At 54.9% G+C, this 57671-nt stretch carries 38 protein-coding genes (1 of these 38 only partly in view); 21 read left to right on the top strand and 17 right to left on the bottom strand.

All coding sequences use genetic code 11. The features are described 5' to 3' along the window. On the top strand, nucleotides 1–253 hold the 3' portion of the coding sequence (locus OSO_RS52680) for a DUF1501 domain-containing protein (RefSeq protein WP_029247343.1). It extends 116 nt beyond the left edge of the window; the window shows 253 of its 369 coding nt (coding positions 117–369); its start codon lies beyond the left edge, outside the window; the stop codon is at nucleotides 251–253. 230 nt (nucleotides 254–483) lie between these two features. Next, entirely contained in the window at nucleotides 484–1803 is a 1320-nt protein-coding gene (locus OSO_RS0122540; protein ID WP_040593058.1) for a B12-binding domain-containing radical SAM protein, read from the top strand. Between the two features lie 33 nt (nucleotides 1804–1836). Here the strand turns inward: OSO_RS0122540 and OSO_RS0122535 are convergent, their stop codons facing one another. Continuing rightward, on the bottom strand, nucleotides 1837–4176 hold the full coding sequence (locus OSO_RS0122535) for a vWA domain-containing protein (RefSeq protein WP_157605393.1): 2340 nt from the start codon (nucleotides 4174–4176) through the stop codon (nucleotides 1837–1839). A 516-nt stretch (nucleotides 4177–4692) separates the two neighbouring features. Between OSO_RS0122535 and OSO_RS48420 the strand changes: the two genes are divergently transcribed. Together OSO_RS48420 and OSO_RS0122515 are read left to right on the top strand one after the other, a co-directional pair. Beyond that, a complete protein-coding gene (locus OSO_RS48420) occupies nucleotides 4693–5391 on the top strand; it encodes an NYN domain-containing protein (RefSeq protein WP_010585368.1) in 699 nt (232 codons plus the stop codon). Nucleotides 5392–5512: 121 nt separating this feature from the next. After that, nucleotides 5513–7414 carry a CocE/NonD family hydrolase gene (locus tag OSO_RS0122515; RefSeq protein WP_010585367.1) on the top strand — a complete coding sequence of 634 codons (1902 nt, stop codon included), beginning with the start codon at nucleotides 5513–5515 and terminating at the stop codon, nucleotides 7412–7414. Between the two features lie 695 nt (nucleotides 7415–8109). Here OSO_RS0122515 and OSO_RS0122505 read toward each other — a convergent pair. Next, complete coding sequence (locus OSO_RS0122505; protein WP_029247341.1) at nucleotides 8110–9105, bottom strand: formylglycine-generating enzyme family protein; 996 nt, start codon at nucleotides 9103–9105, stop codon at nucleotides 8110–8112. Between the two features lie 476 nt (nucleotides 9106–9581). On the opposite strand from OSO_RS0122505, the gene OSO_RS0122495 reads away from it, so the two are divergent. After that, nucleotides 9582–10220 carry a DUF6655 family protein gene (locus OSO_RS0122495; RefSeq protein WP_157605392.1) on the top strand — a complete coding sequence of 213 codons (639 nt, stop codon included), beginning with the start codon at nucleotides 9582–9584 and terminating at the stop codon, nucleotides 10218–10220. Nucleotides 10221–10242: 22 nt separating this feature from the next. On the opposite strand, the gene OSO_RS51385 is transcribed toward OSO_RS0122495, so the two are convergent. Both OSO_RS51385 and OSO_RS51380 read right to left on the bottom strand, forming a co-directional pair. After that, on the bottom strand, nucleotides 10243–10863 hold the full coding sequence (locus OSO_RS51385; RefSeq protein ID WP_162130578.1) for a hypothetical protein: 621 nt from the start codon (nucleotides 10861–10863) through the stop codon (nucleotides 10243–10245). Further along, nucleotides 10752–11462, bottom strand: a complete 711-nt coding sequence (locus OSO_RS51380) for a hypothetical protein (RefSeq protein ID WP_162130557.1) — start codon at nucleotides 11460–11462, stop codon at nucleotides 10752–10754. Before OSO_RS51380 ends, OSO_RS51385 begins: the two co-directional genes overlap by 112 nt. A gap of 34 nt (nucleotides 11463–11496) precedes the next feature. Between OSO_RS51380 and OSO_RS51375 the strand changes: the two genes are divergently transcribed. Next, nucleotides 11497–11667 (top strand): hypothetical protein, encoded by a 171-nt coding sequence (locus OSO_RS51375; protein WP_162130556.1) that lies wholly within the window; start codon nucleotides 11497–11499, stop codon nucleotides 11665–11667. An 828-nt stretch (nucleotides 11668–12495) separates the two neighbouring features. On the opposite strand, the gene OSO_RS0122475 is transcribed toward OSO_RS51375, so the two are convergent. Continuing rightward, nucleotides 12496–14109, bottom strand: coding sequence for a hypothetical protein (locus OSO_RS0122475; RefSeq protein WP_010585360.1), 1614 nt, complete (start codon nucleotides 14107–14109; stop codon nucleotides 12496–12498). Between the two features lie 210 nt (nucleotides 14110–14319). Next, entirely contained in the window at nucleotides 14320–16122 is a 1803-nt protein-coding gene (locus OSO_RS0122470; RefSeq protein WP_010585359.1) for a GxGYxYP domain-containing protein, read from the bottom strand. Between the two features lie 452 nt (nucleotides 16123–16574). Here OSO_RS0122470 and OSO_RS0122460 point away from each other — a divergent pair, with 452 nt between their 5' ends. Together OSO_RS0122460 and OSO_RS0122455 are read left to right on the top strand one after the other, a co-directional pair. Then, entirely contained in the window at nucleotides 16575–18902 is a 2328-nt protein-coding gene (locus OSO_RS0122460; protein WP_029247338.1) for a DUF1549 domain-containing protein, read from the top strand. Between the two features lie 43 nt (nucleotides 18903–18945). Next, nucleotides 18946–20319 (top strand): DUF1501 domain-containing protein, encoded by a 1374-nt coding sequence (locus OSO_RS0122455; RefSeq protein WP_010585356.1) that lies wholly within the window; start codon nucleotides 18946–18948, stop codon nucleotides 20317–20319. Between the two features lie 83 nt (nucleotides 20320–20402). Here the strand turns inward: OSO_RS0122455 and OSO_RS0122450 are convergent, their stop codons facing one another. Both OSO_RS0122450 and OSO_RS0122435 read right to left on the bottom strand, forming a co-directional pair. Next, a complete protein-coding gene (locus OSO_RS0122450; protein ID WP_010585355.1) occupies nucleotides 20403–23735 on the bottom strand; it encodes a beta strand repeat-containing protein in 3333 nt (1110 codons plus the stop codon). 831 nt (nucleotides 23736–24566) lie between these two features. Next, nucleotides 24567–27074, bottom strand: coding sequence for a S53 family peptidase (locus OSO_RS0122435; RefSeq protein ID WP_010585353.1), 2508 nt, complete (start codon nucleotides 27072–27074; stop codon nucleotides 24567–24569). Between the two features lie 1076 nt (nucleotides 27075–28150). On the opposite strand from OSO_RS0122435, the gene OSO_RS0122430 reads away from it, so the two are divergent. Both OSO_RS0122430 and OSO_RS44680 read left to right on the top strand, forming a co-directional pair. Further along, nucleotides 28151–29647, top strand: a complete 1497-nt coding sequence (locus OSO_RS0122430) for a hypothetical protein (protein WP_010585352.1) — start codon at nucleotides 28151–28153, stop codon at nucleotides 29645–29647. 146 nt (nucleotides 29648–29793) lie between these two features. After that, nucleotides 29794–30849, top strand: a complete 1056-nt coding sequence (locus OSO_RS44680; protein ID WP_010585351.1) for an Ldh family oxidoreductase — start codon at nucleotides 29794–29796, stop codon at nucleotides 30847–30849. A gap of 61 nt (nucleotides 30850–30910) precedes the next feature. Here the strand turns inward: OSO_RS44680 and OSO_RS52060 are convergent, their stop codons facing one another. The 4 genes from OSO_RS52060 to fae all read right to left on the bottom strand — a co-directional run bounded on the left by OSO_RS52060 (nucleotide 30911) and on the right by fae (nucleotide 36929). Continuing rightward, on the bottom strand, nucleotides 30911–32626 hold the full coding sequence (locus OSO_RS52060) for an MFS transporter (RefSeq protein WP_010585350.1): 1716 nt from the start codon (nucleotides 32624–32626) through the stop codon (nucleotides 30911–30913). A gap of 454 nt (nucleotides 32627–33080) precedes the next feature. Then, nucleotides 33081–34922: a tetratricopeptide repeat protein gene (locus OSO_RS52300; RefSeq protein ID WP_193378348.1), complete on the bottom strand. Its 1842-nt coding sequence runs from the start codon at nucleotides 34920–34922 to the stop codon at nucleotides 33081–33083. A 460-nt stretch (nucleotides 34923–35382) separates the two neighbouring features. Then, entirely contained in the window at nucleotides 35383–36240 is an 858-nt protein-coding gene (locus tag OSO_RS0122400) for a bifunctional NADP-dependent methylenetetrahydromethanopterin dehydrogenase/methylenetetrahydrofolate dehydrogenase (RefSeq protein WP_010585347.1), read from the bottom strand. A 191-nt stretch (nucleotides 36241–36431) separates the two neighbouring features. Then, nucleotides 36432–36929, bottom strand: a complete 498-nt coding sequence (gene fae, locus OSO_RS0122395) for a formaldehyde-activating enzyme (protein WP_010585346.1) — start codon at nucleotides 36927–36929, stop codon at nucleotides 36432–36434. A 375-nt stretch (nucleotides 36930–37304) separates the two neighbouring features. Between fae and OSO_RS0122385 the strand changes: the two genes are divergently transcribed. Together OSO_RS0122385 and lspA are read left to right on the top strand one after the other, a co-directional pair. Continuing rightward, nucleotides 37305–38468 carry an ATP-grasp domain-containing protein gene (locus OSO_RS0122385; RefSeq protein WP_010585345.1) on the top strand — a complete coding sequence of 388 codons (1164 nt, stop codon included), beginning with the start codon at nucleotides 37305–37307 and terminating at the stop codon, nucleotides 38466–38468. A 145-nt stretch (nucleotides 38469–38613) separates the two neighbouring features. Beyond that, a complete protein-coding gene (lspA, locus tag OSO_RS44665) occupies nucleotides 38614–39222 on the top strand; it encodes a signal peptidase II (RefSeq protein ID WP_010585344.1) in 609 nt (202 codons plus the stop codon). 98 nt (nucleotides 39223–39320) lie between these two features. Here the strand turns inward: lspA and OSO_RS0122375 are convergent, their stop codons facing one another. The 4 genes from OSO_RS0122375 to cysK all read right to left on the bottom strand — a co-directional run bounded on the left by OSO_RS0122375 (nucleotide 39321) and on the right by cysK (nucleotide 45238). Next, on the bottom strand, nucleotides 39321–41102 hold the full coding sequence (locus OSO_RS0122375; protein WP_010585343.1) for a SufS family cysteine desulfurase: 1782 nt from the start codon (nucleotides 41100–41102) through the stop codon (nucleotides 39321–39323). 53 nt (nucleotides 41103–41155) lie between these two features. Beyond that, on the bottom strand, nucleotides 41156–42595 hold the full coding sequence (locus tag OSO_RS0122370; protein ID WP_010585342.1) for a family 2B encapsulin nanocompartment shell protein: 1440 nt from the start codon (nucleotides 42593–42595) through the stop codon (nucleotides 41156–41158). 80 nt (nucleotides 42596–42675) lie between these two features. Beyond that, nucleotides 42676–44139 carry a family 2B encapsulin nanocompartment shell protein gene (locus OSO_RS44660; RefSeq protein ID WP_010585341.1) on the bottom strand — a complete coding sequence of 488 codons (1464 nt, stop codon included), beginning with the start codon at nucleotides 44137–44139 and terminating at the stop codon, nucleotides 42676–42678. A gap of 163 nt (nucleotides 44140–44302) precedes the next feature. After that, a complete protein-coding gene (gene cysK / locus OSO_RS0122360) occupies nucleotides 44303–45238 on the bottom strand; it encodes a cysteine synthase A (RefSeq protein ID WP_010585340.1) in 936 nt (311 codons plus the stop codon). Between the two features lie 221 nt (nucleotides 45239–45459). Between cysK and OSO_RS0122355 the strand changes: the two genes are divergently transcribed. From OSO_RS0122355 to OSO_RS0122305, 9 genes are all read left to right on the top strand, one after another. Next, complete coding sequence (locus tag OSO_RS0122355; protein ID WP_029247336.1) at nucleotides 45460–45924, top strand: RrF2 family transcriptional regulator; 465 nt, start codon at nucleotides 45460–45462, stop codon at nucleotides 45922–45924. A gap of 91 nt (nucleotides 45925–46015) precedes the next feature. Continuing rightward, the gene (locus OSO_RS0122350; RefSeq protein ID WP_010585338.1) at nucleotides 46016–47104 is read left to right on the top strand and encodes a sulfate ABC transporter substrate-binding protein; all 1089 of its coding nucleotides are present in this window, start codon (nucleotides 46016–46018) and stop codon (nucleotides 47102–47104) included. Nucleotides 47105–47652: 548 nt separating this feature from the next. After that, nucleotides 47653–48480, top strand: coding sequence for a sulfate ABC transporter permease subunit CysT (cysT, locus tag OSO_RS0122340; protein ID WP_040593044.1), 828 nt, complete (start codon nucleotides 47653–47655; stop codon nucleotides 48478–48480). 98 nt (nucleotides 48481–48578) lie between these two features. Continuing rightward, a complete protein-coding gene (cysW, locus tag OSO_RS0122335; protein ID WP_010585336.1) occupies nucleotides 48579–49496 on the top strand; it encodes a sulfate ABC transporter permease subunit CysW in 918 nt (305 codons plus the stop codon). Between the two features lie 72 nt (nucleotides 49497–49568). Continuing rightward, entirely contained in the window at nucleotides 49569–50636 is a 1068-nt protein-coding gene (locus tag OSO_RS0122330) for a sulfate/molybdate ABC transporter ATP-binding protein (RefSeq protein WP_010585335.1), read from the top strand. Between the two features lie 367 nt (nucleotides 50637–51003). After that, nucleotides 51004–51957 (top strand): aldose 1-epimerase, encoded by a 954-nt coding sequence (locus OSO_RS0122320; RefSeq protein WP_010585334.1) that lies wholly within the window; start codon nucleotides 51004–51006, stop codon nucleotides 51955–51957. Between the two features lie 31 nt (nucleotides 51958–51988). After that, the gene (locus OSO_RS0122315; RefSeq protein ID WP_010585333.1) at nucleotides 51989–54799 is read left to right on the top strand and encodes a HEAT repeat domain-containing protein; all 2811 of its coding nucleotides are present in this window, start codon (nucleotides 51989–51991) and stop codon (nucleotides 54797–54799) included. Nucleotides 54800–55050: 251 nt separating this feature from the next. Then, nucleotides 55051–55395, top strand: coding sequence for a translation initiation factor (locus OSO_RS0122310; RefSeq protein ID WP_010585332.1), 345 nt, complete (start codon nucleotides 55051–55053; stop codon nucleotides 55393–55395). Between the two features lie 153 nt (nucleotides 55396–55548). Next, on the top strand, nucleotides 55549–56931 hold the full coding sequence (locus tag OSO_RS0122305) for an HD domain-containing protein (RefSeq protein WP_237729326.1): 1383 nt from the start codon (nucleotides 55549–55551) through the stop codon (nucleotides 56929–56931). Nucleotides 56932–57123: 192 nt separating this feature from the next. Here the strand turns inward: OSO_RS0122305 and OSO_RS52675 are convergent, their stop codons facing one another. Further along, nucleotides 57124–57567, bottom strand: a complete 444-nt coding sequence (locus OSO_RS52675) for a DUF1573 domain-containing protein (RefSeq protein WP_029247333.1) — start codon at nucleotides 57565–57567, stop codon at nucleotides 57124–57126. Nucleotides 57568–57671: the final 104 nt, after the last annotated feature.

The following is a 57671-nucleotide window of genomic DNA, read 5'->3' as shown; positions in this document are numbered from 1 at the left end:
AAATCAGAGCGAAGGGACCGACCATGGGACGGGGAGCCTGATGTTTCTGGCGGGCGGTCGCGTCAAATCGGGATTGCACGGCAGCCGGCCTGACCTGTCGTGGTTGGATTCCGTTGGTGATGTTGTTCACTCCGTCGATTTTCGTTCCGTCTATGCCAGTGTTCTCCAACGTTGGCTGAAGGCAGATTCACGGACTGTTTTCGTCGGAGTTCCAGCCGTTCGAAGGACTGATTGGTTGGTCCGAAGTCTTTGAGGTGATTGATTGATCAGAATTGTTGGCGTTCGATGCCCCTTCCCCCTTTCAAGTTCCGGACCGCCTCACAGGTGGTTACCGATGCGCCGTTTGAATGAGCCGGCGGTCAGAAAGAAATACGGCTTGCCGTGATCGATGCGGCGCAGAGAAAATGCGCATCGGTTGTCGCCTGGGGCGGACTCCGACCTCGCGGGAACGTGATTAGTGCCGAATGGGGGAAGGGCAAATTCATGAAGATCGGGCTCATCGCAATGAGCGGAGTACGGGCCTGGGACCCTGAATTGCTTGAGCTCGGCTTGAGTATGCCTGGCTTCGTCGAACGCAAAACGGTCATTGCTCAATTGCCGAGTCTCGGGTTGCTCACTTTGGCGGGGCTCACTCCACGGCACGACGACGTCTCGTATCACGAGTTGTTCGACATCGCGCAAGATCCCTTGCCAAATGACGACTTTGACCTGATCGCGATTTCCAGCTTCACCGCTCAGATTGAAGATGCCTATCAGGTGGCGGATGGGTATCGCGCCAGACATGTGCCAGTGGTTCTTGGCGGACTCCATGTCAGCTCACTTCCAGAAGAAGCTCTGCTTCATGCTGATGCGATCGTGATTGGTGAGGCAGAAGAAGTGTGGCCAATCATTGTCGAAGACGCACGCCGCGGGGAACTCAAGCGAGTTTATCGTCCCTCTCGTCCTTGGCGACTGGTCGATTCGCCGATCCCAAGATTCGACCTGCTTGATCCGGAAAAGTACAACCGAATTACGGTTCAGACCTCACGCGGTTGTCCCTGGAAGTGTGACTTTTGTGCCAGTTCGATTCTGATTGCCCCTCACTATCAGGTGAAGCCGGTGTCGCGCGTGGTGGAGGAGATTCGCCGGATCAAATCGATCTGGCCTCGCCCGTTTATTGAGTTTGCGGACGACAACACGTTCGTCAACAAGAAGCACTCGAAGTTGCTGATGCGTGCATTGATTCCGGAACGCATTCGATTCTTTACTGAAACTGATCTCAGCTTTGCCGACGATCCCGATCTGATTGCACTGGCACGCGATGCTGGATGCAGGCAAGTCTTGATCGGGTTCGAGAGCCCCACCTTGCTTGGGCTGGACGGAATGGAACTGCATTGCAACTGGAAGCTCAAGCAGCAGGAACGATCCCTCGCCGCGATTGAACGAATTCAGTCGGCGGGGATCACGGTCAATGGCTGCTTTATTCTGGGGCTTGATGGACAGACGCCGGAAGTCTTTGGGCAGATTCTCGAGTTCGTCAAGCAGTCGGGACTGTATGACGTGCAAGTCACGTTACAGACACCCTTCCCCGGCACACCGCTTTACGATCGACTGCGTCGCGAGGGCCGTCTCTTTGAAAATCGATACTGGGAGAAATGTACGCTGTTCGATTTGACGCATGAACCGCAGGGGATGTCGTCTGGCGAGTTGCGCGCTGGACTGATTTCGCTCAGTCAGGCGATTTATGACGAACGTGCGACTCACCAGCGCCACGATCGATTTTTTTCACAACTGCGAACGTCGAGTGCACTCGCGCAGCCTTGAATTGAAGTCCACCACTTCGGCTCGTGGAATAAATTACGTCAGCTTCCAGCGTTTTCGCAGTAACCATTCGGCCGACAGCAGTAGCGTCAGCAGAGTCAAGAATTCCCACCGGTTCCAAAGGGGGATCGGTTCATCGGTTTCCAGTGGAACGGGTGTCCCACGTGGGATTTCATTGGCGAGCTGATCGACGTCATCCAGCGTATACAGTCGGCCATGTGACGTTGTCGCGGCGATTTGTAGATCGGACCTGTCCATTCCGCGCCGTAGTAGCTCGCGCTGCGGGATTTCCACGCGAAAATCCACCGAAGGTGGGGCTTCGTTGAAGGCGGGCTGAGAGACCCAGCCATGGTATGTGCCTTCGGGCAAGCGGGCCATCTGCCCCTCGAATGATGTTGGGAGTTCGCGCAAACGAGACAACTTGATGGTTTGTCGGCCTTCTCCCTTTCGTTCAACGGTGACCGCGACACCATCGGCGTCCGTTGGAATAAAGCGTTCGTCAACGAACTTGACGCGGAAGGTCGTTGGCTGTCCACGTTGATAGACCAACTGATCGACCGTCAATTCTGCGGTGCGATCCTTGCCAATCAGGCGGCTGCGACTCAGGTAACGGATTGCTTGAATCCAGTACCGTCCGTGATACAGATCGCCTGTGCGAAATCGCCAACGCCAGGTTTCGTCCGTGGCATGAAATAAAACTTTTCCCGCCCCGGCTTGTTGCATCAGGATAACTGGCAAGCGGCCGTTGGCACCATTTTTTGTGGGATGTTCGGCGAAGACGCGGGCACTTGGCTTCAGTTTGGAAATCTCCACGAGCCAGGTGAAGTTGGGAAGAGAGGTCCAAATCTGCTGGCTGTCTGCCTCGCTGTTCCCCAACCGGAACAGACTGTTTCCTTTTTGACCCTCAAGCGTCAGCACCGGATGAAAATTTTCGGTTGTGACGTCACCCGGCATCCGAATACTCGACAGCTCGAACGGCAACAGGCTTTCCAGTGGCGTTCCTGCGAAGGTGACAGGATTGAACTGAGGTCCAGCGATAAAGATCACGCTGCCTCCCTTTTCGCGGACAAATTCACGGACGTTTTCGAGTGCTGCGTTGCTGAGCTGCGCGGGAGCGAGGTCGCCCAGAATCAAAACGTCCAGTCGAGCAAGATCCTCTTTCTTGACGGGGAAATGCGAAATGGCCGTGCGATCTTCCTGAGAGTACTCCAGGTCGGCGTCCTGCAGCAGCGTGCTGACCTCGATCGATTTATCTCGTTCCAGCAGTTGTTTGAGAAAGCGGAATTCATAGCGCGGGGCACTGTCGACCAGCAGGACTCGGATTTTTTCTTCGCGAACGCTGACATGCCGAGTTTCTGCGTTGTTCAGTGGATTCGTTTCGTCGGCGTTGCCTCGAACTTCCAAGACGTAGTCGAATTCGCCAGCAATCTCGGAGGCATACGACAGCTCGACATCGACTGTCTGGCCATCGGCGGGGGCGGTAATGTCCTGCGTGATCAAGACGTCACGTTCGCCTTCTTTCCGCAGCTCTAGCGAGATCTTTTTTCCTGAGAAGCCAAAACTGCGCAGTTTGGCCTTAAACAACATTGGGTCACCGACGAACGCAACTTCATCGACGAGAGTGTCGTAGAGATTCAGATCTTTGGCGGACGAATCGCTGCCAATTCCGATCAAGTGCAGTTGAACGCCCTTCCGGCGTACTGTCTCGGCGATTGTTGATAACTTGTCGGTGTCTGAAACTGTTGCCACTCCGTCGGTCAACAGGACGATGGCAGCCGGTGCGGCACCGCGAAGGTCGCCGAGTACTTTTTTCGTTGCCGGCGATGGTCGGGTTTGGTCGCCATCTGGTTGAAGTTGCTGAATTTCCTTCAAAATTGCCGAAAATTGATCCTTCGCGGATGTAACGGCTTCCGCAGCGCGATCCTGGCCGAGATCGCCGGACTCAAGTGCGCTGGCGGTTTCGTCGAAATGGTAAATGCGGATCTGGTGCCGGCGCTGTAGTTCCTCGAGTAATTGTCCATGATTTCGCGTCAAAAGATGTTGCGCGATCGTGAGACGATTGACCTGTCCACCCGTTTCGCGAGCCACGTCGTCGACAAGCCGCGCAGCTTTAGAGTTTGGGGGATACTGGTCCTGAAGTGACATGCTGGCCGAGGTATCGATCATGACGGCCACAATCGGAAGCCCCGTCCGTTCGATCGTTAAGCTCAGCTCCGTCATGAGTCCCAGGATCAGCCCCACTACAGCCAGTCGTAGGCCGGTCAGGATCATGCGGTTGTTCGAACGGAGTTGTGACCCGTCCCGCCGGTAAATGGCAATGACGAACAACAAAATTGCGATCGAAATCACCAGAACCAACCAATGAGGTTCAGGCAAATGCCAATCGAACCGCCACGCTGTGCCCTCCCCTGGCCCGGGCAGTCTCAAGCCAAGATACCACGCCAAAAATCGCTGCAACGTTTCCATGAATTCCAATGTCAGTTGGAGGCGTGTCAGGCTCGATCAGGCGGTGTCCTTGATGCGGAATCGCCATCGACTGAAGTCTAATGACACGGTCCGCGTGACTCGACAGTTCGAGTGAACGGAGTTTCCCATTTCTTGTAACCGTTCAGCGTGGCTCTCACAACGACCGCGACCGCGCGATTGGTCCCGTTCTGCGATTCCGGATCAAAAGTCCTTTCGATCGTCATGTTTCCAGACGAAGTTGTCAGAAAGTGGAGTCATTGTCCGTGTTCTGGGACAATGTTGTCCGGACGAGTCGTTTTCACCGGACCTGGATGACCACACTCGATATGATTGTCAATCGAATTGTCGTAAACAGAATGGTCGGAAAGCGGCTCTGGTGGTCGAGAAACTTGACTGGCATGAGGTGCTGCCGTTGGTGTCATTGTCATGTCCGCGTCGTTTCTCATTGTTGATGGCTACAATCTCATGCATGCTGCGGGGCTCGCGCGGGAGAAATATGGCCCCGGTGATCTGGCCCGAAAGCGCACGGAACTGTTGTTCAAGCTCGCACAGCGATTGACGAGCGAGGAAAAACAGCGTTGTACCGTCGTGTTCGATGCGATTGATGCACCGCCGAATCTTCCGCGTCGATCGAAACATGCCGAAATCACGGTCCTGTTTGCGCAACCGGGGCAGGAAGCAGATGAGGTCATTGAAACGTTGATTCAGAAGCACTCGGCTTCGCGGCGGTTGACCGTTGTGTCGAGCGATCATCGTCTGCAAACGGCCATTCGTCGTCGTCGTGGGATTCCCCTCGACAGTGAACTCTTCTTGAAGCGTCTGGAGGCATCGTATCGCGAAATGAACGCACCTATTCCCGCCGGTCAACCCTCGAAGCGACCTGAATCAGAATTGGAGTTCTGGTTGCAGGAATTCAACGCGATTCAGCCCGAACAACTTCGCAAGGAAATTGACGAGTCCGCTGGTTTGAGAAAGAGCGACTGGCAACAGGGGATTGAGCAACTCGAAGAACGTATCAAAAATCCAGATGATTTAGAGGCATGGCTCAATGAACCCGATCAGCATCGTGTTATGACGGCGTCCGAGAATCGCCCAACCAAGGGGCGCCGGCCAAAGCCGTCCTGAGCTCTGCATTGTCCTGAGTGAAACGGAATCGATTGCCTCTTCACGTCCCGTCGGAATGTTGTACGCCTTGGTGTCTGGCCGATTTCGAAACCCATCATGTTCATAGGAAGTCCTCTCTGAGATGCACGAACGCTTACGACATTCATCACAACTGAATTTGGCCGTCGTCGTGATTTCTGCCGTCTGGTGGGGACTTTTTAGCCAGGCGGCATCGGCGCAGGGGATTGAGTTCGTCAAAGCAAACTATACGAAGTCCGAATTTCGGATCCCGATGCGTGACGGCAAACAGCTATTCACGGCGGTCTACGCGCCCAAGGATCAATCAAAGACCTATCCCATTCTTTTGACGCGAACGCCTTACGGCATCAAGCCCTATGGTGTCGACCAATACCGTGGCGACCTGGGGCCTTCAGCCCTATTTGGAAAGTCGGGGTATCTCTTCGTCTATCAAGATGTCCGTGGACGGTTCCTCTCGGAAGGGGATTTCGTGAATGTACGGCCTCAGCGTGACCAACAGCGGGAAACGCGGGATACCGATGAAAGCACGGATACCTGGGATACAATCGAGTGGCTGATGAAGCACTGTCCTGGACACAATGGCAAAGTCGGCATGACAGGTGTTTCATATCCCGGATTCTATACCAATGCCGGTATGATCGATGCGCATCCTGCGCTTGTTGCCTGTTCTCCGCAGGCACCCGTCGTGGACTGGTTCATCGGTGACGACTGGCATCACAACGGCGCATTTCATCTGGCGGAAGCGGTCGGATTCATCAATTCCGTTGGACTGCCGCGCGGGGAACCGACCACGAAGTCTCCACCCAAATTCGACCCAGAAACCCCCGACGGATACGAGTTTTTGCTTGCGCTTGGAACGCTGACCAGGATTGGTGAGCGCTGCGAAAAAAGCCAGGTCCCGTATTGGAAAGAGCTGATGGCGCATGGCACGTATGACGGATACTGGAAGACGCGTGACTTGCGACCCCATCTGCGTGGAATTCGCCCCGCGGTGATGACGGTGGGCGGATGGTTTGATGCCGAGAATCTGTTTGGCGCTCTGGAGACGTATCGCCAGATTGAAGGTCATAGTCCAGAGGCCAAGAACATTCTGGTCATGGGACCCTGGAGCCACGGCGCATGGTCTCGCAGTGACGGGGATCAGTTGGGGGCCGTTTCATTCAACTCGAAAACGGGACAGTTCTTTCGCGAGCAGATCGAACTGCCATTTTTTGAGTACCACTTGAAGGGACAAGGAACGCTTGAGCATCCGGAAGCGTGGGTTTTCGAAACGGGAACCAATGTCTGGAAAAAATATGACACCTGGCCACCCAAATCGGCGGAGCCTCGAACGTTTTACCTGCATTCCAAGGGGCGAATCAGCGGCGACATGCCGACAGAGAACGAATCGAAATTGGCATTTGATGAGTATCTCAGTAATCCGGCCAAGCCGGTTCCCTACACCGACAAGACAACGATGGGAATGACCGCGGACTACATGACGGCAGACCAGCGTCACGCCGCGCGGCGCCCTGATGTCCTGGTCTACCAATCAGACACGATTGAACGTGATACCGTCTTGTCGGGGCCGGTCGAAGTCGAGTTCTATGTCTCAACCACGGGAACAGACTCTGATTGGATCGTCAAACTGATTGACGTTTATCCGAACGACTATCCTGATCCCAAAGAGAATCCGACTGGGATACGAATGGGTGGCTATCAGCAGCTTATTCGAGGTGACATCCTGCGAGGAAAGTTTCGAAATGGATTCGACCGACCAGAACCGTTCACGCCAGGCAAGGCTGAACTCGTCAAATTCAAACTGGCGGACATTTGCCACGTGTTTCGACCGGGCCATCGTTTGATGATTCAGATTCAGAGCACGTGGTTCCCGCTATTTGATCGGAATCCGCAAACGTTTGTCGACATCTATGCAGCGTCGCCCGATGACTTTCAAGCCGCTGTACAGCGCGTTTACCGGTCATATTTGATGCCCTCATGCATCCGCGTATTGCAGCAACCCTGATGAGCGCGACAGACACGAGCGAGCGGTTGATCGCAAATCTTGCTCGTCGTGATGCCGATTGGCTTTGTGCTGATGCGGGTGGACATTTGTGTAGAGTTTCTTTGGGGTGACCGACTTCGAAGGGCCCTATTTGCCTGACCGATGGGCAAATGGTGAAAAATGACAACAAAGTTTCCATTTTCTGCGTCCGGTTTTGAGCATTTTTCACGCTCAATAGAGAAGGAGAACGTGATTTATCTGTTCCGCTTCTTCATAGGCAGGGCCAACAGTCATGCAAGCGTTCGCTCACGTCATTGCACAGCAGCATCTAAATTCTTGGACAGTGTGGTTTAACGATGAACCACAGACTGTTTGCGACGGCCAGGACTTGGCGTTCGCAATCGCCGTTTTGATTGATTCGCATGGCTCCGATGAGTTGGAGTGGAAGCAAATCGTCCAACTGGAGAAGCGTACATGTGACGGGCATGCAGAGTTCCTGATTCCGTATCAAGAACGCTTGCACCATTTATACCGGTTCTCGTTGAACTGACTTGCGCTTTTGTGCAGGTTGATTCGACAGATGAGCGGCGGTCAGGACTGAATGGTCGCAACCGTATCGACCTACGTGGCTGGCCGTCTCGAAAAAATGTCGCTGAGAATTTCGCGCCCGGCTGAGACGCCTTCCCGCGTTGCAATCCGCTGTCGTCGGCATTGATTTAACGCTCGCGAACAACGCGGAACCCGGTATTTGAACCGCGAGATGAAGCCGGCGCGCCAGCGCGAATGGCGCTCCGCAGCGACATCAGTTGGTTCTCGTAACTTCCACCGCGAAGGACTCGAGACTCGCCGTTTCCTGGCCCCTTGGGGTCATCGATTGGTGAGTCTTTGTAGTAATCCTTGTCGAAGAAGTCGGAACACCACTCCCAGACATTTCCGTGCATGTCATACAGCCCAAATGAGTTCGGCGCAAACTTGCCGACCGGGGATGTCCAGACATAGTTGTCTGACTTCGACAAAAAATGCCCGCCGAACTTCCGTTGATCGAGCCGCGGAAATAACTTCGCTCGGCGGGTGGCATCATTGGAGTTGGCGAACCGAATCAGGTCCACAGGCTCGTCGCCAAATGAGAAACGCGTCTCGCTTCCCGCTCGGCAGGCATATTCCCACTCCGCTTCTGTTGGCAGGCGATACGAACGTCCTTCTTGTTGACTGAGCCATTCGCAGAACGCGACCGCGTCGTTCCACGAAACATAGATGACAGGATGGTCAGTGTCGTTCTTCCAACCGATCGGATTCCATGGCCGAAACTCTTGGGATTTAAGCAGTTCCCCTTCTGGATCGATTCCAAAGCTGGGTTGGCCATCACGTTCTGCTTCGATCTCATACTTCGTTGCGTCGCGAAACGTCATAAATTGGGCCAGTGTCACCTCGTACTGTCCCATGTCGAAGGCTTTGGTGATTCTCACTTTATGACGTGGCAGCTCGCCGTCCAGAAGCTTCGGCTGGCTATTGGGAAACTTCCTGAGAGTGACGATTCGTTCTTCTTCGGCACCCATCAGGAATTCGCCTGCGGGAATCTCGATCAACGATATTCCAATCGAGTTCTGGGTCGGCTCTCGCTTCGGAAGGGAATCATCCCCAACGCCCCGTATTGGGGCAGCCAGAGCCAAAAGGAGCATGGCGAAAAGTCCGTGTGAAACGCCAATCCGCATCGTGGAATCCTCGTTCGTGTTCGCCGTTCGTTCGCGTCCAGGTTGCCGTACTTCATCAGGATATCTCTCATTGGAATGATGTACAGTGGCCGAACCGAGGATGTGATTTCAATCGGCTCGAAAGAGCGGATTGTGAGCACTGATGCATGTGGTGACAGAACGAAGACGAATTCATGCCGCGAGGAGATTGTTCCAATCTCGACCTTTATCTGGCCCTTGTGCCAATTCTTAAATCGGTGTCGAGTTCGCGAAACGGCGGGAATCCAATAGCAGAGTTCGTCTTGTGACATCTCGTATTCTCCACTAAAAACTCGACCGACAATCTCCCTTCAAAAAATTCCTCTCCAATCAGATCTACACGTGTGTCGACATTGTCGACACACGTGGCGACCGCCATTTCAAGGTGTGGCATGACGTCATATCGAACTCTCGCTGTATCGATGGTCTTAATGGGGCTCTCGGTCGGATGTTCCTCCATGAAACGTTCCGATACGGCGCGGACCGGTCGTGAACAGTTACTAATTTCCAATGCCGTCGATCAGTCACTCTCGAAATGCGATTTTACAGCATTCAACGGGGCCAAGGTCTTCGTTGAAGAGAAATACCTGGAATCGATAGACAAGGGGTATATCGTCGGATCAATTCGACATCGCCTGATGCTGAATGGTGCATCGATTGTCGGGAAGCCCGAAGAAGCGGACGTCGTCTTTGAAATGAGAAGCGGCGGGATCGGTACCGACAACGCAGAATCGTATGTCGGCATTCCGGAGATTGTCTTGCCAGGAATGTTTTCTCTTCCCGAAGTCCGCTTCTGGCAGAAACAGAAGCAGTCGGCACTGGCGAAGATTGGAGTTGTGGCGTACGACCCCAAGAATCACGAAATCTTGGGAGCTGGCGGCGTTTCCGCCGCCATGTCCAACGACACCAACTTTTTCTTTATGGGAATGGGGCCGTATCAATCTGGAACAGCTAAGGACGAGCTTGAACGAACGACAATTCGCCAGGTGGGACAGCCAGCTCAGGAACTTCCCTCCATTGTCGCCTTCCGAGAACTCTCGACTCGAGCCGTACCTGATCGCGTTCAGCTCACGGGCGAAGCCCGTGAGCAGCAGTGAACGGCGATTTTCAGCAAAATGCTTACGCGTTTGAAACGGTTGCCGCATCCGCAGGGACATCGGAGTCGTTCACCTTCGCCTGAGGTTTTGAATCGTCAGGTTTTGGCTCTTGCGGCTTCACTTCTTCCTTCGGCTGTTTCTCGGCAGGTTTATCTGGACGAGATCCCCGTGGTGGCAGGTTTTTGAAATGCGTCTCCAATTCGTCTTTTGATACAACACCATCTTTGTTGGTGTCTGCGTTCGAGAGTCGATTCCAAAGGTGTTCTGGAACATCGTCTTTCGACAATGATCCCTTTTTGGCTTTGTCAAATCGTTCCAGCAGTCCTTCCGCCGAGGGAGGGCCGTGACGTCCTGGCCCTGGTTGGCCTGGACCAGCATGAGGGCGTCCATGATTGCTATGTCGATGTCTCTCTGGACGAGCATCCTTGTTCGCGTCGTCTGCACCGGGTTTGAAGCCGGAATGGATTGCTTTCGCAATCTCGTCGCGTGTCACTGACCCGTCATTGTTCTTATCCAACGCGGTATAGACCTTCAAGACTTCGTCTTTGGTAATCTTTCCGTCGTTGTTTGAGTCAATTCGACCAAATAGGGGCCCATGTGGTGGGAAGTGACCGTCAGGTCTTGAGAATCGACGATCGTCCACACGTCGCGCAAAGTGTCCACCGACCGGTCCAAAATGCCGACGCCCATGGAAATGCGGGTGGTGTCGATGATGGCCGTGACCACCGAATCCGTGCTCGTGCCGGGCGAAATGATGTCCCTCAAATCCACGATGGTGCCATGTGCGGTGGTGCCCACCATCTCGGAAGTGATGGTGGCGAGCAAATTGATGGTGGTGATGTCCGCGGTGTGAACCATGTCCATGATGTGCGAACCGGTGCCCCTCGTGTGAACCGTGGCGGTCGATGCGATGTCGATACCCATGCGATCCGTGCCGCCAGTTTCCGCCGTGACAGTCTCGCCCTTGTGCGAATTGGTGTCCATGTCGATGTCCAACACCATCGTGGCGGAATGAACGGTGTCCGTGGTGTCGATCGGATCGGTTCCAGTCACTTCGGCCGCGTTCCTCACCACTTCGATGTGACGCGATGCGAGGGCCATGTGGTCGACCAGAATCGGATCGGTGACGTCGCGAGACTTGTCGTTCACCGTCTCGTTGCGCCCCGCGCCGCTCATCACGACCTCGATCGCGCCGCGCGACGCCAGAACGTCGACGGTCGTCATCATCGCGACCGCGGCCACGCGATTCCCAAGCGGCCAATCGGATGTGGTCGTCGTGCATGTCGCGGCGTTCCGATGTGACGTCCGCGTCTCGGAATCGACGATCGCCGTGATCCCTGTCAGCGACGACATCGTCCTCGTCGTCAAAGTCACCGTTGTCGTGACGATCAACGCGATTGTGTCCCTGACGGGAACGCGTTCGGCCTTCGTCACGAGTTTGACGTGACGAAGCGGGTTCACGATCTTTTGCGGCATTGACGGCTGCCGAAATGCCGAGTCCACAAGCGAGTCCGCAGACCAGAGTGAGCACTTTAATTGGCATAGTTTCTTCCTTCGATAACACGGCGTTGGCGAAATGACGGAGGGGAAGCAACATCCCGTTGATTCCCGTCGAGGCTGCGGATCGACGATCGCGGTGAACCACCCTGCGCAAACGATCGAAGTCCGCTCGATCAATAAAATAGACCTCGAACCTGAATCACCCGTGAACGACCGACGTGAATTCGAGATGAACGATCCATGCGTGGATTTGCGAACCGTTTGCGTGAATGCGCAATTCGTGGTTTTCCTTGTTCCTAAACGCCTGATTTCGAAGTTGCCCTTTTTGCCTGTGATTGAAGAAATCCCCTCGTTACCAAGCTTGCAACGCTGCCTACACGACAGAAATGTGAACTTCGGTCCAAGGCCACTTTTCTGCGTGACTGAAGATCGAATCGCAAGAAGCGTTACCAAGTAGGTGCTTGGCAACGAGGACGTCTCAAATTGATCCAATCTCAAAACGGCGCAACGTCAATAACTCCTGTTTGGGAATGCTTCGCCGTACTTGGAGTGTGCAAGCAGCGGCTCGCCACGATTTCCCGTTTGGCAGAGACTGAGATCGCGTGAGGCGTTGCCAAGTGGGAGCTTGGCAATAAGGGAAGGTTGAAAGCCGGAGGTTTGGGAACGAGTGAACGCCGCCGTTATCGATCCATGATCGAGCCCCCGGAAAGGCTCTTCGCATCCTGTCGATAAAGCTGGGTCAGGCACCTCAGGTTGCCTGACGACAAGCTTCAGGTTAGATGCCAATGAGCCGTTTCAGATTTTCGATCGTCCTTTGAAGGACGGTGGGCGGCTTTATGGCGTTTGCGGGCGCTGGGGCCTTGAGCATATTGGGGGTTAACGCTGGCTTGCGGACCAGTTGAACACTCAGTTTGGTCAATTCCCCCGATCTCAATTCTGGCCGGATCGAACTGTGAAATGGAGGCGTCGCCTGGTCCTTCACGACCCAGTCGGGATGCGAGATCCACAACGCCTGATTGTCTGCACTTGGTAAATGATCAATTCGACACTTTCCGTTCGCGTCCGTTTTTCCGCCATAAGTCGGCCGTAAATCGTTCTCATCTTGGGCGGACATTATGAAGCGAAAAGCTTGCATCTGATCGTTGATTTGCTCCTTGAACGATGCGTATTGACGTGGATGGCGTGTTTCCGCTCGAGTCGAGTATCCAAACAGGGTCATTCCACCGACCCCGACCAGAATGTTGGGGTTGAGGTGTGCTTCAACCCCTTCCAGCGGGCGTCCGTTGGTGTCTGTTATGGTCACTTCGAATTGCGCACAGGCTTCCATAGGAATGGTATGCACGGCATCGCTTGGTTTGACGTCGATGAACTGAGGGAGCGATCCGCGGTGTGTTGAGGCCGCGTAATGGGGGATCGACGTAGGATCTGGGTTTTGACTGACATATCCATCGCACCAGGCATGCAATGTGATCGATGATGTGGGCGGTAGCGAATGTAGTTCGAACTCGCCCGTCTCGTTGACCGTGGTCCACGTTCGCCAGCAAGCGCATTCGTCGTGTCGCGTGGCGGTGGGCGAGACGAGATCCACGACAGTCACAACGACAAAGCCATTGGTCACGGGGGGCGGCGTATCCAGTTTTCCACGAAACCGCATTCCCGGGCGAACCACGACGTCAACGTCGACGATTTGGCCCGCGACCAGGTCAACATGGATGGGATCACTGAACTGAAGGTTGTCAGGATCCGTCTGGTCGATGATTCGCGCAACGTGGGGGCCGGGGGCATAGACGGGAGAAATCTTGGAATTTCCGTCGTCTTTCCAGGCAGTTGCGAAGTCTCCATTGGAGAGATGTGCGTAGACCGATCCCAGCGGTTCATTCGGGTTGGAACGATTCCCTTTGGCCCTGATTTGCCCACCTTGAATCAACTTCACCCGGTGCACAGGTTGGATTGCGTCCACATTCGCGATCGGACATTCAATCGACCACTTTGAACAGTACTGAGGATGTGACGCGTAGAGGATGACTCCTGAAGTCAAGGTACCACTCTGAAGCGTGACCCACTTAGGATACTGGAGATTGACGACTCCATCTTGGTCCGTCGCATAAATCGTTCTAGGACCATGCTCGTCCTCGCTCCATGAGTATCCGGTCATGGGATCTTGCAAAGCGCGCAGTCCATGCGGAACAATCAAAGCGTCTTGGATTCGGTTGCCCTGTTCATCAGTCACGACAACTTTGATTTCTCCGCCGTTTTCGAATGCCGGCGCGATGTATGACGCGCGCGACAGTTGCCGGAACCCCCAAAAGCCACCGATTCCGATCAAGCCAATGAGTGGCATCAGGACGCGAACGCGAAGAATCGAACGTCGGAATTGGGCCGCGTTCATGATGCGTAGTCCCTTCTACACCCCCACGGATTTTTGTTGCGGAACGCTGATGAGTCGCCGCCACCAATCATTCAAGGGATGGTGATAAGGCAATATGTCTCTTGTGTCAACAAGTTACCGCATGCCAGCTCGAGTGTCTCTTGGGCCGCGCTCAAAAAGGTGAGGATAGGGACAAATCCATATTCGTTGCCGAATTGGTGCTCAATCGGACTATTTGATTTCGCCAAACAGTCGTTTCGTCGTCTCGGGATCGTGCTTCATTCGCAGTCGCCAGACCAGTTCTTCGGGACCCACGACGGCGATGTTTTTCGGAAGACGCTGAACGCACCATGTGACTGGGGTGTAACCGCGAATACCGCCTTTTGATTCGGCATCGGCTTGCGGCATGTTCTCGCCATCGTCGTCTGTGTCCTTGATGGGGCGGAAATAGGACCAGGCATGTACGACCGCCCAGTCATAGCGTGGTTCGGTGTCACTCGCCGAGACGGACTCAACGATTTCGCGTGCAACTTTTGCTGGAGTCCCACTTCGAGGGCGATTGTTCGAGTGTTCCCAAATCGAATACCGAGCCGTGATCACCGGGATTTCGACCCCGTTTCGGTCTTTGACCCAATAGGTCTTTCCGGCACCGCCTTCGTACGGGGCATATTGAAAGACGAAGATCGCGAGCAGGTCCTCGGTTTGGCCCGCAAAAACTTCGTACGACTTGCGAGCGTCGGCCGATTCCGGGTGCCACACATTGAAGCCGACAATGCGCGTGTCGTTTCGGCGCATCAGCGCCCAGGTTTTCGCCGCGTGTTTTGCAAGCAATTCCCAGCGGTTCGGCGTCGCTTCACCAAACAAGTCGGGGTAATAATAGCCCCCTCCCCACTCGATGAAGTCATCGTTCCTGGTCCGCGTGGTGATCGCAAAGTCGGTGATTGTCGGAGCGAGTTGAGTGAGATGTGAAAAACAACATGACCAGCCGAAGGGGATTTGGCCGCGATCGGGACTGTTCCAATAGCTTTGATTTGACAGGAAAAAACTTGTCTCGGACCACTGAATATTGTCGCCATCGCTCATGACGAAACTCACCACGCTCCGTGTGTCGTTCCAGTCGATTTCTTGCGGGGCGAGATGAGGCACTTTCGGGGGAGTGGCATGCTCACTGCCTGCCATCAGAACTGGCAGGTTCATGCACCAGTCCGTGGCGGTCTGAAAATGACCGTGAATGCTCGAGAGTTTTGTGGTCTCGAACTCATCACCGCCGTTCCATCCCAGGATGGGGGACAATGGTTCCAGCCATGACATTGCTTTGGCGACCACGGCATCGTCTCCATAAACCGTCATTGCATTGTGGGCAATGGCCAGGTCACGGACGTTTGCCTTCTTGGGGTCCTGCGTGCACAGCATCTGCCGGCTGAATTGATCTTTGTACCGCTCGAAGCATTCTGACTGCGACATTTCGCGGGCATCGGCCAACTGTTTCAGTCCATAGGTTTCGGCCTGTGCCTGCAGTCGTTCTTCGATCAGGACTCCATTGAGCGCTCCTGCGAGGCTGGTCGCGACGTTCACGGACGAATTCATGTCCTTGGCATATTCAAAGTTCGGCCGTTCCGATTTATCAGCGGAATACAGGATATAGCCCTTAATCACATTCTTGCGGAAGAAGTGATCCACCAGCGCCCAGGGTTCAAATTCGGTATGTGTTTCCCATTCAGGATGTTCCTTGATCATCAGAGCATACCACTGTTCGATTTCAATGTTCGTTGTCGCGACCCAGACGAGTTGGTCGCTACGTCCTTCATTCACGGCCTTCGCGGCCAGGCCGGCAACAGATTGGACCAGCATGTCGTAAGCTCGATCGACCGACGGGAATTTCGATTGCTCGATTGTGCGTACGACGGACTTGGGAGCGGTTTGCGTGGCCCACCAACGCCCTTCTTGTGCGCTGAGTCCGCTCGAAATGCTGAGGGTGCTGACTGTAATTGTCAGTGCCAATCCGAAGTACGATTGGATTCGGTCATTCGTCATTGCTCTTGTCCTGACACGTATGCGATACAAAAATCGGGCAGCATTGCTAAGGCGGCTTCAAACCGAATTTGATACGTCGAAGAACTCGTTGCGAGCAGGCCAACGAACTGGCAAGGACAGAATGGCCTGGCCACGAGTACCTGAAATCAAAAAACGAAGGGAGTCGACGATGCAACGTCACCCCAAGCAATTCAGATTTTGAAGCGAGAACAATCCTGCATACCAATCTGCATGGACGGAGACCACATTACAAGGGCTGGGTCGATCGCCGCGCTCGCCGACCTGTCGGATGTGAGTGTCGCAAGATTCGATGTCCCAATGATGTTGACACATCGGGTGGCGCGTTCGCGGTACTTCCATCGACAAACGAATAAGCACTTTCGAATGGTTGATTTCGCGAGTAGAATCGCACGTCCTCGAACAGCGGTCGTTTGATTGCGGCGGAGTGGAATGTGTTGAATCAGCGAGCAATTGTATCCAGTTTCTTGTTGTACGCGATCGGAACCGTTGTGCTTGCATGCGCAGCGAGGTGCGATGCGGCCGACATCTCGTTTCGCAACGATGTGATGGCGGTCCTTTCGAAGGCGGGCTGCAATCTGGGGACCTGTCACGGAAACGCACGTGGCAAAGGCGGGTTTCAGATCTCGTTGCGAGGACAAGATCCCGATGCGGATTATCTAGTCCTAACGCACGATTTGTTCGGACGCAGAACGAATAGTGGCGACCCTGATCGCAGCCTGCTCCTCCTCAAACCGTCGATGCAAATGGCGCATGAGGGGGGAAAACGATTTAGCATCGATTCGCCCGAATATCAAATTCTTCGCGAATGGATCTCGGTGGGCATGCCAGATGATCTGAAAGACCGCGCGCAACTTGTCAAACTGGATGTCACCCCTCAAGAAGTCTATTTGTCCGCCGCAGATGGAGTGCTTTCGGATTCCGCCACTGGCTGGCGACAGCAGGTGATCGCAACCGCGCGATTCTCGGATGGGACGGTCCGCGATGTTTCGTCAGTCGCGGTCTATGAGACTTCCCGCCCCATTGCCGAGGTTTCGCACGATGGTCTGGTTACAGGTCATACCGTCGGGGAAACGACGGTATTGGTTCGGTTTCTCAACCAGCAAACTCCTGTACGAATCGCGTTCCTACCCACCCGTGCCGATGTGACATGGTCTGGTCCTGAACCGGCGAATTTTGTCGACGAACTTGTTTTCGCGAAATTGAAACAACTTCAGATGAACCCCTCACCGGTTTGTGATGATGCGACATTCATTCGTCGGTTGAGTCTGGACCTGTTGGGGCATCCTCCGTCAGCGGACGAGGCGCGACGTTTTGTCGCTGATCGATCGTTGAATAAACGCGAGACCGTGATCAACGACATGTTGGAACGGCCCGAGTTCGCCGAATGGTGGGCGCTCAAGTGGGCCGATCTGTTGCGACTTGAAGAGAAAACACTCGATCAAAAAGGTGTCGAGAACTTTCATGCATGGCTGCGTGATGCGTTTGTTCATGGCAAGCCCTTGGATCAGTTCGCACGTGAAATCGTCGCAGGTCGAGGTAGTACCTACGAAGTCCCACCTGCAAACTTTTATCGCGCGTTGCGCACTCCGTTTGAACGATCCGAAGCGGTCGGACAACTGTTTCTGGGTGTCCGTCTCCAATGCTCCAAATGTCACAATCATCCGTTCGATCAGTGGACGCAGGATGACTACTACAGTTGGGGAAATGTGTTTGCGCGGGTCGATTACAAGATTCTCGAGAATCGACGTCGCGACTCGAACGACAAGCATGAGTTCGACGGTGAGCAGATCGTCTTTTTGAACGAAACGGGTGAAGCCAAAGATCCGCGAACCAATCGTGCGCGTGCTCCGAAGTTTCTCGGAGACGCCGCGCCATTGAATGCGGCTCAAGATCCCTTGGTCGAACTGGGGAACTGGCTGACCGATGCGCAGCATGATCGATTCGTACAGATGTTGGCCAACCGCACCTGGCAGCAAGTGATGGGAATGGGGATCGTCGATCCGGTCGACGATTTCCGGGCAACGAACCCCGCTTCGAATCCGCAACTGCTTCAAACGCTGGCAAAGAGAATGGCGAATGGTGACTCGTTGCATTCGTCCGCCGTATCTGTGACCGCGCACGCTTCGGATTCTCGTTCGGCGCGTGCCAACGGGGCATTCGATTTACGCAGTTACTTGCGTGTTATTCTCAATTCAAAGGTTTACCAACTTTCATCGGAAGCCAACGAAACGAATCAGTCTGATGAAATCAATTTCAGTCGGGCCATCGTGCGGCGGCATTCGGCGGAACAGTTACTCGATTCAATCAGTCAGGTCCTCGAGCTTCCGTTGCAGTTTTCGCGAGTTCCTTCTGGCCGTCGTGCTGCGCAGTTGCCGGGGGTTACCGGAACTCGCAGTAATTCGCTCACCGATGCCGATCGATTCTTGAAGTTGTTTGGCAAACCCCCGCGCCTGCAGTCGTGCGACTGCGAACGTTCTGATGAAACCACTTTGGGCCAGACGTTTCAACTGGTCAGTGGTGGGTTAATCAATCAGATGCTGGCGCACAAAGGAAATCGTCTCGACAAATTGCTGGCGTCCAATCAGACCACCGGTGAAATGATCACAGATCTCTATTGGGCAACCTTGACTCGTCCGCCAGCCGACGAAGAACTGCAAGCAGCGATGAGCTATTTGGCTCGGGCGACCAGTCCTCGGACTGCGTTTGAGGATCTGATGTGGGGCCTGTTCAACTCGAACGAGTTTCTGTTGAGGCGATAGCAGTCCATTTGGGCGGCCCCCAAGTTTTGGCGGAGTTGTACGAATGTCATCGATTGGCTTGAATCAGATTCCACGGCGAACGGCACTGCAGATCGGCGGAATGGGCCTCTTTGGGTTGACGATGCCGAGACTGCTTCATGCCGGCGACTTGACGGATGCCAAGCCGGCAAGAGCAAAATCGGTCATCTTTCTTTATCAGTTCGGCGGCCCCAGTCATCTGGATACATTCGATCCCAAGCCCAATGCTCCGGACGGGATTCGTAGTCACTATGGGGTCATTGAAACTACTTCGCCAGGGATTCAGATCTGTGATCGCCTGCCCCAGACCTCGCTTGTGATGAACGATGTGACGCTTGTGCGAACCGTTCATCATAACATGAAGAACCACAATCCGGCGGCCTACTACGCACTAACAGGCCACGCGCCGCCGCTCGACGACATTCGATTGCGCGATACTCAGGATCTCTTTCCGGCCTACGGATCTGTCGTGGATCGGTTGGCCCCCAATGTGAACGGGCTGCCGACGTTCGTCGCGTTTCCGCATGTTCTGCGCGATGGTGAAATCACTCCCGGTCAGCACGCCAGCTTTCTTGGCAAGGGGCATGATCCGTTGTTGGTCACGTCTGATCCCAACGACAAACGTTTCTCGTTGCCGGAACTGAGTCTTCCGAATGACTTGACCGTAGAACGGCTGCAGAGTCGTCGTGAAATTCAGAAGCTCGTCAATCGTCAGATTCAGCAACTCGAACAATCGCCAGCGGCGCGTGGGCTTAATGCCTACTATGAACGAACGCTGGGGATGCTGAATTCGTCGAAGGTGCGGGATGCGTTCAACCTCGAGGCAGAACCGCAGTCGGTGCGCGATCGCTATGGCCGAACGACCTACGGGCAGAGTTGCCTTTTGGCACGCCGCCTGGTCGAAGCCGGTGTGAAGTTCGTGAATGTCTACTTCTCAAATACAATTGGTGGCCGGACAAATGAAGGCGGCTGGGACACACATGGTTTCGACAATACGCGTATGTATCCCATTCTGTCCGACTATCAGTTGCCGTTGACCGAGCAGACACTGCCCACCTTGATCACCGACTTGAAAGAACGCGGATTGTTCGATGACACGTTAATTGTGTGGATGGGTGAATTTGGTCGCACGCCCCGGCTGAATGCGAATATCAGTCGAGACCATTGGCCGCAGTGCTACACGGCACTGCTGGCGGGCGGCGGTGCCAAACGTGGACACGTGCATGGCGCGTCCGACAAGCATGGAGCCTACCCTGACCGAGATCCTGTGCCGCTCGAAGATCTGATGGCGACTGTCTTCGAACTGATCGGGATTAATCCTCAAACCGAAGTTCATGACAAACTGAATCGGCCCTTGCCCATTTCAACTGGCCGACCTGTCACGGGGATCATGGCATAGCCGATGGTTGAAATCGGGAAATCGCGCACCATGATATTCACGTTTGTCATGGTGCCTTTGACTCTGATCGATGCTCGTTCCCATCACTGAACGAGGGATCCGTTGATGTAGAACCCGCCGGTCGCCGAATTAACGGGGATCGAGAAGGTGGTTTGCAGCGAGGTCGTGTTGTAAATCAAATTGTTGGCCGTTCCAATGAATTGGATCGTCGGGGTGACCGAGGTGAAGATGATTCCTTGGTGCGTGGTCAAGTCTGAGGCGAGAAGATTGATCGTGTTGCCATCGATCTGCATTCTGGAGTTTGCCGCAACTGTGTCAAACAGCATCCCCGTCGCACCGCCGGCCTCGTCTGTAATGATGTTCCCGCCGATGTAGTCGGTGCTTGTGCCTCCCAGGGCGAATCGAAGTCCTGTTCCACCCGTGGCCTTGAAATCGATATTGTTCGTCGCGACTTGCAGTTGTGATGTGCCCGCCGCAATGATCGAGATCCCTGTTCCCGAATTTGCGACAGAGCCGAACGTGACCGAGTTCCCAGCGGCGTTCATGACCAGCGAATCGGCAGTTGACGATTGGTTGACTTGAATGCCGGTCATGGAAGACGCTTGAGCGTAGAGTGCGTTGTTGGAAATTGTCAGGCTGGCAGGTCCCGACCAGTTCACGCCAATGATTGCTGCGCCACCACGATAGCTGGTGATGGTGTTCGACTGAATTGTCGAGGCGAGTGATGCCCCTGAACCTGAGGGGGCGGATGCAAGCAGGATCGCAGTGCCGTTGGTATCGGTGATCGTGTTGCCCGCGATCTTTGACATGAATGTTCCCTGGGCGTCAGCGCGAACTCGAATGGTGCCGCCGCCGATCGCGCCGTTACCCGACAGAACCGAACTGGACAGCGTGAGCACCGAGTCATCCAGCGAATCGATCGCGTAACCGGTCGAAGTGGCGATTTGCAGACCCGTGAGATTCAATTGGGCCGAGGCGGTCGACTGAATCGCCGTACCGTTGGTTGCAAAGTTCATCCAATTCAGATTTGCGGTTCCGAACGATTTGATCAGGACACCGGTCGTGGTGTTTTGGATTAATCCGCCTGAACCGTAATTCCCTCCACCTTGCACGGTGAACAAACCGCTGCTTTGTGTCAGGCTGATCCCGAATGGTCCGCCGTTTGCCGAAATCGAATTGAATGTGGTGTTGATGGTCGATCCTTGAATCTCAACGGCGGGAGCATTCACCGAGGTGATCGTACCACCGTTAATTTTCAACAGGTTCAGGCCAACCGCATAAAGGCCTTTTCCGTTGTTTGTGTTGAGCGTCATATTGTTAATGGTGATCGCATTTGCCGAATTATTGACCAGGGACACGGCTGGCGAAGACGCAGTCGATGTCACGTTCAGGTTTGCAATGTTGATCGCGGCATCGGTCCCATTGGTGGTAAAGCCGGCCCCTTTTGGATTCGAAATGACGGTGTTTCCTACAAAGTTGTAGGTGTTGTAAACGGTGGTGGTTGTTCCATTGACGACCGCCGACTTTCCGGTCGTTCCCGTAATGGCGACCGCGGGGCCGAGGGTGTCGATCGTAGTCAAATTCGAGGCGATGATATCGGTGCCAACATTGTCCATCCGCAGGCCGGCGCCGCCAGTCGCTTTCGCGGTATAGTTGCTTAGCTTCACAGTCCCACCAGTCAGATTGGAAAGGACCAGTCCATCGCCTTGCGCCGTTACAGTATTGCCTGTGCCCACATAGTCGATGTTCGCATTTCCGCCATCGAAGACGATGCCGTTGCCAGACGCGCCGTTGATCTGGACGTTATACATCGAGACCGTTCCCGAACTGTTCTGCATGTGAATCGAATCGCCGCCGGTCGAGATGAATTTCAGGTCATGCATCGAGACATTTCCCACATTGTTGCCGTAGATCCCGTGGCCCGATGTTCCCGAAAAGGTGAAACCGGCAACCTCGGTGTCGTGCGCCAACGTGATCGCATTTCCGTTCACGTTGGAAAACATGGGTGATTGGACGGAACCTGTTTGTGTGGAATCACCCTGCAACGGAACCTGAACGTATCCACCACCAGCCACCGCGAGATTCTGAATGTAGTTCCCCTGGCCGAATAGATGCTGACCAGACGTCAGCGTCACAGATTCGCTTAGGATCGAGCCGCTTTGAACGATGATCACATTGCCGCCCGCGGCTTGAGCGTCAGCGATCGACGTCCAGGGGTTCGTGGTGGTTCCATCGCGAGTCGGGCTGGCGTTTGACTGCGGGGCTCCGCCATTCGCCGGGACATAAACTTGCTGGATGTTGTACGGTAGGCCAGTCTTCGGATCGATGGCGACCTGATTGCCCAGATTGCTCACCTGGTGATCCAGGATTACGTTGTAGTTGCGTTCAACAAAGCGGAAGGGCGAGGGGGTATTTCGTTTCCAACCGCTGGTCGGGTGGTTGTTTCCGAATGGAAACTGCAACTGGAGGCCGACCATCACATTGCTGCCGTAGAGCTTGTCGTTGGTGAACATCACCTGAGCGGTTGCGCCGTTGTGCACGACGGCTTCCGCACGCGCTCTGAATCCGTTCACCCCGCCGGATGGTCCGCCATCGAAGTGGTAGAAGCCCACAAATCCGCGCAGCGTATGACGATCCTGGATTGGTAAGCTGTACCCGATTTCACCGTCGACCCCGCGAAGTGCCGTCGCATCGTTGACCGAGCGGCCAAACAGCAGTTGGTTGCCAACGATCGAGGCACTGCTGATGCTGTTCGAGATAGTTTGCGATGTCGTAATTGGTAGATAGACGTTCGAGCGCATTTCGAAGTTCTGAATCAAACCTTCGAAGCTCAAACCAACCTGATGGAACAGCTTCGAAGAGGTATCGTCGGCGTCGTACCAGAAGCTTCCGCCGTACCAGGCGTTGTAGTCTTCACGCAGATTTCGGTAACCGACACCAAGATTTCCGCCCCCCAGCGAACGGTTTGACACAAACCCTCGTACGTCTGCGAAAAAGAAGTGTTCATCCTGCAAGACATAGGGCAAGACTTCGAGTGGTGTGATCGAGTCGTTTCGTCCGAACGTCTTTCCGCCAAGATGCCCACCGCGACTAATCAGTCCGAATCCGTCGGTGACATCGGAGGGGGCTGTCGACGAAAACAAGAACATTTGGGACGCCGTCGGGGCTTTCGGAGTCTTTTTCTTCTTCTTCGCTTCCTGACGTTCCCGTCGGGTGGTTTCACGCGCCCGTTCTCTGAAGATGTCGGCTTCCTCGGCGACTCGTTCCGGCCCAACGGGTTGGGGCGGAACGCCGTCATCGTCGTCTTCCGCGGCGTGTACGAGAACGGTGCTGATCCAGATCAGCATCACCGGAACCAAGAACAAGCCGGCAAAAATCAGCGTTCGAAACGAGTTCGAGCGAAATCGAATCACCATCGGGAATGATCCTTTTCCACGCTATTCGATCGACAAACGTGTCGTCGACAGCGCGGATTCAGGCTGCGTGGCATGCACACGACGAACCTCAAGCTGAGGTGTCCGCAGGCAGGGCCACTCATACTGGTCAAGTTGTGGGAGCGATAACGGATTGGGAGAGAGACCGAGACAGGTCCGCGGAGGATATAAATTGGGAGGGCGGTTCTGTCGAGTCCGACTTATCGCGACTTGAGGCGGAGCCCCATGGATTTCAGGAAATGCAAGAGTTCTCGCGCATGTCGTCTTGAGGTTCGGCAACAATCGCCGGACCAGTCACGGTACAGCGATGCACACGTTGACAGATGTTTCCTATGCATTTTCAAGATAACGGAAGCATCACGTTCGCCCCATGTATCCTGGTTCCCAAGCTCCCCCTATAAGAGTCGCTGTCCACGTCCGTCGATGCGATGCGTCGCCTTGAGGTCGACGGGATTGCTGTCGCAAAGGCGAAATCAGAAATTGGTTCGCCGTGGCTTTGGGGCTTCCGCCTCGTGCCGTTCGACCTTCGCGGTGGCTTTTTAGAGTTGCGCATTTCAATTCCAGGGAAATGCTTTCTTGGATGATTGAGGTAGCTAGGACCCTCAGGGGAGTGATCGAAATGGCGCTGATTTCCTCCACCACGTTGTGGCGGGACGACGGCCAAAACTGTGGTTGCAACGTTCATCAGCGAGCGTATCCGGTCGCGAAAAATGCGACTGGATCAATCATCCGTAACAGCCAGAACCTGCGTTCTGGCTGTTACGTGACGATGATCACGGGATAGGTCAAAAACCGCTCAGGCAGAGGCGGTTGTCAGACGACGTTGATTTGAGGCGCACCAAGGAGGTTAGTGCTGGCAACTTGGCCTTGTGCATCCGTCACGGAAAATGTGAATGCCCGAGGTCCTACGCCGGAACTGGTCGAGAAGGTGATACTGTTCAGTGCGCTGGCAAACAGTGCAATCGGCAACGAAGTGTACCCTGGATTGCATGTCAGCGTTAGGACGTCGCCGACGTAAGAACCATGGATGTACGAGGTATCGACGAAACTCAATACATCGGCTGCGTTAAACCCTGCAAAAATTCGAAGACTCGCGGAAGTGAGATACAAACTCCCTGGATCGGATACGGAGACGGTTGAGTTGACCACGACCGGGGCAGCGCCACGAGTGTACGAAATCGCACTCGTGCTTCCCAGGCTGATCACTGGTGGGCCACCGCCCGTTATGGTCACAAACTGCATCGTGTTCGTGCTGCTATTCACGGCTGTGTCATAGAAATGATAGCTCACGGCCCGGTAGACACTGCTTCCGACCGTAGTGTCCATATACCCGACAGTGCGGAGGGCTGCTTGAAAATAGGATGGTGGCAGCGAAGTCACTCCGGGCCCTGAAGGGACAAGCGTCAACACACCGGTTACGTTATTAAATGTCCCTGAAATTCCGGTCGCACCAGTCGTGTTGGTATACGTCAGAAAATCGTTTCCGTTCGTGTAGGTGTAATTATGACCGTAGAGGGTCCCTGCATAAAAGGAAACCGTCGCCGACGTGAGATTATACGCGGTATCCACGACGACGAGATCTGTTGAAATCGGAACGGCACTACCGAGCGCGGTGTAGGTCGTGCCAGCTCCAGGCTCCACAATCCCATACAAGTTGATGGAGCTTGAAACAGTATTGCTGTATGACGTTCCGTTGTAGACAGCGACTGCCAAGGTCCGAGGCGTGGTTGGCACGCTGCTGGTCGTATTCGTACAAATGTAGGTGACGGCCTTCAATGCCGCATTCCAATTGGAGAGCGTCGCCGCATGACCTGCCGATGTCAGGGTCAAAATCCCTGCACTTACGCTTCCGGTAATGTTCCCCATCGTTGCAGGAACATTCGTAAAGGCGAGCGTATCACCCGCGACGTAGTTCGTGATCGAAAACGTCGCGCTTTGGACCAACGTGGCGTCTGTCACGACCGATGAGGAGAAGTCGGCCAACGTTAGCTTTGGATTCACTGTCACAGGCGTTGGGGACCCTAGTGGGAATTGCACGGTGCTATTCTGGTACAACAGTGGGGGGGAGTAGTTCCCTAGTGTCGTCGTCAAATTGCTCGTGGGTGTTCCGAATCCGGTCGCCCTGTCATAGCCGGCGCCAGCGGAAGTCACTGTCCCTCCGACGTGAGTTGACCCGGTGGTAATGTCATTGTAATTCGAACTCGCCGAGAAATAGAGTTTTGGTAACAGCTGTGACGGACCATCCAGTGGAGCGAGATAAGTCGCGCGCACCTGATTTGCTCCGGCAATGAAAGCTGAGAACAGCGATGCAGAGAGTCCGGTACCGCCCAGCCCAACCCACGGAGTCGAGGCTCCATTGTCGTACGAATCATAGACGGGAACCCCTTTCACAACACCCGTCGATGTTTTGATCGTCGACATCATCGCGATGTCAGGGGCGCTTCGAAACGCTGGCAGTGGGGTGATGTTTTCCTGGTATCCTGGTCGCGCCTCAGTGGCACTTACCCCGCTGCCGGTGGCTCCAAAGGCGTCGTCCCAAGTCGCTTCCGAGGTGTAGGCATTGCTGGAATTCAAACCCCAGCTCGTGCCACCGACCGCGACGACATTCGATGACATTGCTGGATATAGAGCTGTACCGGCATTGCCGGTAGCCGCCACGAACGTGACCCCCGAGTGGCCCGAAGGTGTTTTCAACGTCGAGTCGTGGGCGGCCTGGAGAGCTGAACTGTCCGTTGCTCCAAAACTCATTGAGACCACTGACACACCAGCCAAACCTCGAGCCGTATTCACGGCCGCCCAGATATCGGCGTCCAAATTTGAGTTTGCCTGAACGACGATGATGTTTGCATTGGGCGCCATCGCATGGGCCCATTGCACATCCATAGACGTTTGGCGTCCCCATGCTCCCGTCGCGTCGATTCCGGCCGTTACGGTGGTCCCTCCGGCTTGATTGAGAACCTGTAAGGACGGACCGCCCGACACATTAAATTGCTGCAAACCAAACGCGGTGCTGAATGCGGCCACGTCGGTGAGCAAATTCGGCTGTCTGTAGGCTTCAACAATCGCAATCGTCTGGTTGGCACCCGATTGTGTGAATCCATAGACAGAGGCCACTTGAGATGGGGTGATGGTTGAGACACCGGCTGCAGTACTCGTGGGAGAGTTGATCACGACAGCGAGCGGAATAGGGTCAGCGGACAGCAACTGGCGCGACTCGAGCATTTCCACTTTTGCCGCCATCGCCGGACGCGCCGGTAGCCGGCGCTTTCTTCGGACTGGCGCGGAAAACGATCGCAACCAAGACTTAAACTGATTGGGCACCTCGAACTCCTCAATAAGGACAACACGCAACCTCCGCCAACAAACACTTGACGCATGCCGCCGGCGCGCGACGGATTGCGCCACTTGTGAATTGCAACGACTGTCAGGTGGGTGGCTTTCCGGCTCTCGCAACCTTGACCGCATCGGGATCGAGGAACGCGCCGGGCTGAAGAGTTGCTCTCTACACACCTGAGTCAATAGTTAAACAGAGATCGAACCCTTGCTCGGAATCGAGTGGGTAACCTCATTTGTGTCTCTGGGGGTGCAGCGAGTGAAACGCCATGCGACGCTGCCATCGCCGTGTGGTCATTGGTTCAGTTTAGGTGTTTTTTTGTGTACTGTTTTTCACACTCTGCACGGCTTACCTGATTGTTGACTGTATTGTCAATTATTACTGTGACAACGTTATGATTCATGATGAGGTTGTTACGTACGATAAAAATTGGCAAATTAATGCAATATCAATTACAGTGCGGACGACAGTGCCGTCAGCCATCGTATCTGGCCGCGGACTCTTGATGGCTGTCGCCGATGAGGACCTAAATGGCTGATAAAACAGGCGATTCAAGGTCAATTAGCCCGCGAACGATGCAGAAACGCAATGGCGCTCGTAGGGACGCTGCCACGGATTCGGCGCAGTGACAATACATCTGAACTGGATCAATAGAACTTTGAGATATATTGAACGATGAATGTGTTAATATGATTTACATGAATGTAAAAAACGCAAAAGAAATTCAGTTGACGACTAACGGAATATCTTTGAACGCGGACATGCTACGATAAAGTCAAAAAAACACAAGCAAAAATGAGCAATTAAAAGGCGGAGAGCTTTTTTATTACGACTTGTTAATGTTTGCTGCATTCGTTTTCACAATGAAGTGGTGCGTATCAGGTGATGCAGTAAGACGGTAAGTCTTGTTGCGGGCAAGTATTAAAGAAACTTCGGTTTGCTTGTGGTTTAGAACCACGGGTGCAGGCGCGGTTCGAGAAAGGCGTGTCAGTGTTCCGGTAATTCGATATGATCCAGGGGGCCGCAAAAGATGACCCATTCCATTCACGGTAGAGGATCGATCATGTCGCTCGTTGATCGTCGGGATTTTTTGAGGGAATTGGGGGGCACGCTCGTTACTGGGGGCGCTGCCTTGCAAAGTCTGCTGTCGCTTTCGATGGCGCGCGCTGAAGATCTGCAGGTTACGCCCAGCGTTGTGCGATTCCGGCCTGAAATGGAAGACGTCGCAAGCTGGATTGAGCAAACGCCTCGTGAACAGATCTTGCAAAAGGCGGTTGAGCGTCTGAAAGCGGGAATGGGTTATCGCCAGTTGGTTGGCGGATTGTTTCTGGCAGGGATCCGTAATATCAAACCGAGACCTGTCGGATTCAAATTCCACGCTGTGATGGTGATCAATTCGGCCCATCAATTGTCTCTCGACGCCGCACAACCGGATAGACTTCTGCCCTTCTTCTGGGCGCTCGACAACTTCAAATCGGCGCAGGCGCAGGATGTCAAAGAGGGGGATTGGGTTTTGGCGCCGGTCAATGAAGCGGCCGTGCCAACCCCATCCAAGTCGCGCGAGCGCTTTATCGATGCCATGAATCGCTGGGATTCGGATGCCGCAGATGTCGCCGTTGCGGGATTGTGCCGTTCCGGAAGTGCGACGGAAGTGATGGAAGTCATCTGGCCGTATGCCATTCGCGACTGGCAGAACATCGGCCATAAGGCGATTTTTGCGGCTCAGGCCTGGCGAACGCTCGAGCTGATTGGCTGGGAGCATGCAGAACCGGTGATGCGGTCTCTTGTCTTCGGATTGCTCAACGGCGGACCAGGCGACTCTGCGATTCCGTATGACGTGAACCTCGAGTTGGTTAAGCAAATTCGCCCCGACTGGATGGCGGGAAGAATCGATCCGATGGTAACAACATCACTGGTGCAGGCATTGCGGCAAGCGACACCGAAGGACGCGGCGCTTGCGGTGGTCAGTCATCTCAATCAGGGAGCGTCGGCGGCGTCATTGTGGGATGCTCTGTTGCTGGCGGCAAGCGAACTGCTAATGCGACAGCAAGCGATCGTTCCCTTGCATGCTACCACCGCGACGAATGCGTTGTTCTATATCTTCCGCGAGAGTGGGTCGGACTCAACCCGCTTGTTGTCGTTGCTGCAGGCGGCATCATGGATTGTGTTGTTTCGAGAGGGCACTCGCGCAAGGGGGGGATTTCCCGACAAACCCAATATCGACGAGTTTCAGCCCTCCGATCAACCGCCGGCACAGCTTGAGACGGTATTCGTGGAACTGCAGCAGGACCGAAATCGAGCCGCAGCGCAGACGTTGGCCTATGCCCGTGCGGGTGGCGCGATCGGGCCTTTCTTCGACGCGGCGCGGCATCTGATTTTCACTAAGGGGACCGACGCTCACGATTTCAAATTTGCGGCATCGGCGTTCGAAGACATTCAGAATGCCAGTCCGGCAGTACGCCCGCAGCTTTTAGCTGCCAGTGTGTACTACTTGCGATCCGCGGGCGAGAACGATTCACCGCTACTGCAGCGAACGCGCGAAGCATTGGCGGTTCTGTAGCGGATGAATGCCGACTGTTGCGCCTTCTCGCCTTTTCGCTGACGCATTCTGAGTTGAACGTTGGATTCCAAAGGTGCGATGGAGCGATTGGGCAAGCATTCTGATTCTGTGTCCACATCCAGGTACACGATGTTAAGGAATCGTTCATGCCGGTCATCGATCCGTCGGTACTCGTTGATTTCGCGACGGCAATTTTTGAGCAGAGCGAGATTCCCGTGAGTGTTGCGCGGCAGGTGGCGCAGTCGCTGGTCCTCGCGAATTTGAAGGGGCATGACTCACACGGTGTCATTCGAATCATCGAATACGTCGACTGGGTCAAGCGTGGCTGGATCAATCCAATCGGTGAGCTGGAAGTGGTGCGTGAACAGCCCTGCATCCTGATTCTCGACGGACATTTTGGATTTGGCCAAGTCATCGGAAGACAGGCTTTGACGCGAGGGATTGAGAAAGCAAAAGGGGAAGGGGCTTGCATCCTCTCGTTGCGCGCATCGGGACATTTGGGGCGTGTTGGCGAATTCATGGAAATGGCTGCCGAAGCGGGCCTTGTTGCGTTTGCGATGACAAACACACATGGCGGTGGCGTTCTCGTCGCGCCTCATGGAGGATGTGAGCGACGTTTGTCCGCGAATCCGATGGCAGGCGGGGCGCCCTTATCCGATGGCGCGGCGATAGTCATGGATATTTCGACCTCCACTGTCGCCGAGGGCAAGATTAAAGTGGCCCGAAACAAAGGCGAGCAGCTTGCGCCAGGGCTATTCGTCAACGGCCGAGGTGAGCCGTCGACGAGTCCTGAAGAGTACTACGCCACACCGCCGGGCGCGCTACTGCCGATGTCAGGACACAAGGGTTTCGCACTTTCGTTGTTTTGCGAAGTGTTTGCCGGGGCCATGACCGGTGCCGGGTGCAGCAAACCGGACGTTTCGCGTGTTGCCAACGGTTTTATGGTGTTCCTGCTTGATCCCGCGGCGTTTTGTGGAACTGATTTCTATAATAATGAGATTGAGGCCCTCGGCCGCTTCGTCAAATCGAGTCGGCTGGTCAGCGGTGTCGACGAAATTCTGCTGCCCGGCGAACCCGAAATGCGCGAACAGGCCCGCCGTGATGCTTCAGGATTAAATATCGACTCGACCACCTGGAGCAAAATCTGTGCGGTGGCGACTGCTCGGAACGTGGTGATTCCCGGACTGAATCACATTCATTGATCAAAGCGATGGCGGGCCGTGCCGCAAGTTGCGGAACGGCCCGGCCTACTCGTTGCCAGCATCATTCCGGAAGAGGCTTGCCTTTGGTTTCAGGGGCGAAGGGCAATGCCAATAGGCCGATCAGAAAGATAACGCTCATGGTGACGGCCGCGGGCCGCATCGGTTCGGCATACGAGCTAAATACGTATTTGCTGAGCGTTCCTAAGGTGAGTGGCCCACACGCGGCGACAAATCGGCCGACGTTGTAGCAGAACGATGTTCCCGTGCTTCGTAGGTGCGTCGGGAAGAGCTCGGGGAAGTAAATTGCATAGCCACCGAACAGTGCGAGCTGGCAGAAGCCCATGATGGGGATCATCCAGAAGATTTGGCTGAATTCGGTCAAATACCCGAACACCATGATCGTGCTGAGCATTGCGAGCAGGAATGTTACGGCGAACGCCGCACGGCGACCGACGTAGTGCGTGACGTAAGTGAAGGCGTAAATGCCGAAGAATGATCCCAGATTCTGCATAATGGACGTCATCGCCGCCCAGAAGGTCAACTGCTTATTCAATTTCTTGGCACGCGTCGTAATCCGCGTGGCATGTTCATCGAGGGTGCTTGCCGGGGCCGAACTGTCACCTTGCGTCAGGTACTCCAGCCGACGTGTGCGATCCTCAGCAGGTTGCTCAATCGACGACAGCAGTTCCTCGCCGTTCTTTGGTGTGCCCGCTTTGATTTGAGTCAGTAGGTTGGAGTAGAGAAATTCGGCGTCCTTGTTGCCGGGAACAAGTCCCAGCAATTGATTGGGCTGCGGAAGTTTCTTGGCTTCGATCGGGTCATCCAGTTTCTGTTTCACAATCTCGGGATTGTTGGCGACATACCGCACAAACTCTCGATCCTTCTCTGCCTGGTTGTCTTTGCGCAGTTCGATTTCAAACGTCTTTCGGAAGACCGAACGGCTGAGGTCGAAGCTGAAGAATCCAATTCCCCACAGGCCAATCACGCCAGATGCGGCCATGATCAGGCCGACGATGGCATTTTTTCTCCAGCGTGGGTTACCAAACAATTCGCCATACGAACCAAACTGCTTCTGGATCTGTTCGGTGGAAGCGGCTTGCCATTGTTCAGGTTCTTTCAAACGGCGACGGATCAGGATGGCAAGCAGTGCGGGGCCGGCGCCGATGACGAACATCACGCGCCAGGCACTGACACCATGTTCTTCAAGATCCGCGAGCAGCAGACTGATGATCGCTGCGGAGATATTCCCGACAGCCGAGAGCGCTTGCAGCAGTCCCAAAGCGAACGGTCGAGCTTTGAGTGGCATGACTTCGGCAACCAACGCGACACCGACGGCAAATTCCCCGCCCACGCCAAGACCGGTCAGGAACCGGAAGAACGCAAAACTCCAAAAATCCCAGGACAATGCACTCAAGCCGGTAAATGCGGAATAGAGCAGGATCGTCAAAAGCATCGTTTTAGCGCGTCCAATTCGGTCGCCCATGATGCCGAATCCCAGTCCGCCGCTGGCCCAACCGAGCAGGAAGATTGCGGTGGCGATGCCCCCGTAGAAATCGACATCACCCGCTGATGCAGAGACCCCCGGTGAAGGTGCGAGTAGCTCACGCATCGCAGGGACTCGAGCGAGATTGAAGAGCTGCTGATCCATCGTGTCGAACAGCCATCCTAATGCCGCGACGATGAGTACGAACCAGTGATAGCGGTTCAACTCTTTCCACCAGGGGCCGCTCGATGAAGTGGTTTCAGGAGCGTCTGGTGCGGCGTCGAATCCGTGCATGAGGGAAAAACCTTGTTCGCGGAAGGATAAATCACAAGCAGTAGGCCAAGTAATACAACCAAATCAGGCTTTCCCTGCAAGCATGCGGAACCGTTTAAGCGAAAAGTTGGAGAGTTTGGAGCAGCGAGTGCCCGGTGTCGGAGTCGATGGGGCGAGGTGTGTGATTCCCGAACCCGCAGGACACGACCCACGGGTGTAAGACTGATGACTCGAATAGATCGTCGATTGGCCATCCGGAACTGAGTTTGGAAAAAAATCGCGGATCATGCCTCATGACACAATCCGCGATCAAGGCGCGCCCACCAGACGCGCCTCGGTTTCATCAGTCTCGCCGCACCAACTCGTGATGATTGTTTGGTGGAACCTCGAATCTAAATAGACACATTGATGAGCTTGCCGCGTATTGGCCACTTTTCCCTGCGGTTGTTGCTCACAGGTCGCAGCGGAAGTGTCATTAGTTGGGGTTTAGTGGCGGCAAAGGCACTGATGATGTCGGCGGTACCGACGGTGCAGGTGGTGTTGTCGAAGCAGGCGGTACGATCACGGGAGGATCGAGATTGGGCAACTTCGCCCGCATCTCGTCTCGCAACTGCTTCGCGAGCTGATCGCCGGGAGCCAATGTCAAAAGCTTGTCGAGTTGATCGAGGGACTGCTGTGGATATCCCAAATAAGCATAGTGATACCCAAGCAGGAATCGATATGCCGGTTCGTTCAACTTTGCTCTTGTAGCGGTTTCCAAGGCTCGCAACTGAGTCGTGTAGTCCTGGTAGTTGCCATAAAGTTCGCGACTGTTCGCAACGACCGTATTCCATTTGTCTTTTGGCATTTGGCTCATGGCTGCTTGAATGGCTCCTGCAGCATCTTCGAATTTGCCAGTTGCAAACAAGGCCTGACCCAGCATCAGTCCCAGAACGGGGTTCTGCGGGTTGTCAACATAAGCGTGTCGCCATGAGTATGCGGCACCTTCATACTCGCCCGATTTGAACGCGGCCTCGCCTTTTTCCGCAAAGCCTGTCGCTGTCGAATCGGTCGTGGTCGTTGAGGCCACAGGTGCCGTCGCAACCGTCGACGGAAGTGTCGTTACCATCGTGGCTGTCGAGACGCCGCCGTAGGAATCGATTCCATAGCTGTAAGGGTTGTAGACGTAGCCGCTTGAATAACCTGGGTACCCGTAGCCGTAACCACCGTATCCATAGCCATTGTAAAGACCATAACCACCATAACCGCCGTAGCCCCAGCCACCATAACCACCGTAGCCGAGTCCATAGAACAGCGAAGTCAGCAGGCCAGCGCCATAGCCATATCCGAAGTATGGATATCCATACCCCCAGCCCCAACCTCGGCCATATCCCCAACTTCCATATCCGAGCCCATATCGGCCGTATCCCCAACCACCGTAACCGAGTCCTCGACCATATCCCCATCCACCGTATCCGCCGTAGCCGAGTCCTCGACCATAGCCCCAGCCACCGTAGCCACGACCGTATCCGCCATTGTGGTTGTAGTTGCTAAAGTGGTTGATGTTATTCCCATGATTCATACCGCCGAAGTTCCCGTGGCGTCCCGCGAACGAGCCGCCATTGAAGCCTCCAAGGTGCGATCCACCATGGTTGAACCCATTATGACCCAACGACGCGGTGCGAATTCCCGCACCGTGCCCGCCACCGAAGTTGCCTCCATGGCTATTCAGGAATGATCCGTGTCCATTTCCGCCACGTCCCAGTCCGGCGTTACCCATGTGTGACATAGATGCGGTTCTTAAACCACCGACATGTCCATTGACACCTCCATGTTGACCAAGGAACGAGTTGCCGCCAACACGCCCGCCACCAAGGTTGCCTGAGTGACCGCGAAGGCTTGCGGCCCCGTTTCCATGCATCCCCCCCATCTGACTTCCGCCCATGCGCATGCCACCGAGGTGGGTTCCTCCCATATGGGTACTACCCATTCGTGCGCCACCCATATTCATTCCGCCCATGTGAGCTCCGCCCATGTGAGCTCCACCCATGTGAGCTCCACCCATGTGAGCTCCACCCATGTGAGCTCCACCCATGTGCATACCGCCACCACCGAAGTGTCCACCTCCCACATGGCCACCGCCGAAATGGCCTCCACCACCACCGAAGTGACCGCCGCCCCCGCCAAAATGGCCGCCCCCGCCGCCGTGGCCTCCTCCTCCACCATGGCCGCCTCCACCGTGTCCACCGCCTCCGCCGTGTGCGAATGCCATGCTAGGAAGGCTCAACGCGAAAGATGAAATCATCATGTAGCCGATGATCCATTTCCGAATGTTCATATTAACCTCCACTCTCTTGTGGAATCTCTGGATGTCCGTGCCCCATCGTCCCACTGATATTTTAAGTCTTCTGGTAAGGTCGTTGCCGGACAATTCACTTTGCTGTTTGCAAAGTTAGGTAAATCTCTTGCCCAAGGAGACCCGCGACAACGACCTGAAGAGTGACAGCTCTTTGGAGTTTTTAGAGACGCCAATCGCGTGCCGCGGAAACTTATTTGCCCGCTTCGCGGCTTACGATCTCATCATTAAGCAGGTCGCGGCGATGCTGCGATGACTTGTCTTCACCGCGGTCGTCAACCTGTTGCTGGCTTTGAGCCTATTGCGCAGCCAGATTTGCCACTGCCGATGAGTGGCCCTGCCGTTCACTCTTAGCAGGTGCCGCATGGCATGGTGGACGCGGAATTTTGTTTTACGCGCAAATTGCGTTGGACGATCGATTGACGAACTGGCATCACGAAAATCAGATTGATTTGCCGAGATCGTAAATCGCGACAGTATCTAGCACGCGATCATTCGTGGCGAACAGGTCCTTAATGGCAGCGAGGTGGATCTTCATTTTTGTGCCCCCGACGCCGATCGCGCCATAAGCGAGGAATCGTGCGTGCTCGCGAGCCTTATCCATCACTTCCACGCCCTCGATTCCAGGCGGGGCGACTGCATTTAGGTCGATGGCCAGCTTTAATGTGGAAATCGCCTGAAGCCGCGCAGCGGAGATCAAACGCGTTTTGGCCGCTCCCGCCGCCACGACCAAATCGACGCCAGCACAAGCCGCCGCCAGCCCGGCGTCGGACTGTGATTCATGAGCCGACAATTTGGCGCAATTCACGACTGATGCCAACGACTCGCACGTGGCCTTGGAGCGATCAAGCGATCGTGACGCGAGCCTCACTGTGGCACCTTGACCAAGTAATAGTTGTGTAACTCGGCAGCCCACGGGGCCGGTTCCACCCAGGACGACGGCAGTTGTATTCGAAAGATCAAGGTGTCTTGCGGCCGTCAGCACCGTCGCCGCAGCGGTTGTGTTCGACCCGTTCGAATCCATCATGACCGAAACCTTGAACGGTCCGAACAAGGTTTTCGTGACCGCTCTCAAGAGAGCTTCACCAGCGGCGACATGACTTCCGCCCACGAAAATCGCCGTATTCACCAAATCACGTGGGCTGCGGGTGAAGATCGCTCCATGCACCAACCCTTCGACGGTTTCAGGTGTTACGCCCCCATAGCTGAACAGCTCGTCAACTCCGGCATCCACCGCCACGACGCGGTCAAACGTACTGGGAAACGGGTCGGTATCGAGTTGGATGAGGATTTTTTTCATGGTGCCAGACGCCGTGCATATGGGGCTTGATTCGAAACACCAGCAACGTTGCTGGCAGGTCTGTTACGCCGATGCGTTGCCGACGAACAGGTGCCTTGCCGCTTCCAACTTTTATGTGCTCAACATGAACTCAAGCCCATCAGCACGACGTCTGATGGGCTTGAGTCCGATGGAATGTCCGAGAAATCAGATCAAACACCCGAGAATGGGTGCTTGGCCGAGTCCTTCTTTGCAACCATTTCGTCGGCGCTTGGCTCGTTCTTCATCGCGCGAGCGATCGCCAGTTTCGTGGCGTCGTAGTTGTATTGGAAGATTTTCTTATCGTCGGCGGCTTCCCAGTGAATGAACACACCGCAAACGATGCACAGCTTTTCGGCTTGATCCTTGGGAATCACGCCTGCAGCAACCGAGTCGGCAACAGCCTTCGCAACCGCGTACTGAGCGGGGCCGAACATCTGAACGGCTTGCTTGGCGCCCTTGATCGTCACTTTTGTGATCATGACGGTCGCTGGCTTCACGGCCAGGTTGGGGGTCAAAACCGCCAACAGGTTGCTGTGCCCTTGGCTCTGGTTCGACAAGGCGTTCGCAAATGCGACACCGACGGGTCCTGACTTATCGCCGATCAGCAGATCGATATGAGCAATCTCATTTCCGTCACCGGACAGTGCTTCACCAACGTAAAACGACATGCTGCAATCCTCCTCAAGTTGACTTTGGCTGACGGCTCTTGCCCTCCGGACTGAGGAGGCAAGCCCGATCTCATGATCGGAATCTCACATTTCGCCATCACAGGTCTGCAATTGATACCACATTCAACAGCAGTTTTTCCAGTAACCCATGTCTGAACAAATGTCGCATCAATGGGACGCGGATCTTCATGCCGTCCTGAACGAGTCGAATTGTCCTGTCCGGTTGTACTCAAGTTCATCGCGACCTATGTTTTGCGTCAAAAAGATCTTGGATTTTCGTGGATTCGATTTGCGCCCATTTCGCGACCCCTGCATCAGTATCCATGATGCAGGGGCCCAGTGCGTGATGTGGCAGCTAAACCTTGGTTAAGGCGTATGACGCGGCGGCGAATTCTGATTGTGGGAGGGAGCACGCGCGCGGCGGCGGATTCCGTTCGACGTGCAGGCTGGCAGCCGGTCTGCGCGGACCTGTTTGCCGATTTTGATCTGCGTGAAACTGCAGAAGTCTTGCCGGTCAGCAATTATCCCGAAAGTTTGCCGGACGATATCAAGGACGTCCGAGCCGACGGTTGGTTCTACTGCGGCGCGCTTGAGAACTCTCCGGATGTCCTTGAGCGGATTTTGGCGAATGGTGATCAATATGGTCCATTGCTCGGTGCCGATCCTGCTGCTGTCCGGTGTGTGCGCGACCCTCGATGGCTGGCACAAGTCCTGATCAACTCCGGCTTGCCGATTCTGGAAATCTGCGATGAACGAAAGCCACCCTTTCCCGACGGGGCTTGGATGCAAAAGCCGCTTGCAAGTGCAGGCGGTCGGTGTGTCAGGATCTGGGATGAAATCGCTGCCACTTCGTCGTACGCCGAATCTCACTATTTCCAGAGGCGAGTCCTGGGAGTCGGGCAATCCGCCTTGTTGCGGGTCGAGGCGGGACGCGTTGAATGTCTCGGGATTTGCCAAGAACTCGAAGAGCGGACAGCCTCTCGTGCTCCATCAAGGTTCACGTACTGCGGTTCGTATGGTCCCGTCCCATCGACGCATCGAAGTTCGGATGTTCTGGAGCAGGTGACTCGGATCGCCCAGGCGGTTGCAGAACGAGCACCTGGTCTGCGCGGGCTCATGGGGCTTGATTTTCAATGGAAGGACGGGATTGTCTGGCTGGTCGAGGTCAACCCGCGCTATACCGCATCGGTCGAAGTGCTCGAATTGGCACAGGGACGCTCGTTCCTGAATTCGGACTGCAACCGCGAGTCCTCGTACTCCGATGCTCCGCGCGAACGCCCACCAAGCGGGACAATTGTCATGAAGCAAATCCTCTATGCGAACAAGGAATTGAGCGTTCCCGATTTACGGACCTACCTTCCCTCGACCGACTCTTGGGGCATTCCCTTCATGGCAGACATTCCAATTCCGGGATCGCAAATCGATTCAGGGTGGCCGATTTGTACGGTTCTTGCTGGCGGTGAGACACTGGACGAGGTGACCACATGCCTAAATGAGCGCTTGGCGATTGTGCGGGCCGCGCTCGATCGCGTGGAGTGACCCCCTGCCCGATCGTCTTGGTCAGGTGTCAGGCGTCTTTTCGGGGCAAATCTCGGATTGACAGTTTCAAGAGATTGAAACAGCTTACGTTCTCACGCGCTCAGGCGGCGTCAACTTCCTGGCGGTGTCGGAGAGCCCTGCGCGAATGATTCAGGCCAAAGGTTTCTCGAAATTGCGAAGTGAGTCGGGACGTATGAACACAATGTTTTGGAATCCTCGACGATTGCTGCTCTCGGCATTCATTCTGATGTCGTGCGTTGGTTGTGACCAGGCAACCAAGGTAATCGCCTCACAAACGCTCCGAGACGCTGCGCCAATGTCATTTTTGTCAGATACAATTCGATTTCAATATGCGCTCAATCCTGGTGGATTTCTGAGCCTGGGGCACAACCTCCCTGATGCGATTCGCCCCTGGCTGTTCGTGCTGACGAATGTCTGCCTGATGGTCGGGATTTTGGTGTTTCTCACTTTTCGACGCACTTTCGACCAACGGCTTTATATCGCAGTCCTCTTTATTCTCGCGGGCGGTATCGGAAATCTGATCGATCGAGTTTCCAATCACGGACTGGTTACCGATTTCATCAATCTGGGGATTGGACCGCTGCGAACGGGAATCTTCAACGTTGCGGATATGGCTGTGATGTTTGGCGGACTCGCGGCCGTGATTCTGACGTATGGAGAAAACGAATCGTCTGACTCACCAGATGCGATCGTCAACGTTAAACCGATGGATGAACCTGACGGTCAACCCTAAAAAGGTGTGCGTGTCACCTAGCCCCGATGACCATTCCATCGCCGGATCTGACATCCGTGTCATTAAGTACGAGGCCGGCCGTGATTGCGATGGCCGTCTCAAGCCGGGGCTGGCACGGTACCGACGCTGATCCGCTTGAGCGTAGCAATCAGGTGGTCGATTTCGTCTTTGGTGTTGTAAAACGCAAATGACGGGCGGACTGTGGCAGGGACTCCATATCGGTGAAGCGACGGTTGCGAACAGTGGTGGCCTGCGCGCACTGCGATGCCCTCAAGGTCCAGCAGCTTGCCGATGTCCTCGGTGCGACGGTCTTTCATGACGAATGAGATGACGCTGACTTTCTCGCGTGCCTGGCCGATCAGTCGGATTCCATTGATGGGCCGCAAACGCTCGGTGGCGTATTCGAGCAATTCATGCTCGTACTTGCCGATGTTTGGCAGGCCAAGTCGTTGGACATAATCGAGCGCCGCTCCCAACCCGACCGTGTCGGCGATGTTGGGTGTTCCCGCTTCGAACTTTGCGGGAGGCTCGGCGTAAGAGGTCTCTTCGAAAGTCACGTTCCTGATCATGTTTCCGCCACCCTGCCAGGGAGGCATGATCTCTTGCAGTTCTTGTCGTGCATACACCACACCGATTCCGGTGGGACCGAAAATCTTGTGGCCCGAGAACACGAAGAAGTCGCAGCCGATGTCTTGAACGTTGACGGGAATATGGGAAACCGATTGAGCCCCGTCGATCACGACGCGTGCACCGTAGCGCTTGGCCATCTGCGTCATTTCTGTCACTGGAAGGATTGTGCCCAGACTGTTCGAGGCCTGAGTCAGTCCGACCAACTTGGTTCGAGGGCCAAGCAGTGCCTGGTATTCTTCCAGCATGACTTCACCCCGGTCATTCGCCGGAATGACACGGATGACCGCGCCCTTTTCTTTTGCGATCATCTGCCAGGGGACAATGTTCGCGTGGTGTTCCAGAGTCGAGAGGAGGATCTCGTCACCCGGCTGTAAAAACTTCCGGCCGTACGTCTGTGCGATCAGATTGATCCCCTCGGTCGTTCCGCGCACAAAGATGATTTCTTTGGAAGTGGCTGCTCCGAGAAATTTCTGTACCTTGTCTCGAACGCCTTCAAATGCGTCGGTCGAACGGGCCGCCAGCGAATGCGCCGCGCGATGGATGTTCGAATTGTCGTGCGCGTAATAGTACGAGATGGCATCAATGACGGATTGTGGCTTTTGCGTGGTCGCAGCGTTGTCGAACCAGATCAGCGGCTTGCCGTGGACGCGCTGATTGAGTGCCGGGAAATCACGGCGAATCGAGGGGATATCCAACGCACGTGCCCCTCCCGATGTGACGGGAGCAGGAATCTGTTTCGGAGACAGGATTTGTTGCAGGAACGAGATTCCCGGGGCGCCAGGACAGAACCCCGCCGGCTGATGTGCGTCAGGGTTTCGAATCTGGTCGACGAAACGGCGCAGCCCATCTGGGGAAACATCCGCCACTTCGTGCGGTGCCGCAGGACTGATGCTTACAGGACTTCCGCCATGGATCTCGTGTGAGACCTGCGAAAGTTCGCTCGGGGCGAAGTGGTAAATATCTGCTGGGTGGGCACCGCCGGAACTCAGGTTGGCCGGTGAGTCACCCGCCGTCGCCGAAGGAATGAATGATCGATTTGCCTGGAACTGGTCACTACCCGGATGGCGGCTGCCATATGCGGACGGAACATCGCCCGCTTGTGGATAACTCTGTTGAGTAACCGCTTGGGATGTATAACCCGCAGGGGCATGTGCGTCTGCTGCAGGGAGTTGCCCGACGGTGGGCTGCGAACCTTCCTGGAGCAAACGGGTGGCGATTTGGGCAATCAGATCAGGGGTCACGTCAGTCATTTCTCGGCCTTTGGGACACGTTCAGGAGGGTTCCGTAACGGATTCGCCGATGGTTATTTCACTTTAGGCTTGCGATTCTCGTAGTCGTGGTAGTATCCGACTTCGACATTCTCAAGAACACCCAGTGCATCGTCCGTCAGGACGGCGCACGAGAAGTACAACGTCAGCAGGTACGACGCGACACCCAGGCTGTCGGTTCCCATCAGGCGTGCCGACAGGCTTGGCATGATTTCACCCGGGATTCCCGCCTGATGAAGTCCCACGACTCCCTGATCCTGTTCGCCCACGCGAAGGAGCAGAATGCTCGTCGTGCCAAACCACTGATTTGATTGGTACCGACTCTTCATTTCGAGCTTGTCGCAAGGAATGAGCGGAACACCGCGCCATGTGATCACGGGCGTGCCAAAGATGACTGTCGTAACTGGGGGCACTCCGCGCCACGTGCATTCACGTTCAAACGCCGCGATCGCTTTCGGATGAGCGAGGAAAAACGCAGGCTTCTTCCAGACCAGAGCCAACAGTTCATCTAGATCATCGGGGGTCGGTGCACCGTACCGGGTGCTGATGCGCATGGCGGGATCGACGGAATGGATCAGTCCGAATTTCGTGCTGTTGATCAGCTCCCATTCCTGACGTTCTTTAATCCCTTCGATCGTCAGCCGCATCTGTTCTTCGAGCTGGTTATAGGGGCCGTTGTAAAGATCTGAGACGCGCGTATGAACTCGCACAACTGTCTGCACGGCCGACAACGAGTACTCTCGGGGATTTGCGGAGTAGTCGACGAATGTTTCGGGGATTTCCATGTTTTCGGCAAAGCCGGAAACCAGGTCGATATTCCGTTCGCCGAAGCGGTTGACGGTCGAACGCAGTTCGAGATGCTCTTCAATCGCTTTGTTGAACTCGTCGTTCAGGTTTGGAAGCTCTTTCAGAACGGCATCTAGATCCTTGCGTGAGAACGTCAGCAGCACGCAAGGCGTCGTTGTTCGAATCGTGACGTCTGATGGCTTTTCGGAGACGAGATCGGTTTCACCGAAAAATTCTCCTTCTGTCAGCAGTGCGATGCGCAGATTGCTGCCGTGGACGCCTTTGCTCAGGACTTCAACCTGCCCCTGTGCGATGATGAAGAACTTGCTGCGGTCTTCCCCTTCGACGATCAGGCGGTTGCCCAGCGAGACGGCTTCCGTTTTGAAGCGGCTGGTCATCCTCGCGATAATGGCGTCAGGCAACCGCGAAAAGAGCGGTACGCTGCGGAGGGACTCGGGTGAGAAGGATGCCAGGTCGCCGGTGATGTCGACCCCGATGCGATCCGCTTTGGAGAGTTCGACCTTGGTACGGTTCACTCGATACGTGCCGCCGTTGACCTGGACCCAAGGGAGCAGGCTTAGCATCCAGCGCGGCGTGATCGACATCATTTTGGGTGATGTCTTCGTGGTCGTGGCCAAGTTTCTGGCCACGGATGTGGTGACGCTGCGCTGCAATAGACTGTCTGACATGTTTCGTGAAGTCCTTTCTCGAAATCGATGTAACCGAAGATGTGTTGATGATTGAACGAGATGAATGTGGCGTGATCGCGTCAGATACCGAGGCCGTGTTCGAACCCGCCCGGATTGCGGTGATCGTAGTCGTGGTAGTATGCGACTTCGACATTTTCGAGGACGCCAACCGCGTCATCTGTCAACACGGCGCACGAGGAGTACAATGACAGCAGGTATGAAGCGACGCCCAAGCTGTCGGTTGCCATCAGGCGGGCAGAAAGGCTGGGCATGATCTCGCCGGGAATCCCGGTTTGATGAAGTCCGACAACGCCTTGATCCGCTTCACCGACGCGAAGCAGCAGAATGCTTGTCGTGCCGGTTCCGCCGCTGGATGTTTGAGCGCTACTCTTTCCGATCTCCAGTTTGTCGCACGGAACGATTGGCACACCGCGCCAGTTGATAACAGGTGTCCCGAACAGCAAGGTTGTCACGGGCGGAACTCCGCGCCACGTACACTCTCGTTCGAAAGCCGCGATGGCTTTGGGGTGGGCAAGAAAGAAGGCCGGCTTTTTCCAGACTTGCGCCAGCAATTCGTCCAAATCGTCGGGGGTCGGAGCACCGTAACGGGTGCTGATTCGCATCGCCGGGTCGACAGAATGAAGCAAACCGAACTTCTTGCTGTTGATCAGGTCCCATTCCTGGCGTTCTTTGATCCCTTCAATCGTCAGCCGCATCTGTTCTTCGAGTTGATTGTACGGCCCGTTGTACAGGTCGGACACTCGCGTATGAACGCGCACTATCGTCTGAATCGCAGACAAGGAATACTCGCGCGGGTTTGCGGAATAGTCGACGAATGTTTCCGGAATTTCAACGTTTTCGGCGAAGCCTGAAACGAGATCAATGTTTCGTTCGCCGTAGCGATTGACTGTCGATCGGAGTTCCCTGTGCGAGTCAATCGCCCTCTGGAATTCCGATTTGAAGTTCGGGATTTCCGCGAGCACCGAGTCGAGGTCTTTTCGGGAAAGCGTCAGCAGCACGCAGGGGGTCAACGTGCGGATGGTCACATCGGATTGTTTGTCAGAGACGACATCGGATTCGCCGAAAAACTCACCTTCGGTGAGCAACGCGATCCTCAGGTTGCTGCCGTGGGCACCTTTGCTGAGGACTTCGACCTGCCCCTGTGCAAGGATGAAGAACTTATTGCCGTCAGATCCCTCGACAATCAGTTCGTTCCCCAATGACACGACTTCCGTCTTGAATCGGCTGGCCATGCGTGCCGAGATATCGATCGGCAACCGCGAAAACAGCGGCACGTTTCGTAGTGCGTCGGGAGAGAACGAAGGAACGTCGTCTGAAAAATCGACGTCGATCCGTTCGGCCTTTGACAGTTCGACTTTCGTTCGATTGACGCGGTAGGTTCCGCCTTCGACATGGACCCACGGCAAAAGCCGCAAGAGCCAGCGTGGCGTGATCGACATCATTTTTGGTGATGTCTTGGTGGTACTCGTCAGATTTCGGGCGACTGCAGTCGTCACGCTGCGTTGCAGAAGATTATCAGACACCTGGGCCCTTCCAGAAAGGTGATTTGAATCGCGATGGCAACTGCCGCGAAACGGCCGAACGATCTTCGAGCGGCCGTCAGTTTAGGGGAACTGCGAAGAAATTCCACGCAAGTGGGTGATTAAATCGCAAGAGGCGATTTCTTCGCTGATTGTCGAGCGGCGTCTAGCCCAGAGTTTCTTTGTCGAACAGTGCAGTCGACAGGTATCGCTCGCCGCTATCCGGCAAGACCGTCACGATCGTTTTGCCCGCAGCTTCGGGGCGGGCAGCGATCTTCAGGCACGCGGCCATCGCGGCACCGCAACTGATTCCGCACGAGATTCCTTCGAGCTTCATTAATTGTTTCGCGGTTTCGATTGCCTCGTCGTCGGTCACTTGCAGGACTTCGTCGAGAAGGCTGACATCCAGGATCTTTGGGACAAAGCCCGCTCCAATTCCCTGAATCTTATGGCGTCCGGGCGAACCGCCGGAAATGACCGGGCTGGCGGCAGGTTCAACCGCAATTGATTTGATTGGCAAGTTCTTGGCTTGTTTAAGGTATCGGGAAACACCTGTGATTGTGCCTCCGGTGCCGACCCCAGCGACGAAATAGTCGATCTTTCCTTCCGTGTCCTGGAAGATCTCGGGGCCTGTTGTCTTGAAGTGGATTTCGGGGTTTGCAGGGTTGGTAAATTGCTGTGGCATGAACCAGCCTGGCTGCTTCGACAGTTCTTCCGCTTTTGCAATGGCGCCCTTCATCCCTTCAGCACCGGGAGTCAGGATTAGGTTCGCGCCGAAGCTCTTGAGCATCATTCGGCGTTCCAGGGACATTGTCTCGGGCATTGTGAGGGTTAGCGTGTATCCACGTGCCGCGCAGACGAAGGCGAGAGCGATACCAGTGTTGCCGCTCGTCGGTTCAACGACATGAATGCCTGGTTTGAGCTTCCCGCTGGCTTCGGCGTCCCAGATCATGGCGGCGCCGATTCGGCACTTCACGCTGTACGCGGGGTTTCGGCCTTCAATCTTCGCGAGCACCGTTGCGCCAAGTCCCTGTGTCAGGCGGTTGATGCGGATGAGTGGTGTGTGGCCGATCGATTCCGAGTTGTCCTTGTAGACTGACATGGCCGCGATTTCCCCTTGTCCGTGGATGGGTGGTCTGTTTGGTTGCGGTGAATTAAATCAATACTAAGTTGGTGGTAATTTATCGGCACGTTCGGATCGCGTCAAGCGAGTCAAATCGGACAAATTTGCAGTGGGATGCCAGTTTGACAAATGTTCTCGTTGTCAATAGTATCATCAGTGGAGTCGTACTTATTGCTCAAGGTGGAGAGGCGGCAAAGTCGATGAAAGTGTCGCGAAAATCAGATTATGCACTCCGTGCATTGATGACTCTCGTGGGTCGATACGGACAAGGTCCGGTGTCGATTCGTGAATTGGCGGAAAAAAATGATGTGCCGCGGCGATTCCTTGAGCACATCATGCTTGAACTGAAGACCAAGGGATGGGTGAAGAGTATCCCGGGACGCATTGGTGGGTTTGAACTTGCGAAGCGTCCCGAAGAGATCACGATGGGGCAGATCGTTCGTTTCTTCGATGGGTTGATCGCTCCGATTGGTTGCGTTTCCGCGACCGTCTACGAGCCTTGCTCACAGGAATCAACCTGCCGGTTCCGCCGCATCATGCTCGACATTCGAAACTACTCGTCGCGTCGAATGGATGAGGCCAATCTGGCGGCTGTCTATGGGATGCAGCCAGTCACTAAATCCGAAGTATTTAGCTCGGCATTTATTGGTGGGGACGGGATCTAGATCGGCTGGTTCGGTGTGCACCGTCTTCGGTGCCTCTATAAGTATCATGAACTTCATTGGCGATTGTGTTGTCTCTTTGAGGAAGTCTGGAATGAAGCGGGTCAATCGTCGAGTCTGGGGCGTCTCTCTGATTGTCATAGCGGCATTCGGCTGCGGGAGCGGCGCAGATCTAACGCCCGATCGTCCAGGATATCAGCCGAAGGTGGTAGAGGGCGATGCTGGGAAGTCTGCACCTCCTTCCGGGGGCGGTCCCATTCAGTTGACGAATGTCTCGTACGACCCTACTCGTGAATTGTGGAAAGATCTGAATCAGGCGTTTATCCCCAAGTTCGAGAAGGATACGGGTAATGCACTGACCATCGAGCAATCCCACGGTGGTTCAGCCAGTCAGGCCCGTGCGATTATTGACGGGTTGCAAGCCGATGTGGCGACCTTGTCAATCTGGACCGATACCGATGCGCTTCGCAAGCAGGGGCTGTTGCGAGAAAAGTGGGAAGATGCGCTCCCCAATCGTTCGTTACCTTATACTTCAACCGTCGTATTCGTCGTGCGAACACCAAATCCAAAGGGGATTAAGGATTGGAGTGATCTCGTGAAGGATGGGGTGAAAGTGATCACTCCCAATCCGCAAACTTCCGGCAATGGCCGTCTGAGCTTGCTCGCCGCGTGGGGGAGTGTTGTGCTCAATGGAGGAACGGAAGAGCAGGCCGTTGAATTCATTACGAAGATGTACAAAAACGCTCCTAACCTCGACACCGGGGCGCGTGGTGCGACGATCACGTTCGCGCAGAAAGGTCTTGGGGACGTGCATATTACCATGGAAAGCGAAGCCCATTTCGAAGTATCAGAATCCAAAGGTAAGCTTCAGTTGGTTTACCCATCGTTAAGCATTATTCATGAGCCGCATGTCGCGATTGTTGACAAGGTTGTCGATCAAAAGGGGACTCGGGCTGCCGCCGAAGCGTATCTGAAGTTCCTGTACACGCCTGAGGGGCAGGAAATTATCGCCAAGCACTTCTATCGTCCGACGGATCCCGCGGTGCTTGCCAAAGTGGCGGACAAATTCCCGGAAATCAAGCTGTTTCCACTCTCGGATATTGTGCCGAATTGGGACGCCGCGCAGGCCAAGTTCTTTGCTGATGGCGGCGTATTCGATAGTATCTACACTAGTCGGAAGTGACGATCGGCTTCTGTTGTTCCGCCGGTTCGGGTTCGCCGCACCGGCGATCCTTTTTGCCTGCCAGGCAACGTTAGTTGGGGCGTGTGATTTTCACTGGCGTATAAGCAAAATGAAGGGCTGATGCGTCGTCGTGCTTTTCATTCCTTCGATTCGATATTCGATGTTCAGTTCGATTGCCATTTCGTTTCGCGGTTGATCTTCGTCGAACCGCGGTTGTGGTCTCTGCTGACGATGAGGCGATACCTTCGGCACCATTGTAAGATCCCTCGCGAAATCGGAGAGATTTCGCTATGAGATGCCTCCCTAACGGGGTGATGACCAGATTACGGTGTTGCGCCAATCACGTCTTGATCGGCGTGTCACTTCATCCTGGTTGGCAAAATGGGCTGCGACGCGACCTCGCTGGCAAACATTTTCATCCTAGACAACTCGAAATGCGACCAGATTGAGCGGGTATGCCGTCTTCAATTCGTGGGCGTATTTCAAAAAATGACGAAGGATCGGGCCGACTTCGAGATTTCCTTTATCGATCAGAGAGTCTTTGTTTCATGTCCACACATCGCGTCCTTCCAGGTTTTTGGCTGACACTCAGTTACACCGTTTCGTATCTGTTTGTTCTCGCTGTAATTCCGTTGGGCGCCTGTTTCTTGAAAGCTCTGTCATTATCGCCACAGCAGTTTATTGCAGCAGTCTGGTCTGAGCGGACGCGTGCTTCGTACGTGGTCACTTTCGGTGCCTCATTCATGGCGGCCGTGATCGACACTATTTTGGGACTGCTGCTCGCCTGGGTGCTCGTTCGTTATCAGTTTCCTTTCAAGCGTTTTTTTGATTCGCTTGTCGATCTTCCGTTTGCCTTGCCGACAGCGGTTGCGGGCTTGGTTTATTCCAGCTTGTATTCTGATAACGGTTGGTTGGGTGCGTTCCTCGTTCCGTGGGGGATCAAGCTTGCCTATTCGCAGGCTGGAATTGTGTTCGTCTTGGCCTTTATTGGCCTGCCCTTTGTCGTCAGAACCGTCCAGCCCGTGCTGGAGAGTATGGAAGCCGACGTTGAAGAGGCGGCCGCATGCCTGGGCGCGACACGATGGCAGACGTTCACAAAAGTGTTGCTGCCGGCGCTTTATCCCGCGTTGACAACCGGCTTTGCTCTGACGTTCGCCAGGGCCATTGGCGAATACGGTTCGGTTGTGTTTATCTCGAGCAACACGCCGGGTACGGATGAAATCGCTCCTGTCATGATTGTTCAAAAACTGGAAGAGTTTCGATATGCCGAAGCCACTGCCGTCGCTGTTGTGCTGCTGGTCGCGTCGTTTGTCATGTTGATCATCATCAATTCCCTTGAGCAGCGGACTGCCGCGGCGAATTCTTCTGCTCATTAGAAATTGAGATGATCGCGATGACTTTGATTTCGTTCGGGCGCGTGGCCCAACGGATGCATTGAAAAGACTCAGATCAATTCCTAATCGAGGCGATTACCGTGCACGCGGTGCCCAAACATCTGCCCCCGTCCACATCAACGACAATTTCACAGGGGCGCGCCGCCCAAGAAGATCCGCTGTGGGTCCGTTGGACTTTGATCAGTCTGGCCGTCTGTACGATGGTCGTCCTGGTGGTGATTCCGCTCGTCAATGTCTTCTATTCTGCGTTTTCCAACGGATTCGCATCCTATTGGAATAGCTTGGTAGGGGACAAAGACACCGTTCATGCGATCAAGTTGACGCTGTTCGTGGTGCCGATCACCGTCGTCGCGAATGTCATCTTCGGAGTTGCCGCCGCGTGGTGCATCACGAGGTTTCGCTTCTGGGGGCGTACGTTACTCACGACTTTAATTGATTTGCCATTTGCGATCTCGCCTGTTGTCGCCGGACTGATGTTTGTGCTGATTTTTGGCGAGAGGGGCTATCTGGGGCCATGGCTGCGAATGTACAACATTCAGATTCTGCATGCTTGGCCGGCGATCGTGCTGGTGACGACGTTCGTGACGCTGCCCTTCGTGGCACGTGAGCTGATTCCCGTGATGGAAGCAATCGGTCCTGACGAGGAAATTGCGGCGATCAGCCTGGGGGCCAATTCTTGGCAAATGTTCTGGCGAGTGACCGTTCCGAACATCAAGTGGGGCCTTTTGTACGGCGTGATTCTCTGCAATGCCCGGGCTATGGGAGAGTATGGTGCGGTTTATGTGGTCTCGGGACGACTCGTCGGCAAGACGGAAACGATGCCGATTCGTGTCAGCACCCTGATGGACGGCATGACAAGTGACTCGATCTCCAGTTCGTTTGCGCTGGCTTCATTGCTGACCATGCTGGCGCTCGTCACGCTGTTTGTGAAAATTGCGCTCGAGCACAAGACTCAAGAGGACTTGCGCCAAGCTGCCAAAGTTCAACAGCTCGAGTAGTCGCGGTTTCTCTGCCGCCTCGGTCTGCAATGTCTTGCTCGCCCTTTCTGGTCTTTCATCGCGCGGGTTCCCATGAGTATCGTCGTCAAGAATCTCTACAAGCAGTTTGGAACGTTTCAGGCGCTCGATGACGTCAGTCTCGAAGCGGAAAGTGGATCGTTACTTGCTCTACTAGGGCCTTCTGGATCAGGAAAAACGACCCTGCTGCGGATCATCGCCGGGTTGGAATCGGCCGATCGCGGCGTCGTGCTCTATCAAGATGAGGATGTCACAAAGCAGTCGCCCAAAGATCGTCAGGTCGGGTTTGTGTTCCAGCATTATGCCCTGTTTCGGCACATGACCGTGTTTGAGAACGTCGCCTTCGGCATGCGGGTGCGTAAACGACCGAACGCCGAAATCAATGCCCGTGTTCATGAGCTGTTGCACTTGGTCCGACTCGAAGGACTCAACGGTCGGTATCCCGCGCAGCTTTCGGGGGGGCAGCGGCAACGTGTGGCGTTGGCTCGTGCCCTGGCCGTGCAGCCGCGCATCTTGCTGCTCGACGAACCATTCGGTGCTCTCGATGCCAAAGTCCGGCAGGAGCTACGTCAGTGGCTCCGACAGCTGCATGATGAAATTCATTTGACGACGGTCTTCGTGACCCACGATCAGGAAGAGGCATTTGAGGTTGCAGATCGAGTCGTCGTCATGCGAGCGGGGCACATTGAGCAGGCGGGCACGCCACAAGAAGTCTTTGACCACCCAGCGACCCCGTTCGTGATGGATTTTCTTGGGAACGTCAATGTCTTCCACGGCCGTGTCGAGAATGGGATGGCCATGTTGGGGGCGTTGAATGTTGCCTATCCCGAGTATCCCCATGCGGAATCGCGGAATGCCACAGCCTATGTCCGTCCACACGAACTGGACATTGAACGGATGCCATTTGGTGACTCAAGCCTTGAAGTGCGGGTCATGCAATTGAACCCCGCAGGATCCGTTGCCAAAGTTCGCGTATTCTCAGAACAATTCGGGCTGGCACTGAGTGTCGATCTGAGTTTGGAGCGATATTCCGAACTTCAGTTGACGCCAGGTGATCGAGTCTTCGTCGCCGCCCGCCGGGTGCGCGTCTTTACGAAAGATGCCCAGGACTACTCGATCTAGTGCCGCAGTCATTCTACTCGGGACGATTCGCGAGCATTGCCAGCTGGCTCGTTGACCTGCTTGCAGCGGGTTCCGTTGCGTCTCAATTCAGGTTTTGATGTCCGCCAGACATTCCGTCAATCGATCCTGGTGGCAATTCAACCGAGCACGTGGCGATCATAGACGCGTTCTGGTTTGTCATTTCGCCGCCAAGGAATGCGCATTTGGGGTTCTTTTATTGGCTTCAGTGCGCGCCTCGTCAACTTCGGCTCACTGAAAATTCATCGAGATCCGGGTGACCCCCAGATGCCTGGTGGATGAAGTTCTGGTATATTTTGACAAAGTCGTTTGTAAACTTTGCTTATCCTCTCGGAGTTCCAGCGACGTCATGGCAGTGATCACGATTACCGATCCCCTCAGTGGTTCAACGGCGCGTATTGCTCCTGAGCTGGGCTTCAACTGTTTCGAGTTCCGGGCGGTCGTCGGCGGAAAAACGATCGATGTTCTGGATGCGGTTTCAGGCTTCGAATCGGGTGGCCAGAAGGCCAGTGGTAGTGGAATTCCGATTCTGTTCCCGTTTCCGAATCGAATTCGCGATGGTCGATTCTCGTGGAATGGAAAAGAATACGTCCTGCCTGGAACCGACAAATGGGGCAACGCCATACACGGTCTGTGCATGGATCGCCCCTGGCGTGTCATTCGGCAATCGGCGGATTTCGTTACGGGCCAGTTTCAACTGAGCGTTGATGCTCCGGATCGTGTCGAGCTTTGGCCGAGCGATTTTGTGATCGAAGTTGACTACGAATTGGTTCGATCCAGGCTGCTCAGCCGTTTCCGAATCAGCAATCCGGGGACTCACAAGCTGCCGTGGGGATTGGGAACCCATCCCTATTTTAAGGTTCCGCTCGACGCGAAAAGTCGCGTGGAAGACTGTCTGGTGGAGGTTCCGGCCAAGTCACTCTGGGAATTGGTCGATTGTTTGCCCACCGGCAAACGGATTCGCGTCAATGACGAGAATGATCTTCGCGAAGGAGCCTATCTGAGTGTCTTGAAACTAGACGACGTCTACACGGATCTTGAATACGAAGGGCCGCAATACGACTGCCTGGTTCTTGACGAGCGAGCTGGCCTGCAGGTCACGCTCACGTGTCCTCCGATCTTTCGAGAAATTGTGGCCTTCACGCCGCCGAATCGGGCAGCAGTCTGTCTCGAACCGTATACTTGTCCCACAAACGCGGTGAATCTTCAGGCGCAGGGGCTGGACGTGGGTTGGCGCGTGCTTGGGCCAGGCCAAGAGTTTCACACATGGATTGATCTTTCTGTCGGGCCGGTCATTGCGTGAACCGGTGGCCGTGCGAAGGAGCGAGGTTCAAATGCTGATCGGAATCTTTCAAGCAAAACGATGGCTTGTCCGGGCCACGTTGTTCACGTCGATGTTGGGGGCGAGCTCGAATTTTCTTTCGTTGTGCGTTGCCCAAGACGCCCCAACCAAGTCTGAAACGACAACCGATCCCGCGGCCCTAAAGGCTTTGATCGACCGCATCAACAAGCTGGAGGGGGACGTTGAGCGGCTGAAGCAGCAAGCGCCAGCAAGTGATACAGTCATCGAACCGCAGATTCTGGCCATGCTGGACGTCGCTCACCTGGCCCCGTTCTACGCCGACAATTCGCAGACCCGGTATCTGGCGCTGCATGTGATGCTGGCCAATACCACCAAGCAGACCTTCACAATTTCCCAGGACCAGGTGATTGCCGAAATCGATGGTGAAGATCGCAAGCTGAAGGAACTTCCGCGACAACTTCTCAACTACACAATTCCGTCGGGGAAACAACACACGCAGATCGCTGCCGTGAAGCCACCCAAAGAATGGCGATTGCCCGCCGGTGGACAAACCGGAATGTGGCTCATTTACCCTGGGCTGCCGACCGGTTCGAACGTGCCAAAGTGCCGCCTGAAGATCAAACTTGGCGAAACCACGAAAGAAATCAATGTCAACGAATTGCAGCGGGCACAACTAAGTCTCGACGTCCAGCGGATCGGTCCCAGAGAGTGTCTCGCTCTCCTGACCATCGGCGGTTCCATGAATACTTTCAACGCCGGTGCATTCGTCGACGAACTCGACGCACTCGTTGAAAAGAAGGTGGCGCGTGTCGTTGTGAGATGGAATGAAGGAGCGACCCCCCCTGATCAACCGACGATGCAATGGCTGATGACCGCCGCAGTCGGTAACGGTGGAAACCCCAACCACAATGCAAATTATCCCGTGATTCCCGCCGCGATTCGCGAGTTTCATCTCACCGAATTTCCTTCCGGTGATGACGCACAATCCCGAAATGGTCTCAGGCCGACATCGCCGTCTCGAGTCCACAAAACGACGACGGAATCGGTGGGGGCCGCGCTGCGGACGGCCTATCTTTCCTTGCCGCGCGACGAACTCTTCAACGAGATTCAAAAGGGAAATCCTCTGACGCGTCCCGCGGCGCTTGCGTTCGGGGGAGGTCGGTTGGATGTCGACAAGCTTCCTCAGATCTTTGAGTGGGCCGAGGATCAGGATCCTGAATTGCAGAAATCCGCAATTCAGGCACTGAGCCATTTCGGCGAGGCGTCGGCGATTGAGAAGCTTGTCTATTACGCCAAGCGGAATGTGGAACCAATTTCGTCATCGGCGATCGAAAGCCTGGCGGGATCGCGGTTTGGTGCAGCACATGAGGCCCTGCTTGAGCTACTGAAGAACGAGCCTGCTTCCTCAAAGAAAAAAATCATCCAAGTTCTGGCAAAGTATCCACGGTCGATCTGGTCAGACACCTTGTACGAGTTCGTAACGAACTCCTCGGGCGGTGCGGATGCCGATTCGATTCGTGCACTGATTCAGGTTGGCCATCCGCAACTGGTCGATGTGTTGGAACGCTCGCTGAAGTCTGCGGAAAAGCCGATCCGTGACCAGGCATTTCAGGAACTCTCCAAACGGAGCGATGAGCGGAGTGAAAAGCTGGCTGTTGGGTATGCGCTGAAAGCGCTCGAAGCGGGGCCGCCGGATGATGCCGTGGTGCAGTTGCTATCTCGTACGAAAGATCCGCGAGCGATTCCGATGCTGCTGAAGCAACTCGACTCGAATCACGATCGCGTGAACGTGATCAATCTGCTGATGCAACTGGGCGACCAGGAGGTTGCCGATCGATTGGTTCAAAAATACAGTTCGCTGAATAACAACGAAAAAGTTCAAATTCTGCAGGGACTGAAGGCCTTTCGACATCCCAAATTTCGTGAGCTCTGTGGCGAGGCATTGTTGACCAATGACAATCAGCTTGTGACGGCGGCCGCCACGGCACTCAGCCAAGAGGGCCATGTCGAAGGGGAAAAGTTTCTGATTGCAGCACTCGAAAAGCAGAAGCCAGTTCATCTGCTGGGCAATATTGTCAACGCATTGGCGAACTATGGGACCGCGACGGCTCGTGACGCTTTGATTCGTGCACGCGATTCGGGAGACAAAAACAAACATACCTATGCCAGTCAGGCGCTTCTGACCATGCGGCAACGATCTCCCGGTTATCAATATGTCTATCAGGCAAGGACTCATCAGCAATCGAACCAGATTAAAGAAGAGCTGGAAGCGTACGAGATGGCGTTGCAGCTTGATTCAGAGCTGCCGGAGGCGTACTGGGGGCGTGGCGAGTTGTTTCTGAAACAGCAAAAGTATTCCGCGGCACGAAAGGACTTGGAAAAAGTTCTGGAACTGAAGCTCGATTTAGGCGAGCGAGAAGGTGACTTTATCACGAGTCTCGCGATTGCGCGGATTTGCGATGGTCAGGTGCTTGAGGGGCTGAAGTATCTCGAAGAAAACCGCGGTCGATTCGTGGAAGGGACGCGCGAACCACGGTCCAGAGAGAAGCGATACTTCTACCTCTACAATGCCGCGTGTGCGTATTCTCGAGCATTTGAATACGTTCAGAAGCAGACGGAACTGCCCGATCGCGAGGCGCTCCGCGAGAAATACCGCAAGCAGGCGATTGTGGATTTGACAGAGTCGTTTCAAAGGGGATTCGAAGACTATGCCCATGCGGCGAAGGATCCGGATTTCGAGAGTCTGCGAGAAGATCCCGAGTTCAAGAAAATCCTCGCTGGAAGGCCAAGCGAGAAGCCCGCTGACAAATCAGAAGAAAAGTCCGAGCGAGACGACGAGTAGTCATCTTTGATCAATTCCGCTCAACTTCGTTCGGTTGTCATAAGAATTTGCTGCCTCTCGAGGTGCCTCCGTGAATGGCGCTCTGGGGATTGGCGGGCGGATTCGGGATGCGGACTAACAGCATCGATTCCCCCAAACCTGTCGGCCTCGCTGGGCCCTACGAACCGCCACGTGACTTCACGACTTTTAGGTCTACAAATCCTGCACGGCGTCGTCCCCGGTGTGGACGTCGTTTATCACAGAGTAAAAACATGGGACTTCTCGCTGGTACACCCTTTGACCGTCCGCCGCACTGCGAACGCTGTGATCGGCTCGAATCGGAATGTACATGCCCTCCAGAAACGGCCAAAAGCAACTTGGTGGCTCCCGACCGGCAGACGGCGCGCCTCGCCGTTGAGAAACGTCGCAAAGGAAAGGTCGTTACGGTCATTTCGGGGCTGGCGGCCAATCAGAATGATTTCCCGGCGTTGCTGACTCAGTTGAAATCCTTTTGCGGTGCAGGTGGGACGAGCGACGGCGATACTCTAGAAATTCAAGGGGATCACCTCGATCGCTTGCAACAAAAGTTGAAGCAGATTGGGTATCGAGTTCGTTGATGCGCGATGGCTTGACTCTCCTCGCAGTTCTCTCGGTTCGCACCGCCTGACCGACACAGTCCCCTTTTGGCAAGGGGTTGCTAGAATCGGCCGCGGACTTTGAGGAGGTGCCTGAGTGATCAGTGCCAGGTGCGCTCACGTTTTTTAAGTCCGATGCCAAGAACTGAATTCTTGTACTATTTTCTTCAAGTCTGCGGAAAAATGTCGCATCCCTATCGAGCAATTCCAGAGCTGTTTGACCTGCAGGCAGGTGGTCCGCTGATCCGCATTCCGCACCAGCTTGACGTGCCCTTTACGCCCCGCGTTCGGTCGCTCGTCGATACTGCCGAGTTTCAACGACTGCGTCAGATTACTCAATTGGGGCTGGCTGCTCGCATCTATCCAGGTGCAACCCATACTCGATTCGAACACGCACTCGGCGTGTTCCACAACGCGATTCAGTACTTGTGGCAGTTGGGAAAAGACGCACGGTTTGCTGCCACCGTCGATCCGCATCAGGCCGAAGTGTTGATGGTTGCCGCGTTGTTGCATGATCTGGGGCATTGGCCGTTCTGCCACCCAATTGAGGATATGGGGCTTGCCGATCTGCCGCCTCACGAACAGTTCGCGGCCGAGTTTCTCGCCCCAGATCGAGAATTGGGAATGGTGCTTCGGGACGAATGGAACATCCAGCCGGAAGAAGTACTTGATGTCCTGGTCGCCAAGACCGATTCTACCGCGCTGCGACTGATGCGGTCTGTTCTTTCCGGCCCGATCGATATCGACAAGATGGACTATCTGGAGCGTGACAGCTTGCACGCCGGGGTGCCATACGGTCGGAATTTCGATCGTGCGCGGCTCATCCAGTCGTTACTTGTGAACGAAGCTGGCGACGGCCTGGCGATCAGTGCGAAGGGTAAAACTGCAGCGGAGCTGATGGTGTTTGCCCGGTATGTGATGTTCAGCGAAGTCTACTGGCACCACGCCGTACGATCAGCGACGTGCATGTTCGCTCGCAGTTTTTTTGAATTGCATCAGTCACTCGATTTGAAGTCGTTGTTCAAACTCAGTGAATTCGATGTAATCCGTGAACTGCGTCAGACTGCTGTTGGGACGCCAGTGGCCTCCCTGCTCGACGGATTATTTGGTGCGAAACGTCAACTGCACAAGCGTGTGCTGGAACTGAGCCTCTATCAGACCCCTGACCTGTATCGTCAAGTGGCAGGGCGCCCTTACCGCGAACTGGTCAATGTGGCGCGTCGCCTGTCCGAACGCGTTTCCCAAGAACTCGGCTGCGAAGTGCAGTCAACCGATCTCTTGATCGACGCGCCTCCGCTGCACAAAGAAGTCGAGTTTAAAGTCAGCATTTATCATCCAAAAGAACGCCGCTACCACGCGCTCAGCGAGGTATCGCCGGTGGTCAACGCCCTGGCCCGCACCCAGTTCGATGACTACGTCAAACGAGTCCGTCTATTCGCCGCCCCGCCACTCGCCAAACAGCTCGCTGGCCGCCGTGAATTCACAGATTGGCTCGATGAAGCATCGGCCCACTCTTGATTGCCGAATTCGGTGAAATTCCGCAGATGCAGGCTAGTGCATCGGTCGAGGAGAAATTCTGCGAGATCGCGAACGTTGAGTTTGTCCAACTGAGGGCCATCATCGCGAGCAAACCGGCCGTTCTCAAACAGGGGTGCCGCTCGCAGGATTCTCCACTAGCATTGCTCCAAAACGACGGCTCTGAAAATCGAATCACTCGTCAGTTGGCCGCTTAGTCACTTCGATCGAGGCGGTGATTTCTCCCAGCCGCCCCCCTTCCGAGTCGTGAAGCTCAACGGAAACTGCCAGACTTCCCGTAAATTCTGGCTCTCTGTTGCCATCGTAGGTCAGAGACACCATTGCACGATCGTGTGCGGCGAACTGTGTGTGTGACAAGTTCGCCGTCAAGCACTCACAGGAGGTGTTGAGTTTGTGTACTGTTACTGCTCGATCACTCTGATTCTTGATCCAATGCTTGTACCTCGTCTCTTCCCCTTGAAACACAACTCCTAAGTCGACGGCCAACTTCAGAGGTGACTTGTCACTTGTTTGTCGGCTACTGGCGCCATGATTGGCGGCAATAGTGTCGCTGACTTGGTTCTGGCTGCATCCAGCGGTTAGCAAAGATAGCAGCAGAAGTATCACGAAGGGTTTCATTCTTGTCTTCTCGAAAGTTCAGATCGATGATCGATCGTCAAGCGAACAATTTATTCTGATCAGAAAGATTCGATGATGTTGCACGCATTGCCGTCAACGACAAC

Source organism: Schlesneria paludicola DSM 18645, from assembly GCF_000255655.1.
GTDB classification, from domain to species: Bacteria; Planctomycetota; Planctomycetia; order Planctomycetales; family Planctomycetaceae; genus Schlesneria; species Schlesneria paludicola.
Note: the sequence above shows the minus strand (reverse complement) of the source record. Positions and strands in the feature narration are given on the sequence as shown.

Bases quoted from the DNA above. Each gene is read 5' to 3' on its own strand.
- OSO_RS0122540 (WP_040593058.1), top strand. From the start codon at position 484: ATGAAGATCGGGCTCATCGCAATGAGCGGAGTACGGGCCTGGGACCCT.
- OSO_RS48420 (WP_010585368.1), top strand. From the start codon at position 4,693: ATGTCCGCGTCGTTTCTCATTGTTGATGGCTACAATCTCATGCATGCT.
- OSO_RS0122515 (WP_010585367.1), top strand. From the start codon at position 5,513: ATGCACGAACGCTTACGACATTCATCACAACTGAATTTGGCCGTCGTC.
- OSO_RS0122505 (WP_029247341.1), bottom strand. From the start codon at position 9,105: ATGCGGATTGGCGTTTCACACGGACTTTTCGCCATGCTCCTTTTGGCT.
- OSO_RS0122495 (WP_157605392.1), top strand. From the start codon at position 9,582: ATGAAACGTTCCGATACGGCGCGGACCGGTCGTGAACAGTTACTAATT.
- OSO_RS0122475 (WP_010585360.1), bottom strand. From the start codon at position 14,109: ATGAACGCGGCCCAATTCCGACGTTCGATTCTTCGCGTTCGCGTCCTG.
- OSO_RS0122470 (WP_010585359.1), bottom strand. From the start codon at position 16,122: ATGACGAATGACCGAATCCAATCGTACTTCGGATTGGCACTGACAATT.
- OSO_RS0122455 (WP_010585356.1), top strand. From the start codon at position 18,946: ATGTCATCGATTGGCTTGAATCAGATTCCACGGCGAACGGCACTGCAG.
- OSO_RS0122450 (WP_010585355.1), bottom strand. From the start codon at position 23,735: ATGGTGATTCGATTTCGCTCGAACTCGTTTCGAACGCTGATTTTTGCC.
- OSO_RS0122430 (WP_010585352.1), top strand. From the start codon at position 28,151: ATGTCGCTCGTTGATCGTCGGGATTTTTTGAGGGAATTGGGGGGCACG.
- OSO_RS44680 (WP_010585351.1), top strand. From the start codon at position 29,794: ATGCCGGTCATCGATCCGTCGGTACTCGTTGATTTCGCGACGGCAATT.
- OSO_RS52060 (WP_010585350.1), bottom strand. From the start codon at position 32,626: ATGCACGGATTCGACGCCGCACCAGACGCTCCTGAAACCACTTCATCG.
- OSO_RS52300 (WP_193378348.1), bottom strand. From the start codon at position 34,922: ATGAACATTCGGAAATGGATCATCGGCTACATGATGATTTCATCTTTC.
- OSO_RS0122400 (WP_010585347.1), bottom strand. From the start codon at position 36,240: ATGAAAAAAATCCTCATCCAACTCGATACCGACCCGTTTCCCAGTACG.
- fae (WP_010585346.1), bottom strand. From the start codon at position 36,929: ATGTCGTTTTACGTTGGTGAAGCACTGTCCGGTGACGGAAATGAGATT.
- OSO_RS0122385 (WP_010585345.1), top strand. From the start codon at position 37,305: ATGACGCGGCGGCGAATTCTGATTGTGGGAGGGAGCACGCGCGCGGCG.
- lspA (WP_010585344.1), top strand. From the start codon at position 38,614: ATGATTCAGGCCAAAGGTTTCTCGAAATTGCGAAGTGAGTCGGGACGT.
- OSO_RS0122375 (WP_010585343.1), bottom strand. From the start codon at position 41,102: ATGACTGACGTGACCCCTGATCTGATTGCCCAAATCGCCACCCGTTTG.
- OSO_RS0122370 (WP_010585342.1), bottom strand. From the start codon at position 42,595: ATGTCAGACAGTCTATTGCAGCGCAGCGTCACCACATCCGTGGCCAGA.
- cysK (WP_010585340.1), bottom strand. From the start codon at position 45,238: ATGTCAGTCTACAAGGACAACTCGGAATCGATCGGCCACACACCACTC.
- OSO_RS0122355 (WP_029247336.1), top strand. From the start codon at position 45,460: ATGAAAGTGTCGCGAAAATCAGATTATGCACTCCGTGCATTGATGACT.
- OSO_RS0122350 (WP_010585338.1), top strand. From the start codon at position 46,016: ATGAAGCGGGTCAATCGTCGAGTCTGGGGCGTCTCTCTGATTGTCATA.
- cysT (WP_040593044.1), top strand. From the start codon at position 47,653: ATGTCCACACATCGCGTCCTTCCAGGTTTTTGGCTGACACTCAGTTAC.
- OSO_RS0122330 (WP_010585335.1), top strand. From the start codon at position 49,569: ATGAGTATCGTCGTCAAGAATCTCTACAAGCAGTTTGGAACGTTTCAG.
- OSO_RS0122320 (WP_010585334.1), top strand. From the start codon at position 51,004: ATGGCAGTGATCACGATTACCGATCCCCTCAGTGGTTCAACGGCGCGT.
- OSO_RS0122315 (WP_010585333.1), top strand. From the start codon at position 51,989: ATGCTGATCGGAATCTTTCAAGCAAAACGATGGCTTGTCCGGGCCACG.
- OSO_RS0122310 (WP_010585332.1), top strand. From the start codon at position 55,051: ATGGGACTTCTCGCTGGTACACCCTTTGACCGTCCGCCGCACTGCGAA.
- OSO_RS0122305 (WP_237729326.1), top strand. From the start codon at position 55,549: ATGCCAAGAACTGAATTCTTGTACTATTTTCTTCAAGTCTGCGGAAAA.
- OSO_RS52675 (WP_029247333.1), bottom strand. From the start codon at position 57,567: ATGAAACCCTTCGTGATACTTCTGCTGCTATCTTTGCTAACCGCTGGA.